At 33.7% G+C, this 57,000-nt stretch carries 70 protein-coding genes, 1 other RNA gene and 1 riboswitch (2 of these 72 running past the window's edge); of the genes, 56 read left to right on the top strand and 15 right to left on the bottom strand.

Features of this window, described 5'->3' with window-relative positions:
- From D9842_RS10875 to D9842_RS10815, 13 genes are all read left to right on the top strand, one after another.
- Nucleotides 1–1,835, top strand: partial view of a DEAD/DEAH box helicase gene (locus tag D9842_RS10875; protein WP_121662549.1) — the 3' portion only. It extends 457 nt beyond the left edge of the window; 1,835 of the gene's 2,292 nt are visible here — the last part of the coding sequence; its start codon lies off the left edge, out of view; it ends in the stop codon at nt 1,833–1,835.
- Complete coding sequence (locus tag D9842_RS10870) at nt 1,819–3,090, top strand: ribonuclease H-like domain-containing protein (RefSeq protein WP_121662548.1); 1,272 nt, start codon at nt 1,819–1,821, stop codon at nt 3,088–3,090. Before D9842_RS10875 ends, D9842_RS10870 begins: the two co-directional genes overlap by 17 nt.
- 310 nt (nt 3,091–3,400) lie before the next feature.
- A complete protein-coding gene (locus D9842_RS10865; RefSeq protein ID WP_098796106.1) occupies nt 3,401–3,670 on the top strand; it encodes a CotD family spore coat protein in 270 nt (89 codons plus the stop codon).
- 155 nt (nt 3,671–3,825) lie between these two features.
- Entirely contained in the window at nt 3,826–4,386 is a 561-nt protein-coding gene (locus tag D9842_RS10860; RefSeq protein WP_121662547.1) for an SLOG family protein, read from the top strand.
- A 103-nt stretch (nt 4,387–4,489) separates the two neighbouring features.
- Entirely contained in the window at nt 4,490–4,789 is a 300-nt protein-coding gene (gpsB, locus tag D9842_RS10855; RefSeq protein WP_098796104.1) for a cell division regulator GpsB, read from the top strand.
- Nucleotides 4,790–4,858: 69 nt separating this feature from the next.
- An RNA gene (rnpB, locus tag D9842_RS10850) (RNase P RNA component class B) lies at nt 4,859–5,248 on the top strand.
- Nucleotides 5,249–5,417: 169 nt separating this feature from the next.
- Entirely contained in the window at nt 5,418–6,560 is a 1,143-nt protein-coding gene (locus tag D9842_RS10845; protein ID WP_121662546.1) for a THUMP domain-containing class I SAM-dependent RNA methyltransferase, read from the top strand.
- A 73-nt stretch (nt 6,561–6,633) separates the two neighbouring features.
- Nucleotides 6,634–6,819: a hypothetical protein gene (locus tag D9842_RS10840; RefSeq protein WP_121662545.1), complete on the top strand. Its 186-nt coding sequence runs from the start codon at nt 6,634–6,636 to the stop codon at nt 6,817–6,819.
- 139 nt (nt 6,820–6,958) lie between these two features.
- The gene (locus D9842_RS10835) at nt 6,959–7,159 is read left to right on the top strand and encodes a hypothetical protein (protein WP_121662544.1); all 201 of its coding nucleotides are present in this window, start codon (nt 6,959–6,961) and stop codon (nt 7,157–7,159) included.
- Nucleotides 7,160–7,308: 149 nt separating this feature from the next.
- Complete coding sequence (locus tag D9842_RS10830) at nt 7,309–9,231, top strand: ATP-dependent DNA helicase (protein ID WP_121662543.1); 1,923 nt, start codon at nt 7,309–7,311, stop codon at nt 9,229–9,231.
- 124 nt (nt 9,232–9,355) lie between these two features.
- Entirely contained in the window at nt 9,356–10,861 is a 1,506-nt protein-coding gene (locus D9842_RS10825) for a carboxypeptidase M32 (protein WP_121662542.1), read from the top strand.
- A 135-nt stretch (nt 10,862–10,996) separates the two neighbouring features.
- A riboswitch (purine riboswitch) is annotated at nt 10,997–11,098 on the top strand.
- A gap of 172 nt (nt 11,099–11,270) precedes the next feature.
- Nucleotides 11,271–11,864, top strand: a complete 594-nt coding sequence (locus D9842_RS10820) for a xanthine phosphoribosyltransferase (RefSeq protein WP_121662541.1) — start codon at nt 11,271–11,273, stop codon at nt 11,862–11,864.
- Nucleotides 11,861–13,174 (top strand): nucleobase:cation symporter-2 family protein, encoded by a 1,314-nt coding sequence (locus D9842_RS10815; RefSeq protein WP_121662540.1) that lies wholly within the window; start codon nt 11,861–11,863, stop codon nt 13,172–13,174. Before D9842_RS10820 ends, D9842_RS10815 begins: the two co-directional genes overlap by 4 nt.
- 144 nt (nt 13,175–13,318) lie before the next feature.
- Here D9842_RS10815 and D9842_RS10810 read toward each other — a convergent pair whose 3' ends face one another.
- Nucleotides 13,319–13,534, bottom strand: coding sequence for a helix-turn-helix domain-containing protein (locus D9842_RS10810; RefSeq protein WP_162987401.1), 216 nt, complete (start codon nt 13,532–13,534; stop codon nt 13,319–13,321).
- 342 nt (nt 13,535–13,876) lie between these two features.
- On the bottom strand, nt 13,877–14,077 hold the full coding sequence (locus D9842_RS10805; RefSeq protein WP_098796095.1) for a cold-shock protein: 201 nt from the start codon (nt 14,075–14,077) through the stop codon (nt 13,877–13,879).
- Between the two features lie 257 nt (nt 14,078–14,334).
- Here D9842_RS10805 and D9842_RS10800 point away from each other — a divergent pair, with 257 nt between their 5' ends.
- From D9842_RS10800 to D9842_RS10785, 4 genes are all read left to right on the top strand, one after another.
- On the top strand, nt 14,335–14,604 hold the full coding sequence (locus D9842_RS10800; protein WP_121662538.1) for a hypothetical protein: 270 nt from the start codon (nt 14,335–14,337) through the stop codon (nt 14,602–14,604).
- Between the two features lie 154 nt (nt 14,605–14,758).
- Complete coding sequence (locus D9842_RS10795) at nt 14,759–15,136, top strand: PH domain-containing protein (RefSeq protein WP_121662537.1); 378 nt, start codon at nt 14,759–14,761, stop codon at nt 15,134–15,136.
- A gap of 123 nt (nt 15,137–15,259) precedes the next feature.
- A complete protein-coding gene (locus D9842_RS10790; protein WP_121662536.1) occupies nt 15,260–15,499 on the top strand; it encodes an HPr family phosphocarrier protein in 240 nt (79 codons plus the stop codon).
- Nucleotides 15,500–15,617: 118 nt separating this feature from the next.
- Complete coding sequence (locus tag D9842_RS10785; RefSeq protein ID WP_121662535.1) at nt 15,618–15,803, top strand: methionine aminopeptidase; 186 nt, start codon at nt 15,618–15,620, stop codon at nt 15,801–15,803.
- Between the two features lie 76 nt (nt 15,804–15,879).
- Here the strand turns inward: D9842_RS10785 and D9842_RS10780 are convergent, their stop codons facing one another.
- Nucleotides 15,880–16,329, bottom strand: a complete 450-nt coding sequence (locus D9842_RS10780) for a hypothetical protein (protein WP_121662534.1) — start codon at nt 16,327–16,329, stop codon at nt 15,880–15,882.
- Nucleotides 16,330–16,609: 280 nt separating this feature from the next.
- Here D9842_RS10780 and D9842_RS10775 point away from each other — a divergent pair, with 280 nt between their 5' ends.
- The 10 genes from D9842_RS10775 (at nt 16,610) to D9842_RS10735 (ending at nt 26,361) form a co-directional block, all read left to right on the top strand.
- Complete coding sequence (locus tag D9842_RS10775) at nt 16,610–16,831, top strand: methionine aminopeptidase (RefSeq protein ID WP_121662533.1); 222 nt, start codon at nt 16,610–16,612, stop codon at nt 16,829–16,831.
- 85 nt (nt 16,832–16,916) lie between these two features.
- The gene (locus tag D9842_RS10770) at nt 16,917–17,324 is read left to right on the top strand and encodes a VWA-like domain-containing protein (RefSeq protein WP_121662532.1); all 408 of its coding nucleotides are present in this window, start codon (nt 16,917–16,919) and stop codon (nt 17,322–17,324) included.
- 86 nt (nt 17,325–17,410) lie between these two features.
- Nucleotides 17,411–17,956 carry a GNAT family N-acetyltransferase gene (locus D9842_RS10765; RefSeq protein ID WP_121662531.1) on the top strand — a complete coding sequence of 182 codons (546 nt, stop codon included), beginning with the start codon at nt 17,411–17,413 and terminating at the stop codon, nt 17,954–17,956.
- Nucleotides 17,957–18,184: 228 nt separating this feature from the next.
- The gene (locus tag D9842_RS10760) at nt 18,185–19,282 is read left to right on the top strand and encodes a type III polyketide synthase (protein WP_121662530.1); all 1,098 of its coding nucleotides are present in this window, start codon (nt 18,185–18,187) and stop codon (nt 19,280–19,282) included.
- 3 nt (nt 19,283–19,285) lie between these two features.
- A complete protein-coding gene (locus tag D9842_RS10755; protein WP_306821520.1) occupies nt 19,286–19,837 on the top strand; it encodes an isoprenylcysteine carboxyl methyltransferase family protein in 552 nt (183 codons plus the stop codon).
- 1,081 nt (nt 19,838–20,918) lie between these two features.
- Nucleotides 20,919–24,509, top strand: coding sequence for a dynamin family protein (locus D9842_RS10750; protein ID WP_121662528.1), 3,591 nt, complete (start codon nt 20,919–20,921; stop codon nt 24,507–24,509).
- Between the two features lie 70 nt (nt 24,510–24,579).
- The gene (locus D9842_RS10745; RefSeq protein ID WP_121662527.1) at nt 24,580–24,768 is read left to right on the top strand and encodes a hypothetical protein; all 189 of its coding nucleotides are present in this window, start codon (nt 24,580–24,582) and stop codon (nt 24,766–24,768) included.
- Nucleotides 24,761–25,027: a DUF2533 family protein gene (locus D9842_RS10740; RefSeq protein WP_121662526.1), complete on the top strand. Its 267-nt coding sequence runs from the start codon at nt 24,761–24,763 to the stop codon at nt 25,025–25,027. Before D9842_RS10745 ends, D9842_RS10740 begins: the two co-directional genes overlap by 8 nt.
- A gap of 106 nt (nt 25,028–25,133) precedes the next feature.
- Nucleotides 25,134–25,271 carry a hypothetical protein gene (locus D9842_RS25880; RefSeq protein ID WP_162987400.1) on the top strand — a complete coding sequence of 46 codons (138 nt, stop codon included), beginning with the start codon at nt 25,134–25,136 and terminating at the stop codon, nt 25,269–25,271.
- Nucleotides 25,272–25,461: 190 nt separating this feature from the next.
- Complete coding sequence (locus tag D9842_RS10735) at nt 25,462–26,361, top strand: 5'-3' exonuclease (RefSeq protein WP_121662525.1); 900 nt, start codon at nt 25,462–25,464, stop codon at nt 26,359–26,361.
- A gap of 36 nt (nt 26,362–26,397) precedes the next feature.
- On the opposite strand, the gene sspL is transcribed toward D9842_RS10735, so the two are convergent.
- Nucleotides 26,398–26,538, bottom strand: a complete 141-nt coding sequence (gene sspL / locus D9842_RS10730; protein WP_121662524.1) for a small, acid-soluble spore protein L — start codon at nt 26,536–26,538, stop codon at nt 26,398–26,400.
- Between the two features lie 133 nt (nt 26,539–26,671).
- Between sspL and D9842_RS10725 the strand changes: the two genes are divergently transcribed.
- Nucleotides 26,672–26,938: a DUF6123 family protein gene (locus D9842_RS10725; protein WP_121662523.1), complete on the top strand. Its 267-nt coding sequence runs from the start codon at nt 26,672–26,674 to the stop codon at nt 26,936–26,938.
- A gap of 20 nt (nt 26,939–26,958) precedes the next feature.
- On the opposite strand, the gene D9842_RS10720 is transcribed toward D9842_RS10725, so the two are convergent.
- The gene (locus tag D9842_RS10720; RefSeq protein WP_121662522.1) at nt 26,959–27,864 is read right to left on the bottom strand and encodes a DMT family transporter; all 906 of its coding nucleotides are present in this window, start codon (nt 27,862–27,864) and stop codon (nt 26,959–26,961) included.
- Between the two features lie 24 nt (nt 27,865–27,888).
- Entirely contained in the window at nt 27,889–28,278 is a 390-nt protein-coding gene (locus tag D9842_RS10715; protein WP_121662521.1) for a reverse transcriptase-like protein, read from the bottom strand.
- A gap of 223 nt (nt 28,279–28,501) precedes the next feature.
- Between D9842_RS10715 and D9842_RS10710 the strand changes: the two genes are divergently transcribed.
- Nucleotides 28,502–29,188, top strand: coding sequence for a reverse transcriptase-like protein (locus D9842_RS10710; protein ID WP_373995103.1), 687 nt, complete (start codon nt 28,502–28,504; stop codon nt 29,186–29,188).
- Nucleotides 29,181–29,357, top strand: a complete 177-nt coding sequence (locus D9842_RS10705; RefSeq protein WP_098797434.1) for a zinc-finger domain-containing protein — start codon at nt 29,181–29,183, stop codon at nt 29,355–29,357. Before D9842_RS10710 ends, D9842_RS10705 begins: the two co-directional genes overlap by 8 nt.
- 118 nt (nt 29,358–29,475) lie before the next feature.
- On the opposite strand, the gene D9842_RS10700 is transcribed toward D9842_RS10705, so the two are convergent.
- On the bottom strand, nt 29,476–29,742 hold the full coding sequence (locus tag D9842_RS10700; RefSeq protein ID WP_121662519.1) for a DUF2564 family protein: 267 nt from the start codon (nt 29,740–29,742) through the stop codon (nt 29,476–29,478).
- Nucleotides 29,743–29,937: 195 nt separating this feature from the next.
- Here D9842_RS10700 and D9842_RS10695 point away from each other — a divergent pair, with 195 nt between their 5' ends.
- A complete protein-coding gene (locus D9842_RS10695; protein ID WP_098797432.1) occupies nt 29,938–30,138 on the top strand; it encodes a hypothetical protein in 201 nt (66 codons plus the stop codon).
- A 146-nt stretch (nt 30,139–30,284) separates the two neighbouring features.
- Here the strand turns inward: D9842_RS10695 and cspD are convergent, their stop codons facing one another.
- Nucleotides 30,285–30,485, bottom strand: coding sequence for a cold-shock protein CspD (cspD, locus tag D9842_RS10690; protein ID WP_046590248.1), 201 nt, complete (start codon nt 30,483–30,485; stop codon nt 30,285–30,287).
- Between the two features lie 279 nt (nt 30,486–30,764).
- Here cspD and D9842_RS10685 point away from each other — a divergent pair, with 279 nt between their 5' ends.
- Together D9842_RS10685 and D9842_RS10680 are read left to right on the top strand one after the other, a co-directional pair.
- Nucleotides 30,765–31,019 carry a hypothetical protein gene (locus D9842_RS10685; RefSeq protein ID WP_121662518.1) on the top strand — a complete coding sequence of 85 codons (255 nt, stop codon included), beginning with the start codon at nt 30,765–30,767 and terminating at the stop codon, nt 31,017–31,019.
- A gap of 145 nt (nt 31,020–31,164) precedes the next feature.
- On the top strand, nt 31,165–31,431 hold the full coding sequence (locus tag D9842_RS10680) for a phosphocarrier protein HPr (protein ID WP_098797430.1): 267 nt from the start codon (nt 31,165–31,167) through the stop codon (nt 31,429–31,431).
- A 50-nt stretch (nt 31,432–31,481) separates the two neighbouring features.
- Here D9842_RS10680 and D9842_RS25875 read toward each other — a convergent pair whose 3' ends face one another.
- From D9842_RS25875 to metA, 4 genes are all read right to left on the bottom strand, one after another.
- On the bottom strand, nt 31,482–31,634 hold the full coding sequence (locus tag D9842_RS25875) for a hypothetical protein (protein WP_162987399.1): 153 nt from the start codon (nt 31,632–31,634) through the stop codon (nt 31,482–31,484).
- A 172-nt stretch (nt 31,635–31,806) separates the two neighbouring features.
- A complete protein-coding gene (locus tag D9842_RS10675) occupies nt 31,807–32,802 on the bottom strand; it encodes a metal-dependent hydrolase (RefSeq protein ID WP_162987398.1) in 996 nt (331 codons plus the stop codon).
- Between the two features lie 45 nt (nt 32,803–32,847).
- Nucleotides 32,848–34,005: a diglucosyl diacylglycerol synthase gene (locus D9842_RS10670; protein ID WP_121662516.1), complete on the bottom strand. Its 1,158-nt coding sequence runs from the start codon at nt 34,003–34,005 to the stop codon at nt 32,848–32,850.
- 208 nt (nt 34,006–34,213) lie between these two features.
- Nucleotides 34,214–35,122, bottom strand: coding sequence for a homoserine O-acetyltransferase MetA (gene metA / locus D9842_RS10665; RefSeq protein WP_121662515.1), 909 nt, complete (start codon nt 35,120–35,122; stop codon nt 34,214–34,216).
- 223 nt (nt 35,123–35,345) lie between these two features.
- Here metA and D9842_RS10660 point away from each other — a divergent pair, with 223 nt between their 5' ends.
- The 3 genes from D9842_RS10660 to D9842_RS10650 are packed head-to-tail and all read left to right on the top strand — an operon-like array spanning nt 35,346 to nt 38,071.
- Nucleotides 35,346–37,037: a formate--tetrahydrofolate ligase gene (locus tag D9842_RS10660; protein ID WP_121662514.1), complete on the top strand. Its 1,692-nt coding sequence runs from the start codon at nt 35,346–35,348 to the stop codon at nt 37,035–37,037.
- A 9-nt stretch (nt 37,038–37,046) separates the two neighbouring features.
- Entirely contained in the window at nt 37,047–37,553 is a 507-nt protein-coding gene (locus D9842_RS10655; protein WP_121662513.1) for a hypothetical protein, read from the top strand.
- Nucleotides 37,554–37,585: 32 nt separating this feature from the next.
- Entirely contained in the window at nt 37,586–38,071 is a 486-nt protein-coding gene (locus D9842_RS10650) for a glutathione peroxidase (protein ID WP_121662512.1), read from the top strand.
- A gap of 23 nt (nt 38,072–38,094) precedes the next feature.
- Here D9842_RS10650 and D9842_RS10645 read toward each other — a convergent pair whose 3' ends face one another.
- Nucleotides 38,095–38,340 carry a hypothetical protein gene (locus D9842_RS10645; protein WP_121662511.1) on the bottom strand — a complete coding sequence of 82 codons (246 nt, stop codon included), beginning with the start codon at nt 38,338–38,340 and terminating at the stop codon, nt 38,095–38,097.
- Between the two features lie 142 nt (nt 38,341–38,482).
- On the opposite strand from D9842_RS10645, the gene D9842_RS10640 reads away from it, so the two are divergent.
- The 12 genes from D9842_RS10640 to D9842_RS10585 all read left to right on the top strand — a co-directional run bounded on the left by D9842_RS10640 (nt 38,483) and on the right by D9842_RS10585 (nt 49,133).
- On the top strand, nt 38,483–39,109 hold the full coding sequence (locus tag D9842_RS10640; protein ID WP_218975608.1) for an HD domain-containing protein: 627 nt from the start codon (nt 38,483–38,485) through the stop codon (nt 39,107–39,109).
- Nucleotides 39,110–39,253: 144 nt separating this feature from the next.
- The gene (locus D9842_RS10635) at nt 39,254–40,372 is read left to right on the top strand and encodes a conserved virulence factor C family protein (protein WP_121662510.1); all 1,119 of its coding nucleotides are present in this window, start codon (nt 39,254–39,256) and stop codon (nt 40,370–40,372) included.
- A gap of 94 nt (nt 40,373–40,466) precedes the next feature.
- The gene (gene ilvD / locus D9842_RS10630; protein WP_121662509.1) at nt 40,467–42,158 is read left to right on the top strand and encodes a dihydroxy-acid dehydratase; all 1,692 of its coding nucleotides are present in this window, start codon (nt 40,467–40,469) and stop codon (nt 42,156–42,158) included.
- Between the two features lie 204 nt (nt 42,159–42,362).
- Nucleotides 42,363–42,797, top strand: coding sequence for a BrxA/BrxB family bacilliredoxin (locus D9842_RS10625; RefSeq protein WP_121662508.1), 435 nt, complete (start codon nt 42,363–42,365; stop codon nt 42,795–42,797).
- Between the two features lie 77 nt (nt 42,798–42,874).
- Nucleotides 42,875–43,654, top strand: coding sequence for a class I SAM-dependent methyltransferase (locus tag D9842_RS10620; protein WP_121662507.1), 780 nt, complete (start codon nt 42,875–42,877; stop codon nt 43,652–43,654).
- Between the two features lie 31 nt (nt 43,655–43,685).
- Nucleotides 43,686–43,817: a YuzL family protein gene (locus tag D9842_RS10615; protein ID WP_098797417.1), complete on the top strand. Its 132-nt coding sequence runs from the start codon at nt 43,686–43,688 to the stop codon at nt 43,815–43,817.
- 335 nt (nt 43,818–44,152) lie between these two features.
- On the top strand, nt 44,153–44,758 hold the full coding sequence (locus D9842_RS10610) for a YpjP family protein (RefSeq protein ID WP_121662506.1): 606 nt from the start codon (nt 44,153–44,155) through the stop codon (nt 44,756–44,758).
- Between the two features lie 208 nt (nt 44,759–44,966).
- Nucleotides 44,967–45,707 carry an anthrax toxin lethal factor-related metalloendopeptidase gene (locus tag D9842_RS10605; protein ID WP_121662505.1) on the top strand — a complete coding sequence of 247 codons (741 nt, stop codon included), beginning with the start codon at nt 44,967–44,969 and terminating at the stop codon, nt 45,705–45,707.
- 47 nt (nt 45,708–45,754) lie between these two features.
- Nucleotides 45,755–46,549, top strand: a complete 795-nt coding sequence (locus D9842_RS10600) for a thymidylate synthase (RefSeq protein WP_121662504.1) — start codon at nt 45,755–45,757, stop codon at nt 46,547–46,549.
- A complete protein-coding gene (locus D9842_RS10595; RefSeq protein ID WP_121662503.1) occupies nt 46,546–47,043 on the top strand; it encodes a dihydrofolate reductase in 498 nt (165 codons plus the stop codon). Before D9842_RS10600 ends, D9842_RS10595 begins: the two co-directional genes overlap by 4 nt.
- 368 nt (nt 47,044–47,411) lie before the next feature.
- Nucleotides 47,412–47,618 carry a cation transporter gene (locus D9842_RS10590; protein ID WP_121662502.1) on the top strand — a complete coding sequence of 69 codons (207 nt, stop codon included), beginning with the start codon at nt 47,412–47,414 and terminating at the stop codon, nt 47,616–47,618.
- A gap of 300 nt (nt 47,619–47,918) precedes the next feature.
- Nucleotides 47,919–49,133 (top strand): MFS transporter, encoded by a 1,215-nt coding sequence (locus D9842_RS10585; protein ID WP_121662501.1) that lies wholly within the window; start codon nt 47,919–47,921, stop codon nt 49,131–49,133.
- A gap of 230 nt (nt 49,134–49,363) precedes the next feature.
- Here D9842_RS10585 and trhA read toward each other — a convergent pair whose 3' ends face one another.
- Together trhA and D9842_RS10575 are read right to left on the bottom strand one after the other, a co-directional pair.
- Nucleotides 49,364–50,005 (bottom strand): PAQR family membrane homeostasis protein TrhA, encoded by a 642-nt coding sequence (gene trhA, locus D9842_RS10580; protein ID WP_121662500.1) that lies wholly within the window; start codon nt 50,003–50,005, stop codon nt 49,364–49,366.
- Between the two features lie 106 nt (nt 50,006–50,111).
- The gene (locus D9842_RS10575; protein WP_121662499.1) at nt 50,112–50,342 is read right to left on the bottom strand and encodes a hypothetical protein; all 231 of its coding nucleotides are present in this window, start codon (nt 50,340–50,342) and stop codon (nt 50,112–50,114) included.
- A 189-nt stretch (nt 50,343–50,531) separates the two neighbouring features.
- Here D9842_RS10575 and ilvA point away from each other — a divergent pair, with 189 nt between their 5' ends.
- From ilvA to D9842_RS10535, 8 genes are all read left to right on the top strand, one after another.
- Nucleotides 50,532–51,800, top strand: coding sequence for a threonine ammonia-lyase IlvA (gene ilvA / locus D9842_RS10570; RefSeq protein WP_121662498.1), 1,269 nt, complete (start codon nt 50,532–50,534; stop codon nt 51,798–51,800).
- Nucleotides 51,801–51,954: 154 nt separating this feature from the next.
- A complete protein-coding gene (locus D9842_RS10565) occupies nt 51,955–52,206 on the top strand; it encodes a DUF2535 family protein (protein WP_098797407.1) in 252 nt (83 codons plus the stop codon).
- 199 nt (nt 52,207–52,405) lie between these two features.
- Entirely contained in the window at nt 52,406–53,248 is an 843-nt protein-coding gene (locus tag D9842_RS10560; RefSeq protein WP_121662497.1) for a DegV family protein, read from the top strand.
- A gap of 197 nt (nt 53,249–53,445) precedes the next feature.
- Complete coding sequence (locus D9842_RS10555; protein ID WP_232273319.1) at nt 53,446–54,420, top strand: nucleoside hydrolase; 975 nt, start codon at nt 53,446–53,448, stop codon at nt 54,418–54,420.
- A 94-nt stretch (nt 54,421–54,514) separates the two neighbouring features.
- Nucleotides 54,515–55,099, top strand: coding sequence for an SCO family protein (locus tag D9842_RS10550; RefSeq protein WP_121662496.1), 585 nt, complete (start codon nt 54,515–54,517; stop codon nt 55,097–55,099).
- A 161-nt stretch (nt 55,100–55,260) separates the two neighbouring features.
- The gene (locus D9842_RS10545; protein WP_121662495.1) at nt 55,261–56,055 is read left to right on the top strand and encodes an SGNH/GDSL hydrolase family protein; all 795 of its coding nucleotides are present in this window, start codon (nt 55,261–55,263) and stop codon (nt 56,053–56,055) included.
- A 17-nt stretch (nt 56,056–56,072) separates the two neighbouring features.
- The gene (locus D9842_RS10540; protein ID WP_121662494.1) at nt 56,073–56,648 is read left to right on the top strand and encodes a YpmS family protein; all 576 of its coding nucleotides are present in this window, start codon (nt 56,073–56,075) and stop codon (nt 56,646–56,648) included.
- A gap of 253 nt (nt 56,649–56,901) precedes the next feature.
- Nucleotides 56,902–57,000, top strand: the beginning of a protein-coding gene (locus tag D9842_RS10535) for an FxLYD domain-containing protein (RefSeq protein ID WP_121662493.1). 1,059 nt of this gene lie beyond the right edge of the window; 99 of the gene's 1,158 nt are visible here — the first part of the coding sequence; the start codon lies at nt 56,902–56,904; the stop codon falls past the right edge of the window.

Raw genomic sequence — 57,000 nt, 5'->3', positions numbered from 1 at the left:
GAAAAGCAGGTCATATAGTCATTACAAACCCAGATATGCTTCATTCAGCCATTTTACCGCATCATACTAAATGGGTTTCACTGTTTGAAAATCTAAAATATATAGTCATTGACGAGCTTCACATTTATCGAGGAATATTTGGCAGTCATGTAGCAAATGTCATTAGAAGACTTAAGAGAATTTGTGAATTTTATGGAAGTAACCCGCAGTTTATATGCACATCTGCAACAATCGCTAATCCAAAAGAATTAGCGGAAACACTAACTGGAGCAAATATGGAGCTCATCTCAAAAAATGGTGCCCCAGCCAGTAAAAAGCATTTTATTTTTTATAACCCTCCAATTGTTAATAAGCCACTTAATATTAGAAGAAGTGCAACCTTAGAGGTTAGAAGATTAGCAGGAGAATTTCTTAAAAATAAGATTCAGACAATCGTATTTGCTCGCAGTCGTGTGCGAGTTGAGATCATCTTAACTTATTTAAAAGAATTGATAAAAAATGAACTAGCAAAAAAATCAATACGCGGATATAGAGGGGGATACTTACCAAAACAGCGGAGGGAAATTGAAAGAGGACTAAGGGATGGCGAAATTTTAGGTGTTGTTAGCACCAACGCTCTTGAATTAGGAGTAGATATAGGTAGTTTACAAGTTTGTATTATGACAGGATATCCTGGAACTATTGCAAGTGCATGGCAACAGGCCGGAAGAGCTGGAAGAAGGCAAGGTGAAGCAGTTATTATCATGGTTGCTAGCTCCAGTCCACTTGATCAATACATTATTCAAAATCCACGATACTTTTTTGAACAAAATCCAGAAACAGCCATCATAAACCCTGATAATTTAGTTGTGCTTGTAGATCATTTAAAGTGTGCAGCTTTTGAGCTTCCATTTAGAGAAGGTGATACGTTCGATGGGTTAGAGTTAGAAGATATCCTGCAGTTTTTAGCGGAAGAAAGAGTGCTTTACTATAATAATGAAACCTATCACTGGATGAACGATTCATTCCCGGCCCACAATATAAGTCTTCGGTCGGCTTCACAAGAAAATGTGATAATTATCGATCAATCTGATATAGCGAACGTGAAGGTCATTGGAGAGATGGATCGATTTAGCGCAATGACATTACTGCATGATGAAGCAATTTATCTTCATCAAGGCGTTCAATTTCAAGTGGAAAAACTTGATTGGGAGGAAAAGAAGGCATTTGTAAGAGAAGTTGATGTGGATTATTTCACGGATGCCAATCTTGCGGTTCAATTAAAAGTACTTGAGGAAGATATGCTTAAACATATGAAAGATGTTGACTATGGTTATGGAGATGTGACGGTTCAAGCTATGGCTACAATTTTCAAAAAAATCAAATTTGATACTCATGAAAATATTGGATCAGGTCCTATTCATCTACCAGAAGAAGAGCTTCATACAAATTCAGCATGGATGAGTCTTCATTCGAATATAGTGGACGATTTATCTGAAAAAAGGCTGGAGGAGGCTCTAGTTTCAGCCGCACATGTTCTCCAGCACGTTGCACCGTTAAAAGTAATGTGTGATCCAAGTGACTTGCATGTGATTGCACAAATTAAAGCTGTTCATAATAATCAACCAACAATCTTTCTATATGATCGATATCCAGGTGGGGTAGGGTTATCCAAAAAAATATATGAAACATTATTAGATGTTTTGAATGAAGCAATGAAATTAATAGAAACTTGTCCATGCTATGCTGGATGCCCTTCATGTATAGGTGTTGAAAGTTCTACTGAATCTATAAAAAAAGACACCCATTTTCTTTTAAGTAAATTAAAGGATGAAACAAATGTCGTTAAAAAATAAGTTGAATCGATTAAAAAAACATGTCATTCGAGAAGAACCGGAACTAGAAACTGAAACTGTAAAACAGGAATCACATAACCCAGAAGAATTATTATGGAATGAACATAACACAAAAATCATTCATTATGATGGGCAAACTTGTTTCATTCGAGAGGTTGTCTATCCGTTGGATTATCAACATGGTAAATATCAGTTGAAAGAATTTCAACATGTTGTATCTATGTGGAATCAAAGCGATTTAAAGCATCCACTTTCCTCTAAAGATCATCAGGCAAGCGATTTGTTTTTCTTCGATACTGAAACAACTGGACTTGGTGGAGGAGCGGGAAACACGATCTTTTTGTTAGGACAAGCTCAAGTTCTGGACGATCGTGTTGTCATAAAACAGTATTTGTTGCCAAAACCAGGTAATGAGGTTGCACTTTATCAAAGCTTTTTGGAGGGGATTAATAGTAAAACACTTGTCACCTATAATGGTAAAGCCTTTGATTGGCCTCAGGTGAAAACCCGCCATACTTTAATTCGAGAGTTAGTACCAAAACTTCCTGCATTTGGTCACTTCGATCTATTTCATGCTGCACGAAGGCTCTGGAAAAAAGAGCTCGAATCAGTAAAACTGGCCAAAGTTGAAAACGATATTCTTGGGATTTACCGAGAAAATGATATTCCTGGCTTTTTAGCTCCAATGATTTATTTTGAGTTTGTAAAACAGCAAAAGCCTGAAATTATTATGGGAGTTTTAAGGCATAATGAAATAGATGTGCTCTCTCTTATAACATTATATATCCATTTATCTTATAAGCTATTGAGCACAAATGATAAGGCTACAGATTCCGAGCATTATGAAGTTGCTCGATGGTTAGATTATGTAGGTGATCAATCTTCAGCATTAGATGCTTACAAAAGTCTTATGGAAAAATCTACAAAGCAAGATGTAGAAGCAAAATATGCACTAGCACTCCTTTATAAAAAACAAAAGGAATGGAAACAGGCGATCAACTTGTGGAATGAAATTGTAGAAGGATCAAAAGGAAAAGTGGCATTAAAGGCTTTAGAAGAGCTTGCGAAGTATTATGAACATAAAGAAAAAGACTTGCAAAAAGCAACAAAATATACTGAAGAAATGTATATTCTTTTCAAAGAATGTAAAGAAACGCTGTCGTTTATCGATGAAAATGACATCTTAAACAGACTAAATCGCTTAAAGAGGAAATTTTCTAAAAATATTCCCCGGGCAAGCGCAGAAACTGAGTAATTTCGCCATTTTTTTGACAAAAATATGAATTTTAACGGAATTATTAAATAACAATTGTAGGATTATGGAGAACCATGTAAAATAAGTGATTGTAATTAGTTCTTAACAAGGGAGAAGAGCAACTTTGTATAAAAGCGTATTATACTTATTTTTCATTGTAATCGTCTTAACAATTGTTATTTTTACGAATTTTAAAGACAGTTTCTATACTTTTCTATAAAAATTAGGTGCTTGCCTTAGTACATGTAGGTAACTTTCATCATAGGTTAAAAGTGTAAGACATGATAAAAGATGAAAGGAGAAATGCTACATGCATTGCAAACCAAAAGTTATGGCACCAATTGTACACCCAACAAAACACTGTGTAAATAATAGCTATTCTGAAACAATCGTACCACACATTCATCCACAACACACAACAAATGTAAATCATGAATTCTATAAGCATCAACATTATTTCCCTCAAACTCAATCTTTTGAGAATGAGGTATCACACCAACACTTTAATGTTTATGGTCCAACACCAGGTTTTGGTCCACGTCCACGTCCAGGATTTGGCCCTGGTCCATTCTTTGGATAATCATTTGAAGCTATAGGGAGCTGTATTCAGCTCCCTTTTCTGTAATTAACGAGTGATTGATCTTTACAAGATAGGGGCGATAACATCTTTTATTCATTTCCTGTAATATAAGTATAATGAAAGGTATTAATTTATATAATGATTAGGTGATAAAAGTGAAGGTTTTAACAATATCAGGTTACAAATCATTTGAACTCGGTATTTTTAAAAATGACGACCAAGCTGTTGCTTATATTAAAAAGGCAATCGAAAAAACGTTAAAAGGCTTTGTAGAGGAAGGACTAGAATGGGTGATCATCAGTGGACAAATGGGTGTAGAGTTGTGGGCTGCGGAAGTTGTGTTTGATTTACAACTTCAATATTCTGAACTCAAGTTAGCTGTTTTAACTCCTTTTTTAAATCAAGAATCAAAGTGGAATGAAGCCAATCGAGAATATTATGAGTTTATTCTCTCACAAGCAGATATTGTTGACAGTATAACAAAAAGAGAATATGAAAGTCCTGTTCAATTTCGCCAGAAAAATGAATTTCTTGTCCATAAAAGTGATGGAGTACTCCTAGTTTATGATGAAGAAAAAGAAGGATCTCCTAAATATTTATTAGAAACAGCCAGAAAAAAGCAACAAACTACTACCTACACAATAAACATGATTGATTTCTCTGAACTACAAACAATAGTGGAAGAGGAAAATTCAAAAAAACAAGATTTTTGGTAAAAGAATACATATGATTTTTTAAGGAAAATATAATTGAAATTGACAAGTAACAGGATTTCTGAAAAAATATAAGTTGATAACTTCGTTATAATGAGGTGAAGATATGCTTTCAGATAAAATGAAATTGACAGCGAAAGAAATATTAGAAAAAGAATTTAAAACAGGTGTACGAGGTTATAAACAAGAAGAAGTTGATAAATTTTTGGATTTGGTTATTAAAGATTATGAAACCTTTCATCAAGAGTATGAAGATCTACAACAAGAAAATTTGCGTTTGAAAAAGCAGCTTGATGATACATATAAGAAGCAAACACCAGTACAAACAAATACAACAAACTTCGATATTTTAAAACGTTTATCTAACCTTGAAAAGCATGTGTTTGGAAGTAAACTATACGATTAAATCTCCTAGTTATTTCCACTTGTATTATCCTCAAATATTAGGTATACTGAGTTTACTGTTTCGTTAATAACGTTCAGGTAATCGCTGCAGTCTTTAGGATTGTAGAGGAAAGTCCATGCTCGCACGGTGCTGAGATGCCCGTAGTGTTCGTGCCTAGCGAATTCATAAGCTAGGGCAGCCAAGGTTGCTTGGTTGACGGCAGGGAAAAAGCCTAAGTCCTTTGGATATGGCTTGAATACCTTGAAAGTGCCACAGTGACGGAGTCTTGCGAGAAATCGTAAGAGTGGAACGAGGTAAACCCCACGAGCGAGAAACCCAAATTATGGTAGGGGCACCTTCTTGGAGGAATTGAACGAAGAGAAGGACAAAAGCAATAGGCTTTTGTAGATAGATGATTACCACCTGAGTACGAGGCTTATGCCGTTTGAAGTACGATGGAACAAAACATGGCTTATCGAACGTTATTGGAAATCAGTATAACAACAGTAAACAACAGGGACTGATGATATCAGTCCCTTTTTATTTACAAAACTTTGTTGGATATAATTGGATAAAATGGTTCAGGATATACATAGTAGAGTTTATACTAAACGACTAAATAGATAGATATAAGGTAGGGTGTCAAAAGATGAGTAAATTAACTCTTATTGCAACATCAGCAATGGGTCTTGAAGCGATTGTGGGTAAAGAAGTAAAAGATTTAGGGTATGAATGTTCAGTTGAGAACGGTAAGGTTACATTTGAGGCAGATGAATTAGCAATTTGTCGTTCGAACTTATGGCTTAGAACCGCTGACCGAATTAAAATTAAGGTCGGAGAGTTTAAGGCAAAAACATTTGATGAGCTTTTTGAAAAAACCAAAGCATTGAATTGGGGAGATTATCTCCCGGAAAATGCAGAGTTTCCTGTTATCGGAAAATCAGTTAAATCGACATTAGCAAGTGTACCAGATTGCCAAGGAATTGTGAAAAAGGCAATCGTAGAAAAGTTAAAATTACACTATAAAAAAGAAGGTTGGCTTAGCGAAGATGGTCCTTTTTATCGTGTAGAAGTTGCGCTGCTAAAAGATGTTGCAACCATCACGATAGATGCTAGTGGTACAGGACTTCATAAACGAGGCTTTCGCATTGACCAAGGGGGCGCTCCATTAAAGGAAACTCTTGCTGCTGCTCTTGTCTTATTAACACGATGGACACCTGACCGTCCGTTTGTAGATCCGTTTTGTGGTTCAGGTACAATACCAATTGAAGCAGCTCTTATTGGACAAAATATTGCACCTGGATTTAACAGGGAATTTGTTTCTGAGGCTTGGGATTGGATCGGAAAAGACAAATGGAATCTTGCAAGACAAGAAGTAGAGGATAAAGCTAACTATGATCAGCCGTTAGATATTCAAGCTAGTGATATTGACCATAGAATGGTAAACATTGCACAGGGGAATGCTGAAGAAGCGGGGTTTGCAGATATCATTTCGTTTAAGCAAATGCAGGTCAAAGATTTCACAACAACAAAAGAGTTTGGAGCTATCGTTGGAAATCCTCCTTATGGAGAACGACTTGGAGAAAAAAGAGAAGTGGAACAAATGTATAAAGAAATGGGACAAGCTTTCGCATCTTTAGATACTTGGAGCATATATATGCTTACTTCTCATGAAGGTTTTGAACAGCTTTATGGTAAACCTGCAACGAAAAAACGTAAGCTTTTTAATGGCTTCATTAAAACAGACTTTTATCAATATTGGTCAAATGTTCGTCCACCACGAAAAGGTTAGAAAAAATGTGAAAAATGATATAACTCAAGAATAGGTGATCCTGATATAATGGGATAATAAGGAGGTGGACAAATTGTCATCAATTTCAGATAAACTTGGTCAGAAGTATTTTGACTTAGAGGCAGCTCGTGTTGACGCAAGTCCGACAGAAATTATTATTACCAATGATGAAGGTAGTACATATTATATTGTAAATCATGATGAATTAACGAATGAATTACTTCAACAGGGTTTTAAAAAGGTAGGAAACGAAGAGTAATAGGCTCTTCGTTTTTTGCCTTTTTAAGGTTTACAAATACTGTGGTCAACTTGAAAACGAATAAATCCTTTCAGTATTGTGAAATCTAATAAAGTTCCCTTGAATAGTAGATTTCGTTATTTTGAGAGGTGGAAAAGAAATGTATGACCAACAAGAATTTGAGTTAATTTCAAAGGCACTTTTCTCAACAGAAAAATCGCTGGAGAACCAAGTAAGTGATTATTCAGATGCGATTTTGCAGTTAGGGCAAGCGAAAGAAGATATGATGAGAGCTCTTTCGGTTGCTACATCGATTGATCATCAATTAATTATAGAATCGCTTTTTGACAAAGAGTTATAATAAGTGGAACATTGTGTAGCCATAGTGGCTGCCTCTTTTTTTATCTCTTTTTTACATACTGTTATAGTTATATGAATTGACTTTTTACCCATATAATATGATAATTATTATTTGCGATAAATTTGAAACTGAATGTGGAGGTAGCGTTTATGGTAACATCACGTTTGCCTTTTACCATATCAAAGGATGAGAGCTTTTACCAAGCCTTGAATAATTGGATTGGAGATGTTTTTTATGATATTCTTCCAGATCAAGGTTTTGAGTTAAGAGATGAACAAATTTTCATGGCTTTTCAGCTTGAAAAAGCATTTCAAGAGAAGAAAGTCATGTTTGCTGAAGCTGGTGTTGGGACTGGAAAAACGATTGTCTACCTGCTTTATGCCCTATCTTATGCTAGATATACAGGTAAACCGGCGATTATAGCATGTGCAGATGAAACATTAATTGAACAGCTTGTTAAACAAGAAGGTGACATTGCGAAGTTATCTAAGCATCTAGAATTGAATATGGACGTAAGGCTAAGTAAAACTCATAGTCAATATTTATGCTTAAATAAATTGGACAATGTAATTCAACGGACTGGAGAAGAGAAGTATCTGGATTTATATCAATCACTGCCGGATTTCGTTCACGAAAAAGCGGGGATGCAACAGTTCTCAGCCTACGGGGATCGAAAAGAATTTGGTCATTTTTCAGATGAAGAATGGGAAAATGTTGGTTGGGATCCCTTTCAAGATTGTTCTACTTGTTCGCAAAGACATCGATGTGGATTAACATTGTCTCGTGATTATTATCGAAAAGCAACTGATCTTATTGTATGTTCACATGACTATTTTATGGAACATATTTGGACGTATGATTCCCGGAAAAGAGAAGGTCAAATTCCTTTACTACCGGATTATAGTAGTATTGTGTTTGATGAAGGTCATTTACTAGAATACGCTGCACAAAAAGCATTAACATATCGAGTAAAGCAAAGTACATTACAAATCTTTCTCGAGAGATTATTACAAAATGAAATTCGCGAAGAATTAGCTTATTTAGTAGAAGATGCACTAGCTGTAAATGATATGTTTTTTGATGATTTACAACAGTGTACAAGTGTTGTTGAAGGTTCCAATCGATTACGAATTGAGCAAAAAGAAAAGCTGCAAAAAACTTCTAAACAATTACAGTCCAAGTTATCCGAAATTAGTGAAGCCCTAGTATTTGAAGGTGAGATGTACACAATCGGAGAATATGAATTGAAAATTGTCGAAGAGTTTATTGATCAAATGGAATATTCATTATCACTATATAATAGAAACTCAAATGCAGTTAGTTGGGTAGAAGTGAAAGGTGATGAATATACTTTAGTCATTATGCCTAAAAAAGTAGAAGAAGTCTTAAAAGAAAAAGTCTTTTCTAAAAAAATGCCAATTGTTTTTTCTTCAGCTACATTATCTGAAAATAAATCATTTGACTTTATAGCAAACAGCATAGGTGTACACGATTATTTATCACTTTCTGTTGATTCTCCTTTTGATTATGATGAGCAAATGAACATTCAAATGTTGAAAGAAAATCAACTTGAGAAAAAATTGGAAAAAACTTTAGATGAATTGAATAAAACAGAAGGCAGAGGCCTTGTTCTCTTTACATCTCAAAAAGAAATAAAATGGTTCAAGGAAAGAATCACTAATTATCGCTTTTCATATCCATTATTGTTCGAAGGTGATCAAGAAATCAGTTCTTTAGTGAAAGAGTTTCAGCAAAACGAACACTCTGTATTGTGTGCTGTTCATTTATGGGAAGGTTTAGACATTCCTGGCCCATCACTCTCTAATGTTATTATCTGGTCGTTACCATACCCTCCGGACGATCCTGTCTTTGAGGCGAAGAAATCAGATAAACAAGATCCATATAAGGAAGTTGAACTTCCATACATGATATTAAGGCTGAGACAGGGAATTGGTAGATTGATTCGAACCAGTGAGGATAAAGGCTCTATTACAATATTTTATAATGATCAAGATCAGGATGTTTTGGATCATATGAAATCAGTTTTACCTGTTCCTCCAACATTTGGATAGGTGGAAGCTACGGCTTCTCCCTATCCTTAAAGTAAAAACTATAACCTTCATTTAAAAGTCGTTGACAATCATACAACGACTTTATACGCTTAGGTAGTACATAAACAAAGGGAGTGTGGCGGGAATGATACAAATAGAAAAAGAGTTTTTGGAATACATAAAAAAAATGAAAGCATATGATGAAGCCATTAGCGTTATGTATTGGGATATGCGTACTGGTGCTCCTAAAAAAGGTGTAGAACAACGATCTGAAGTAATTGGAATGCTTTCTTCTGAAGCATTTGAAATGCTGGTTTCAGATAAAATGAACGAGTATCTCACTACACTTTCACAGGAAGATATTTATAAAAACCTTCAGTTTGTAACAAGAAAAGCAGTGGAGTTATTAAAAAAGGAATATAAGAAAAACAAAGTAATACCACCTAAGGAATATCAAGAATATGTTATTTTATGCTCAAAGGCTGAATCTATTTGGGAACAAGCAAAGGAAAAATCAGACTTTCAAATGTTTACACCTTACTTACAAAAGTTAGTGGATTATAATAAAAAACTAATTGAGTATTGGGGCTTTGAAGGAAATAAATATAATACGCTACTAAATGAATATGAACCAGGGGTTACGGTTGAAGTATTGGATCGAGTGTTCTCACAAGTTAGGAAACATATTGTCCCTCTAGTAAAGGAAATTTCGGAGTCTGAACATAAGCCTAAGACAGATTTTCTGTTTCATTCTTTTCCAAAGGAAAACCAGAGAAGATTAAGTGAATTTTTATTAAAAGAAATAGGTTATGATTTTCAAGCTGGTAGATTAGATGAAACTGTTCATCCTTTTGAAATTACTCTGAATCGTAATGATGTACGCGTAACAACAAAGTATGATGAAAAAGATTTCCGTACTGCAATATTTGGTACAATTCACGAATGTGGTCATGCTATTTATGAGCAAAATATTTCAGAAGAATTAGAAGGTACTTTATTATGTAGTGGTACCTCTATGGGCATACATGAATCACAATCTCTATTCTATGAAAATTTTGTAGGAAGAAATAAGCACTTTTGGCAACGTTACTATCAAAGTCTCAAAGATTTTTCACCTGAACAATTCGAGGGAATAAGTCTTGATGAATTTTATGAAGCGATTAATGAATCAAAACCATCATTGATTCGTATTGAAGCAGATGAATTAACATATGCGTTACATGTAATGGTTCGATATGAAATCGAAAAAGCATTGTTTAATGATGAAATAACCGTTGAAGAATTGCCGAAGATTTGGAACGAAAAATATGAAGAATACCTTGGAATCGTCCCACCAAATGACGCACAAGGTGTTTTACAGGATGTACATTGGGCTGGAGGAAGCTTTGGGTATTTCCCATCCTATGCATTAGGATATATGTATGCTGCACAAATTAAAAATTCAATGTTGAAAGAACTGCCAAATTATGATGAGTTAATCGAAACAGGTCAATTTGATGTGATTAAAGGTTGGTTAACAAAGCAAATTCATCAGTATGGACGAACAAAAGAACCTTTAGAAATCCTAAAAGATGTTACTGGTGAAGAATTAAATGCCCAATATTTAATTGACTATCTAGAACAGAAATATAAAAGAATTTACAAGTTATAACGTATCCTTAATTGAAAGAGGAGCGGTGAATACCGCTCCTTGTTTGATTTTTACGAATATTTATATATTTAATTCTAAAAAAAGTTCGTGTTTTGATCGAAAAGTATTTGCAAAATAAAGATATATTGTTATAATTTGAATTAATTACATAGCACTCATATAATCGCAGGGATATGGCCTGCAAGTTTCTACCGAATAACCGTAAATTGTTCGACTATGAGTGGAGTTTCTTGTTGCGCATTTCATTTGATATATTAGTATGTAATGAAAGCGGCATTGCTTCACTTATAGTGGAGCAATGCCGCTTTTTTATTTTCAATAATAATCTAAGGGTAAGAAGCTAGCGACGAATTTATTTCGTTAAGGCGTTAAAAGAGTCTATGGTAGGAAAGACGTTAGGAGGAAAAAAATGGAGCTGCTTAGAAGAAAAATCGAAAAAGAAGGTATTGTTCTTTCTGACGGTGTATTAAAAGTTGATTCATTTCTTAATCATCAAATTGATCCAGTGCTTATGAAAGAAATAGGTTTAGAGTTTGCTAGACGCTTTAAAAACGAGGGGATTACAAAGATTGTTACGATTGAATCATCGGGAATTCCTCCAGCTGTTATGGCAGCGTTGGAACTTGGAGTAAAAGTGATATTTGCTAGAAAAAAGAAGTCTCTAACGTTAACAGATAATCTATTGGTATCCACTGTTTATTCTTTTACAAAACAAGAAGAAAATACGATCTCTGTTTCACATCAATTTTTAGATGAAACTGACAATGTGTTAATTATTGATGATTTTTTAGCAAATGGTGAAGCCGCAAAAGGACTAATTGACATCGTTAAGCAATCAGGTGCATCTGTAATGGGAATTGGAATTGTCATTGAAAAGTCATTCCAAAAAGGTTCGACTGAATTGAAGGAATTAGGATATCGAGTAGAATCATTAGCAAGAATAGCGTCATTAGCAGAGGGTAAAGTAAATTTTGTTGAAGAGCTTGAGGAGGTTACATCATGAAACATTCATTAAAAGATTTATCTTTAGGAATTCAACATGTTCTAGCGATGTATGCAGGAGCAGTTGTAGTACCGTTAATTGTTGGAAGTGCAATAGGTTTAACGGGTGCTCAGTTAACATATTTAGTTGCCATTGATATTTTTATGTGCGGAATCGCAACATTCTTACAAGTGTGGAAGAATCGCTTTTTTGGAATTGGCTTACCTGTTGTTCTTGGTTGTACGTTTACGGCAGTAGGGCCAATGATTGCAATTGGAACAGAATATGGTGTTTCATCTATTTATGGAGCAATACTTATGTCCGGACTCATCGTTATTTTAATATCTTCTATATTTGGTAAACTAGTAAGGTTTTTTCCTCCAGTTGTAACTGGATCAGTTGTTACAATTATTGGTATTACATTAATACCAGTTGCAATGAACAATATGGCAGGAGGAGAGGGAAGTGCAGACTTTGGGTCTACTGAAAATCTCCTTTTAGCTTTTGGTGTTTTAATCTTAATCATTCTATTAAATCGTTTTTTTACAGGCTTTATTAGAGCAATTTCAATCTTAATAGGAATTATCGCAGGTACTATTGCAGCGGGCTTTTTGGGAATGGTAGATCTTCAACCTGTTTCAGAGGCATCTTGGTTTAATATTGGAAAGCCATTTTATTTTGGAACACCAACATTTGAACTAGCTCCGATCTTAACAATGACAATCGTTGCCATTGTCAGCATGGTTGAATCAACAGGAGTGTATTTCGCATTATCAGATATTTGTAAGAAAAAGATTAACGAGAAGGACTTAGCTCGTGGATATCGTGCAGAAGGTGTTGCTTATATGCTTGGAGCTATTTTTAATGCTTTTCCATATACAGCATTTTCGCAAAACGTTGGGCTTGTACAAATGTCAGGGATTAAAACGAATCGTGTAATTTATATTACTGCTGGTATGTTAATTGGATTAGGTCTTGTTCCGAAAATCGCAGCATTAGCTACAATCATTCCATCATCTGTACTAGGTGGAGCAATGGTTGCGATGTTTGGAATGGTCGTTGCTTATGGAATTAAAATGTTAGGGCAGGTTTCTTTTGCCTCACAAGAAAATTTACTGATTGTTGCTTGCTCTGTTGGTTTAGGATTAGGTGTTACAGTTGTTCCTGAAATCTTTGCTGGTTTACCAGAGTCTGTGAAAATTTTAACGAATAGCGGCATTGTAGCAGGCAGTGTAACAGCCATAATATTGAATATCATTTTTAATATTATTCCATCAGGTCAAAAACAAAAGCAAGAACAAGAGGCTAGATTACAAAGTCAAGCTTCTTAAATTATAGTAAACAGCGAAGCCTATAATGTTTATGAAAAAGATGTTAAAAGGTTGCCCGCTTATTTGTAACGTAGCATGAAAATGCAGGCAACCTTTTTATTTTAATTACGAACATCTTAAAAAATAAAAAGAGAGCGAATATTATCACTCTCCGGAAACTTTCCATACGTAAAGATCTTCAACTGTACAGTTTAATTCTTTTGAAATTGTCATTGCGTTATTAAGATTCATGACCTTTTTGTCTAGATAGTCATGTAGCTGTTCTATTGGAATATTTGTTTTATTCGCCAGAACATCAAGCTCAGTGTTACTTTTGGTTAATAGTTCTTTAAGATTACTTTTCTTTGCTTTATACGCCAAATTTGACACCTCGCTTCTTAATCAAGCATAGCACAATACGAAATAAATTGATACTTTCCATCATATTATTTTCCAATTTTTGAATTAGCAGGCATTAGAAGTGGTATTTTGAATAGTCAAAGTAGAGAATAATATGTTGAACATAAGAAGTATTTTATTATTTTATTAATTTAATTAGGTATTATACAAATTGTATGCTATGCTTTAGTTAACCATTGAAATACCTTTTAGCAAGTTAGCTCCCCATTCATTTTTGAATGGGGATTTTTTAATGCGTATAAACCATAACAAAATCAAATAAAAAAGGACCCTGTAATACATACGGGTCCTTTCTATTTGAAATTATGCTTTGTTTACGTTAGTTGCTTGTGGTCCACGTTGACCTTGTTCAACTTCAAAAGTCACTTTTTGACCTTCGTCTAAAGATTTAAATCCTTCGCCTTGGATAGCTGAGAAATGTACGAATACATCGTCTCCACCTTCAACTTCGATGAAACCGAAACCTTTTTCTGCGTTAAACCATTTTACTGTACCTTGTTGCATAATTGTTGCCTCCTGTGTGGAAATACCACAATTTATTACTATCCTTGCTCAATTAGATATCAAAGGCGAAAAGTTTAAACACTTATTCTTTCCTTACAGACCGAACAAAAATAATTCTTCTATAGCATAACAGATAATTTTTAGAAAAGCAAATAAGGAAAAATAAAACTTCTGTAGGACTTAGTTTATTTGCTTAATTGTACTTAAACAAATAATATGTTACAACCAATAAAGAGTTAATTACAGGAGGAGTTATAATGGAAGAAATAAAACAATTATTATCTAAGGCGTTAAAAACAAATAAACAAGTTATAAAAGGTCAGGAATTCAGTATAGAGGCACATTTAACCGGTAGAGAAGATTATATAAACCTATACGTGGGCGGTGCTGTAATCGCTGTGTATGATATTGAAGATCAAGATCTAAATATCCTCAACTATAAATTCAAGAAAGTTGTAAAATATTTTGGTGAATGCTTAGAAGAAGAGGGAATGGAAGTCTACATAGATGAAGGTTTAATGGATTAACACTCCGAGATAGAAATGTTTTATGTTACTAACAGGCTTGTTTTTATCAATTTTATGTAATTGTTTAAAACGTTAAAATATCCAATTATGCAGGAAAGTAATAAAGCAATAAAGAATAGTTATTACAATAACTAAATATACAGGAGGGCTAATAATGGGTATTTTAGACGGACTAATGGGTAATGTCTCAGAAGTTGATAGTAAATCAGTTGAAAAAGAATTAGAAGTAATTGTTACCGAAAATGAAAATATTGAGAAAGCTTACAAATTGATCCGTGATTTAATTGTCTTTACAAACACAAGATTAATCCTAATTGATAAGCAGGGGGTAACAGGGAAGAAAGTGGAATATCATTCAATCCCTTACAAAAGCATCACCCATTTTAGTGTAGAAACGGCTGGAAGCTTTGACTTAGATGCAGAACTAAAAATTTGGATTTCAAGTACTGCCAATCCAGTTTCCAAACAATTTAAAAAAGACAAAAGTATATATGATGTCCAAAAGGCATTAGCATCTTATGTAACAAAATAATCTCTTAAAAGTATTCCGCTGGTCTCCCATTCACTATAGAGGGGGGCCTTTTTATGCAAAAAACTGTCATGAATTCATAAACTTAAAAATAATAATGATTAAATTTAAAATAGGGAGACAACTATGCGAGTTAAAGATCTAACAATTACACGTCTTTTTACGGTCAACTCATTTATTGAAGTGGCAAATATCGCGAATAAATTTGAGTCAGAAATTATGATTGTAGGACCAAACTTTAAAACAGATGCTAAAAGTTTATTAGGATTACTGGCAACCATTCAAACAGGAACAAATATTAGAATTGAAGCAGCTGGAGAGGATGAAGAAGAAGCTATAAAGGAATGTATTAAGCTTTTTTTATAAATGTGATAAAAATTCTAAATAGGAAATACCTTTTTTTATTCACCTTGTCCGTAGAACTTGAATACTCTATAAAAACGGAAACATCAAGGATGGGTGAATACTATTGGTGAAAAAATTCATGATGTTTAGGTGGATGGAAAAAAGAAGGAAAAATCACATTGAAAAAATGAAGAGCCTTGGAAAATGCCCTGATTGTCGTGGATATGGAGTTGTTATTGTGCCAATGCATTATATTGGGAGTAATGTAGAGTGTTATACGTGTAAAGGCACAGGAGAATACTCTGTTTGGGAAAATAATAGATAGCTTTTAAATAAAGAAAGTGTCAACCCCTCCAATAAAATGAATCATAGGAGAGGTCAGACACTCTTTTACATATAAATTAGTTTTTTTCTAAAAGACGTTCCTTTTGGTCAAGATATTCATCTTCTGACAGAATGTCTAAATCATACAATTCTTTGATTTTCTTTAATTTTTCAAAATTATCAACAGCAGAATCAACTCTCTGATTTTTTACTTCAACAACCTTTTCTTCAATTAATTCCTTCAATTCCATTGCCATTTCTCTTTCTTGCTTGGAAAACTCAATTGTGTTTTCAAGTCTTTCACTTTTAAGATCATTTTTACCACAATCAAGGATCATGTAACCATTTGAAGCAAATCCCGGTTCTTTCACTGAAACATTAACAATGTTTTTATATTGTACTAATTTTATTTTGTTAAATTTCCCTAAAAACCCACCATGAATCATTTCGATACTGTTTTGGTACATGTAAATCGTTGTTTTACTTCCTTTTTTAAACATATATTCTTTAAATGCTAATTCAGCCACGATAATCCCCTCTTCTATCCCCAGAAATTAAATTAATAAACTCTTTTATTTTACAAAAAAAATCGACAATTGTTAATAAGAATTCAATCATATATGTAGATATTTTTATAGAACATTTTTCTCATATTTTACACTTTCGGATCTGACTTTATGTTGCATATTTAAATGTTCCTAAAATTGAACCTGAACATGTCACTTCAAAAAAAATCTGGGGAAAAAGGTTTAAAATGTCACCTCTTGATGAATAGTAAGGAATATTAAGGAAAAAGAGGTGAACCCATTGAATTTTCTTCGTGGATTATCAGAATGGAAGCAGGCGAGAATCGAGAAAGTTCGCGCTGATATGGAATCTTTAGGAAGATGCCCTGACTGTAGGGGAAGAGGTTTTACATCATCCTTAACAAGTGTTTATACACCTACGTATGATGCTGTGTTTGATTGTCCAGGTTGCAATGGTACTGGGCAATATGCAGAATGGAATGGAAATGTTGACCAATATTAAATGTGTTTTTTAAAAATGGATAGGACTATGATTTTTGAGCAAAAATAGACTTGGCTTCACAAAAGATGTGAGGGGGAGATATGAAATGAAATGGCAAAAGCAATTACTTTCTAAATTAACAGAACGAAACGGAAAGAAAATAGCTCTAGCAATAGATACTTCTACAAATCAGACGAATACACTATTGATACAAAATATAGTTAAGTTATTTGGAGAAGTAACCCCTAATGCATTACTAGTGCAAGCTGATTTTAAAATAAGAAGCATCACTCCTATTAAGGAAGATAAAATTACTTATTATACTCATGGAAAGTCCTCGTATACTGAAGTGCTTGAGTGGGCTGAAAAAGAAGAAATAGACACCCTCTTTTATATAACGGATGTAACTGGATATTTCTATGATGAACTTCAGGTAACCAATGAAGTTTTTTGGTTGGTACCTGATGAATTTGTTCCAAAAGTACCATTTGGAAAGGCAATCAGGGTAGCTTAAATGGTTTTACTTATTTCTCAGGTCGAAAGTGAAGAGGCTGACAAAAGTTGTCAGCCTTTCTATAGTAGGAGATAAGCAAAGGTGGCATTACTGTGGATAAGAAAGCGTTCATAAAAGAGTTTACCTCAAAAACAGGTGAGTCAGTTATTCTTCGACCAGTTGAAACGAGAGATGCAGAATCAATCGTTCTTGCAGTGGATCAGATTATTAAGTCAGGTTCTTATATTCAAAAGGAAGCCGCTCGATCTACACAGGATGAAATCAAATTTATAAAGCATATGGAACTTCAAGATAATATGTATGTCGCTGTAGAGATAAATCATCAAATTGTAGGGATCGCACGCGTTATTAGGGGGGAGTTGGAAATGAAAAGGCACACTGGACTTTTTCGTACATGGTTAGTTGAGGCAGCTCAAGGAAAAGGAATTGGAACGGAACTTTTAAATTATACGATTGAATGGTGTAAGACTCATGAATTACATAAATTATGCTTGACCGTTTTTGCATCAAATGGATTAGCACATAAACTTTACGAAAGATTTGGGTTTGTAGAAGAAGGGATACAAAAGGATCAAGTCAAAATTAATGGAAAATATGATGACGAAGTTTTTATGGCTTATTTTTTAAAGTGATTTCCAACAATTCTCAATGAGTGGTAGCTGAAAATGATATATAATAAAGATGCACAACAACAACAACTCCTTTAAAACGTTAGCTTTTCCCCTTTTGATTGGGAAAGGCTTTTTTTATATTTAAAGGTAATTTGCAATTGGGTAACTTTACATAAAAACCTATATAAATGGATAATTTTAGACAAAGTTGGTGATAGTAACCTTATTGAAAATGAGGTGAAAACCAATATGGTCTATGCGTTATCCGTTGGAAAGGCTATTCCACAATATGAAATAAGTCAGGATACAACTGTTGAGTTTGCAAAAGAAATATTTCATGACTCTTTTAAAGATCTTGAACGGCTTCTACCCGTATTTAAAAACGGTGAAATAGAAAAAAGACAATTTGCAGAACCTCTTGAATGGTATAAGCAAACACATACATTTGAAGAAAAGAATGAACTGTATATTGATAGAGCCGTAACGTATGGTGTTGAAGCAGTGAAAAATTGTTTGACTAATCATACATTGTTACAGCAGGACATTCATTATAACGAAATAGATGCCATTTTCTTCATTAGTACAACAGGAATCTCCACACCTAGTATTGATGCTAAAATTATGAATTGCTTACCCTTTAAAGAAACGACTAAACGCATCCCTATCTGGGGATTAGGATGTGCTGGGGGTGCAGCAGGATTATCCAGAGCATATGAATATTGTCTGGCGTTTCCTAAAGCAATGGTTCTCGTTATATCCGTTGAGCTTTGTAGCCTTACTTTTCAGCATGACGATAAGACGAAAAGTAACCTAATTGGAACGTCATTGTTTGCTGATGGTGTTGCTTGTACATGTATCACAGGAAGTCATGTGAACTGGAAGAAACGATCAAAATTGTCTTCACTGCCAAGATTGTTGGGCACAAGATCGACATTTATGAAAGATTCTGAAGATGTAATGGGATGGAATATTAAAAATAATGGTTTATATGTTGTTTTTTCTCGTGACATTCCCTCTATTATTAAAAAATGGTTGAAACCACAAGTAATAGATTTCTTAAAGGAATACGACCTTGAAGTAGAAAATATCAATCATTTTATTGCTCATCCTGGTGGTAAAAAGGTGCTTGATGCATATATGGATGGTCTTGGTTTTAATGAACATCATTTGCATATTTCAAAAGAAGTCTTGGTCAAACACGGAAATATGTCATCAGTAACGGTTATGTATGTTTTAGAACAATATTTAAAACGTGAAATTGGTAAACCAGGTGAATATGGCTTAATTGGAGCACTTGGTCCAGGATTCAGTTCTGAAATGCTACTCGTTAAATGGGAGGGAAAATAACTGTTGTTTTATCTTTTATTTTCATTATTAATTGTTCAGCGACTAACTGAGCTATTTATTGCGAAAAAGAATGAAAAGTGGATGATAAATAGGGGAGGAGTAGAACATGGTAATGAGCATTACCCATTTATTGTATCCCTACACGTCCTGTTTCTTATCTCGCTTTTATTAGAGGTAATTATCTTTCAAAAAGAATTAACTGAGCTTTGGGTTGTGCTAGTACCACTTCTAGTTATAACACAATTGATGAGATACTGGTCGGTTATGTCTCTCGGAAATTACTGGAATACAAAGATTATTATCGTTCCAAATGATATTGTCGTTTCAAAAGGACCATATCAATTTATCAAACACCCTAATTATGTTGTAGTTGCAGTAGAAATTCTAATTATTCCTCTGTTATTTGAGGCATATATCACATCATTAGTGTTTACCATGCTAAATGTAGTTATGATGACAATTAGAATACCGGCTGAAGAAAAAGCGCTTCAAACATATACAAATTATCAAGAAGTATTTACAGTAAAATCAAGATTCCTACCTAAAAAAAGATAATCAGGTGTGTGTGTGCAGATTTTTCAAATAATTCCGAGGAAGATATTGAAAATGATTATCATTGATGATAGAATGAATTTATAATGAAAATCATTCTCAAAATATGGAGGTCTGCTGCGAATATGACTATGTTATTTGTCGGTTGTACCGTTGTTACTTATAGTGTATTGATTGGTTACATATTAAAGAATATAGATGCCCAAAAAGCTTAAAGCTCACAGAATATCGGGTTCGGTTTCCTAATACAAAAACTAAATTAGCAAACTAATAAGCAGTCCTATTCGCTACTGAATAAGACTGCTTATTTTTATTGATATATATGGGGTTTAATTAAATGGAAGGTAACTAGGCCCAGAATTCCGAACCACTTTTAACATGGTGACATAAGTATTTGTCAGCGTGAAAATTCGCAAGCTCATTGCTATTCCAAATGGTGTGCTAAAAATGATTTTAACTACCAGGGGGGGATGATGGTCTGAGAGGCGGATAAATAAAGCAGATTATCCTTAATTGAGTAACCAATAGTTTATAAATAAGCGGAGTTTTTCCGGTTAGAATGAAGAATGGAAATCAGTTTGGAGATATAAGCGGAATTTCTCCGGTTAAGCAATGTAAAATGGTCCATTTTCGTCTTTTTCGATTAAATAGGCGGAATCTTTCCGTCTATTTAATCTATTTTTCATGTTATTTCCTCAATAAGGGGATTTCTCCGCTAATTTTAGTAGCTTATTTCCATGCGATTCTTGAAGAGTTGGAAATTTGCTTAAACGGGTACTTATCTTGGTATAAAAAATGCTTGGAGCATTAATGTTTCCAAGCATTTTTCTTTACTGATTTACTTGTCAAAATACTTTTTAATCATAGTGCGAATGACTATACGAAAAGCAATGTTAATTTGTATTTTATACTTCAAAACAGAACCTGTTACTCACAGAAATGTGAGCTTTATTTTTTTGTGTGCGTATTCAGATAAGTCGATATATTAATTTGTATTAAAAACATAAATGAGTTTGCATAGAAAAATATAATAAAATTCTGTAAAATATAAGGTATTAAATGTATAGAGACAAAGGGGATTATCATGACAACGGCTGTGAAATCGAAAGACTTAATGCAAATCGTTATAAATCTTCATGACGAAATAAAAAAGCATGATACTGAAAATGCTCATAAGTTAGTTGAGCTTGCTAACAAGCTTTATCATCAGAAACTATATGTGGCCTTTGCTGGACATTTTTCCGCTGGTAAGTCATCTATGATTAATAAGCTTTTAGATGAACAAATACTTCCAACAAGTCCTATTCCAACAAGTGCTAACTTAGTACTATTAGAAAGAGGTCAAGAGCAAGTCACTCTTTATTCGTCTGCAAAAGAAAGTATTGAGTTAGCGGGAGACTATTCAATCGAGCAAGTGAAAGAATATTGTAAGCAAGGTGACGAAATTGAAAGAATATCTATAAAAAAGCCTTACCAAAATCTTGAAGAAGATATTGTGATTATGGATTCGCCTGGAATCGATTCTACAGATGCAGCACATAAGTTATCGACTGAGTCCATGCTTCATATTGCCGACACCATTTTTTATGTTACAGACTATAACCATGTTCAATCTGAGGAAAATCTTTCATTCATAAAAGAAATGAAAGATCGAAATAAAGTGATTTTTCTTATTGTAAACCAAATTGATAAGCATGTAGAAAAGGAAATAGAATTTAACCATTTTAAAAAGCATATTGAAGATTCATTTGCTGAAGTTGGATTGCATCCGCAAGATGTCTTTTTTACAACATTAAAGGATGACCAACACCCAGCCAATCAACTGGAACAAGTAAAAGATCTTATTAAGGTGATTGTTGAGGATAAAAAACGCTATATAGATCAAAATGTTCATGATTCTGTTACACAAGTCGTGAAAGAACATTTAGAAAAATATGAAGATCAATTAAATTTAACCGATGTAGATGAAAAGGAAGTTCGTGATCGTTTAACCACACTTTTAGAGCAAAAACAAACGATTGAGAAAAAGATAAAGAAAGAAGAAAAAATAATTGAAAATTTAACTGCTGAAACAAATGATAAGGTGTCAGCTATTTTAAAAAGTGCAAATTTAATTCCTTATGAAACAAGAGAGAAAGCAGCAGCTTATATTGAGGCAGTTGATCCTTCATTTAAGATAGGATTTTTATTCACAAAATCAAAAACTGATCAAGAACGAGATAGAAGAAAGAACGAGTTGTATGAAAGCTTAAAACAAAATATCGAAACCCAAATATCTTGGCATTTTCAGTCATTACTAAAAGAGTATTTGAAAACATATGAAATACATGATCCAGAGGTCATTCAACAAGTACAATCATTTTCTGTTAAAGTTACAGAACAAATAATAACTGATGCTATGAAAGCAGGGGCCTCTTATAATAACCAGTACGTATTAACCTATTCATCTGATGTTAGTGAATTAATAAAAAAACATAGTAAACAACAAGTCATGAGCGTGTTTCAGAAAATAATTGATTATGTAAGAGAAAGTCGACAAAATGAGTTAGAAACGATCTATAAAGATCTAACTAACTGCAAAGTAGAGATGGCGAAATCTGAAGAGTTAGTAAGCAAATTTGAGAATCTTTCAAACTACGAAGAAAATATCTTGAACGTTAAACATGGAAAGCTTGTTGAATCTTTAGATGATCAAAAATGGCTGGAAGAAAACCAATTTTATAAAAAAAGTGTAAGAACTCTTGAACTTGATGAGGCTCTTGAGGGGATAGTTCAGCCTAGTAAGTCGGATTTAGATGATCCTAAGACGGAACAGCCTTTAGGGAATCGTGATGAATTTATTCAACAGGCAGAAAATATGTTAAAAGCACTCGAAAATATACGTGGCTTTAAACAATTCACAGATTCTTTAGAAGGAAAAATTAAGAGTTATAAAAACAGATCATTCACAGTTGCGTTGTTCGGGGCTTTTAGTGCAGGTAAATCTTCATTTGCAAATGCATTAATTGGTGAGAGGCTTTTACCTTCATCTCCTAATCCAACTACTGCCACAATAAATAAAATTGCGCCAGTGACAAATGAAAAACACCATGGGTTAGTTGAAGTAAAATTAAAGTCTAAGGAAGCATTACAAAAGGAAGTAATCGAAAGTATCCCTACATTAAGTGATAAGGACACCTCTACTTTTGAAGTATTCGTAAAAAGTGTGCTAAATCACCAGGGAAAAGATCAAAACGAAATAGACCAGTTAACTAAATATAAAACGGCTCTTCCTGATTATCAAAGCTTAACAACATCAGGTTTGTTACTTACTTCTTCAAAAGAAACATTTAAAGATTTTGTTGCGAATGAAAATAAGGCGTGTTTGGTTGAAGAAGTAATTGTATACTTTGATTGTCCAATTACAAGAGCAGGTATTACACTAGTTGATACCCCTGGGGCTGATTCTCTGCATAAGCGTCATACAGATGTTGCCTTTCAGTATATCAAAAAGGCAGACGCCATTCTTTATGTGACATATTATAACCATCCTTTTTCAAAAGGAGACCGCGAATTTTTAAGGCAACTGGGCAGGGTAAAGGATTCTTTTACATTAGACAAAATGTTCTTCATTATAAATGCAGTTGATTTAGCGAAAGATGAAGAAGAGGTTGAACTAGTTAAAGCATATATTCGTGATCAATTCTTAAAGCATGAAATACGTAATGTTCGTCTTTATGGAGTATCAAGTTTAAATATTCTTTCAGAGAACCTTACTAATGAAAAAGATTATGCAACTTTTAAACAGCAATTTGATACTTTCATTAAAGAAGAGCTTACAAACACGACAATCATCTCAATTAGGGAAGATTTAAGACGTTCTAAGGAACGAATCGAAGCGTTAATTGATGCTGCTGAAAAGAGTGGAATTGAAAAAGAACAAATACGAAAAAATCTGCTAAATGAAAAACAAAAAGTAAAAGAAGAATTAACACAAGTAACAAATCAACATCTAATGAAAACTGTCACACAGGAAATTGAGGAGCTTGTCTTTTATTTAAAGCAAAGATTGTTCTTCCGTTTTAATGAATTTTTTAAAGAAAGCTTTCATCCAAGTGTTTTTCATCAAACAAGTGATACACAGCAGGCTTTACAGACTTGCTTAAACGATTTAGTTAGAACAGTTGAGTTTGAGTTAGTTCAAGAATTACAAGCAACTTCTTTACGAATTGAAAATGTGATAAAGAAGACTTTTGATGATGAATATATAAGAATTTCTCAACTCATAAAGAAGCAATCTCAATCCATCACATTATCTAGTGTTGAGATTGAAGAAATTTTAACACCTGATATCTCAGTTGAGTTTTCTCGGGATATGATAGAGAAGCTAAAACCTTCGTTAAAGTTATTTAAGAATACAAAATCATTTTTTGAGAAAAATGAAAAGAAATTAATGGGGGAAGACCTAACGGAAAGATTTAATGAGCCAGTCTCAAAGGTATTAGATAACTATAATCAAAAATTTGCTGACTATTATCAACATACAGTGATGCAGATGCACTCAAGCTTAATTCAGCAAATTACGGTTCAAACAGAAGAAAGCTTTGGGGCCCTTCTTGATATTCAATTTGAAGATACAGGCCACTTAAAACAAGAGCAATCCAATCTCAGTCAAGTTATTGGACTTTTAGCTTAAGTATGCTTCTTTGTGGGAATTTTATGATACAATCTATGGATATAAACAAAAACATGTAGGGGGAAGGAGCATGGATCATAAAACGTATAAGGTTTGTGCTACATGTATACATTTTGAGGCAGTACGAAAAAACAATTCTATGCTTTACAGTTGTACTCGATTAAAATATGAGACAAAGCCAACTTATTCGTTTGATTGCTGGACCCCAAAGGAACATGTTAAGAGGTTAATGGAAAAACGAGGTGAGAATATTGAGTAATGTACATGAAGCAATTTCACAACATAGTAAAAACCAACATCACCATATTCAAGCATATTTGAAGCTTGAAGAAAAAAGGGAAGCTCTAATTGAGGAAGCGATCTTCTTATGTGTGAATGCGAAGCCTTTTGAGGTAGAGCAAATTAATATCGTGACTAAAGAAATGAACGAGCTTGCATCAAAGGGAATTGTGCCAACACGCAAGCTTGTGACTAAGAAAATGGTTGAAGAATTTGTAGTAAAGAAATATGGTAAATAAAGGTGTTTCCTAGCATTTCCAACAATCATTTTGACCATATCCGATTGAAATACTTTTCTAGTGGAAAACTAATTTCGATCGAATAAAGTGAAAGGTGTGAATGGAAATGGGACGCACAAAATTAGGAAATGCAAATGCACAACGCAACAATAATAAAAAGAAGAAAAATGATTTTAACAATGAGTTTGAATCTTACGCTCAACATGAAGCATTAAAACTTAGTAGAGATAATAAAGAAGATTAAACCTAAGAAGCCAGTTTGGAACATTTAGTGTTTCAACTGGCTTCTTTTGTAAATGTGAACTTCTCCGATTATAACCTCACTCGAAATTAACTCTAAGTACCAGACTCCTACTTCAGATATATATGTTATACTTACCTATGAATCTAATGGAACTAGCGATCTATTTTTATATGCTTGAAAGGAGATTTCAATGGAAAACAACAAACAACATTTATTAATTGTCGATGGGATGGCGCTTTTATTTCGTTCATTTTTTGCGACATCTGTTTACGGGCAATTTATGATTAATAGTAAAGGAACACCAACAAATGCGATTTCAGGATTATTAAAGCATTTGATTTCTGTTATAGAATATACCAAACCAACACATGTTATCTGCTGCTGGGATATGGGGAGTAAAACCTATAGAAATGACATTTTTTCTGATTATAAAGCAAATAGACCTGAAGCACCAATAGAGCTTCAACCACAATTTGACCTTGCAAAAGAAGTTGTAGCGGCATTAGATATTCCAAACGTAGGAATAGAAGGTTATGAAGCTGATGATTGCATTGGAACGCTTGCAAAAACATATGAAAATGATATGAAAGTATCGATCATAACTGGTGACAAAGATATCCTCCAGCTTTTAAATGATACTGTTGACGTTTTGATCCTTCAAAAAGGAATCGGTAATTACAAACATTATACAAAGGACTCATATATAGAAGAGTTTCAAATCGAACCTCGAATGTTAATTGATGTTAAGGCGTTAATGGGCGATCCAAGTGATAATTATCCTGGTGTAAAAGGAATAGGAGAGAAAACAGCGTTTAAATTAATTTCTCAATATCGATCAATTGATAAGCTTTTGCAAAATGTTTCAGAGTTAACCAAAGGTCAAAAAACAAAAATAGAAAATGATTTGGACATGTTACTTTTATCAAGAAAATTGGCCGAAATTAATTGTCAAGCACCTCTCGAATGTTTACTTGAAGATGCTATTTTTCAAATTGACGAAGAAAAGGCATTTTCTATTATTAAGGATTTGGAACTAAAAGGAATTCAAAAGTTACTAAAGAATGTAACCGACGTGAAAGAGGCAATATAATATTGAAATTTTAGAGAGGCATTAAGCCTCTCTTTTTTATTTTGTATTTTTTTTCTTAGCTGCATTCTCAAGTTTGCTTTTTGGCTCAGTTGAAAATTCAACATCTTCAGCATGACCTTGTGGGTTAACACTTGGTGCTTTTCTTCCGCGATTGTTACCTTTTTTTTCACTGCTCATGTTTGGTCACCTCCACTTGTATTATGACCAATAATCCACAAAGAAATTAATGACGAAAAAAGATGGAATTTGTCGACGGTTTTTTGATATGATCAAAGTACTACATATTTCGATAAGGATGGAATAATACAGGATGGCTCGTACAGTTAGAGATTATGTTACCTTTTTAGCTAGTAAAGGATTTATCCTAGGTGAGGAAGCTTATGGTTTCATTGAGTTTGGACAGCAGTATACAGATACAGCAGATGAAATTGTCATTGTAGCCATTGAGCTTACATTAAAAATACAAAAAGAATTTGATGGTTCTTTTTATATCTCATTATTAGAACAATTTAAGGCAGAAGACATACTGAATCGTAAACAGGCTTTTCATCATATACAAACTTTAAATTTAATGTAAAAAGTCTTTAAGCATAAGGCTTAAAGACTGGTTTCTTGATTAATCGATGATTTAAGTATTTTCATATTAGGCAATTCTGAAACAATCATGGCTAAGAATATAAGGAAGCAGCCAATTAAACCATTTGTAGTTAAACGTTCGTTAATTAAAAGAAAGGCTGTTAGGGCAGCGAATACTGGCTCCATAGCAAAAATTAGCGCTACTCTTGCGGCTGTGGTAATTTGCTGAAACTTAGTTTGAAGTAAAAAGGCTAGAGCGGTTGCCAGTATCGATGTAATAGCTAACGCAATTAAAACGTCCATATTTAATAAGTTGGTTGATACAATTGATGATCTCTCGAATAAACCAGCGCTTATAAAGCTTAATAGAGAGACAGTTAAGAGCTGAATAATTGTTAAGGGTAGTGCTTGATGTTTGTTTGAAAATTTCCCTGTATAAACAATATGAAGGGCAAACCCAATTGCACAAATCATTACAAGACCATCACCTATGTTCATTTGGGATAATCCTGCAACAGTAAGAAAGTACAAACCTATTGTTCCTACACCAGCAGCGATAAATACAACGAAGTTTGGCTTTTCCTTTAAAATAAATACAGACAATAAAGGAACAACCATAACACTTAGACCTGTAATAAATCCGGCTTTTGAGGATGTTGTATACATTAGACCAACCGTTTGAAAACTATATCCAATAAATAAAAACAACCCTAAAAATACTCCTGATTTAAGCAATTCTTTAGATAACCAGCCTTTTGGAATTTTAAATAGAAATAATGATAGTAGGGCTGCCGCAATAAAAAAGCGAATACCATTAAACAAATTAGGTGGTATAAATTCAATTGCATTTTGAACAATCACAAAGGTTGCTCCCCATATAAATGCTACAAATAACAGACTAACATCTGCTACTAACGTTTTTTTCATTTATTTCACTTCTTTCAGTATAAACTAAGATTGTTTCAAAATAGCACTTCTTGCTAACTGATCGGCTACTTTATTTTCTTTACTAGGAATCCATTTCAAAAAGAACAAATCAAATTGATCAGAAAGCTTCATTACCCGTTCTAGAAGAGGAGCAAAACTGTTATTCTTAACAAATTGTTTTTCAAAAGCACGATCCACAAGTTGTGAATCAGTTCTAAAAGAAGCAACTTTATATCCTTGGTCCAAGCAAATTTCCATTCCTTTAATCAATGCATGATATTCTGCTTCATGGTTTGTCATAGAACCTAAAGGTAAAGAGTATTGTTCAGCTGTACCATGTCCTTTTATAAAGATTCCTGCACCAGATAAACCTGGATCACCTGCACTGGCTCCATCTACATATACTTCAATCAAACAAACACCTCCTAAATTAAAATATTTCATTAAATACAAAAACGATGGTAAAATAAATAGCATTATCATAAAGTAAATGTAAAAACACGAGTAGAATAAATCGAATATGATTATAGCATATTGATTACATTAGTTATAGGAAGAATTATTCGAAACGGTTTTGATGATATTAGTAATATAGAAACATTAAGATTTTCCCTTAAAATTAACAGAAATTTCAGGAGTGAATCTATTGAATTATCGTATAGAATGGACTTATCAAACAAAAAGAAAATTAGAAACAACGATAACAACAGAATATCATTCTTTAAATGAATCCATTATTTTTGCTGAAGATTTTCTTCAAACAGGAAGAGTTAAGAACCTTTCATTTTTCTCAGAGGATGGCCAGTCATGGACTCTTAAGGAGCTTAAAAAATTAAAAGAAATTGTTAAAGATGAACCACATGATGTTGTTGCCTTTTTTGATGGAGGATTTCATAAAAGCACAAAATTGGCTGGATTTGGTGCAGTGGTTTATTACACGCAAAATGGAAATCGATATCGAATTCGAATGAATGAAAAAGCAGAAGAAATGGAATCAAACAATGAAGCAGAATACGCTGCCTTTCATTATTTGGTGGATGTTCTTGAGGAAAACGGAATAACAAAACAAAAAGTATTGTTCAAGGGCGACTCGCAGGTAGTTTTAAACCAACTATCAGGTGAATGGCCTTGTTATGAAGAAGAATTTAATATTTGGCTAGATCGCATAGAAGGCAAATTAAAGAAACTAAAAATAACTGCATCCTATGAACCGGTATCGAGAAAAGAAAATACCGAAGCAGATAAGCTAGCAACCCAAGCGATGGAAGGAATCGAAATAAGAAGTAAAATGATCATAAACGAGGACGTTGAAGAACATGAGTAAAAAGCAAACGCTACAAGAACTTAGTGAAATCATTGATACTTATTGTGTGAATTGTTTATTAAAAAAGCATTTTAGAGAAGAGTATGGAAAAAGCTATGCACATTCTTTTTGTATTAATAAATGTACTGTTGGTGAGAAAATAAAAGAAGTTGGTAAGAAGTTGTTGTAACATGTTACAGTTACAAACTGAAAGCATGAAGCAAATCATGACCTATAGTTAAATACAACACACCTTTTAATAACAAAAAAATCCGCCATATAGCGGATTTTTTTGTAGTTAATTGCTTTTATTTTCTAGCTTCTGATAATTGATGCTCACACTGTTGTAACAGTTGTTGTTGTTTATTCACAAAATCAGAATCAACACCTGTTTCATTCGTGCGACTCATAATCTCCTTCGCATCTCTTATTGCATTTTCTGCATGTTGTAGAGCTTCCGGATCTAATTGCATTGTTGCAGCTCCAACCATTTTTTGTGCTGCTTTTACAGATGCTTCGAGTTGTCCTAAATCATTCATTCCACTAATTAATCCAGTATGATTTATTTGATCCATATAAAACACCTCCAATCATTAGTTTTTGATTATTAACTTGAAATATTCGTTAAAAAAACAAAATTATTTTCTATCACAAATGAAGGTGTCATGTTAAAATGAAAATAGGATTAAATATTGTAAAAATATAGGATTAATATAAATCATTTTGACTAGATATCTGTCAAAATTTTATTGGTGGAGGAGAGATTCACTATGGCAACTGAGCCGTTAGATTCATCTATTAAAGAGGCATTTTCTGAAATTTATAAGGATCTTGATAAATTGGTCTTTATAGCGAACAACGCGAATATATTCAATTCGAATGAGGTTAGTAGGATTGAAAAAAGTATTAAGCAAAATGTTAAAGCAATCGAATATTTATTGATCAGTCAGAAGTCTGGCATGACAAAATAAATGGAGAGCAAATAAAAACTGAAGGGTCAACTCATATTATCCACTTATGTTTTGAAAAAATAATAAACGCAAAAAAGAGGCGGAGAAATCCAGCCTCTTTTAAATCTAGTTGTTTATGGTTAAATCACATATATGAGATCTTGTGATTATAACTTTGTAACGTTAGCAGCTTGTGGTCCGCGGTTACCTTCAACGATTTCAAAGGAAACTTCTTGACCTTCTTCTAATGATTTGTAACCATCGCCTTGGATTGCAGTGAAGTGTACGAATACATCGTCTCCTCCTTCAACTTCGATGAATCCAAAACCTTTTTCATTGTTAAACCATTTTACTTTACCGTTTTGCATAGTACTTAATCCTCCTAATACTGTAGCACGGGTGGTGCTAAAAAAAATTTTATCATTAATGAATATGATATGTAGATTTTAACAAGGATGATAGATTTCTGAGATGTATTATTACAATATATACTCAGCTTAATGATAATTTAACTATACACTAATCTAAAGATAACCGTCAAGGTCAAGAAAAATGTTTTAACAAAACTTTCAGAAACTTACATTTATGGAACAGATAATACTTACATAAAACAAGCATATAATGATTAAAAAGTATGGAGTGGTCTTATGCGTAAGTTTGATTTAAATGGAAGTAGCATCATTATTACATCCTCAAAAAAAATAGATGATTTAGAGTTTAATAGGGCTTATCAAGCTATTGTTAAAGTAGGAAATAAATTACTGTATTTGAGAAAATCTTCGATCATATTAATTCAAGATCACGAAGAAAATTTTATCGTTGTAGAACGAATGAACACTGATACTATTACGTTACATATTCATCATGAAATACCATTGGATCATGTATATAAAATAGGCTAAAAGAGACAATAGTTAATGGAAAATTTAGTTCACTTTTTTTAAAAAAAGTTTATAATAGTGATGATACATGTCAAAAGATTTTGGCGAGTAAAGATGAATACATAATCATCTTTCCAAAGTACTAATGTGAAGGGGGGATTTAAAAATGGTAGAAAAATCGTTTACAATTACAAGTGAAGCAGGTCTACATGCTAGACCAGCAACAGCTTTAGTGAATGCAGTAAATTCATTTACAGCTGATGTTAACTTAGAGGCTAATGGTCGTACAGTTAACTTAAAATCAATTATGGGTGTAATGTCACTTGGTATTTCAAAGGGAACAAAAGTGACAATTACAGCTAGTGGTAGCGATGAACAAGCAGCACTAGAAGCTGTTGAACGCGCTATTACTACAGAAGGCCTAGGAGAGTAATAAAAGGTTAAAAGGCGGGGGTAACCCGCCTTTTGTATGTGGAAATTTATTTATTCCATTCTTGTTTTGTCTCTTTGATCTTTATTACGTTTGTTTCCTTTGCTATTGTCTCCTGCAATATGTTCTTCAGCAAACTCCATTTGATTCATTCCGTTTTGTGGTGAGTTTTGATTTTTACTACCTTTATTATATTTTTTTGTCATTAGAATCCTCCTCTTGTTAAGAAATATTTCCTAAATCTATGTATGAGTAATGGTTTATCATACAGGAATTATTTTTTGTAGAATGTGAAAATATATTCCTTAAACAAAAGATCTCTTAAAAATGAGAGAAAAAATGTCCGGTCAAATAACCGGACTTTTTTTAGAAACACCACTACATTTGTACAGCATTGCTTTTTGATGGCACAAGCTTTTGTTGCAGCTTCTTTGACTGATAAATCCACCCTGTATATGAAGAGATAACTTGAAGATTCTTATCAAGTTTAACCACTGCCATATATGGGTAATGGTGATTATGACGAAATCTTAGGTCAATCCAACGGACTTCATAACCTTTTGGCTGAGGTACATACATGGCATGAACATGCCCTGAATTTGCTAGAAAATGTTTTACATTATGATCGTCCCGGGAAGCCTTAATATAAGGACAAAGTTGATCATGTTTTTCGAAAGTATGGATAAGATGAAGACCATTTTTATCAAGAATACCAACATAATAAATTTGATCTGTTTCGTAAACAACATGCCATTTGCGAATCCATACAGTTGGAACAATTGTACAGATTCCTTTATTATCCATCGATTGAATAACTTGCTTTTTGTTTTTTTGTGATATGAAAAAACGAACAACAAGATAACCAATAATCACTAAATATCCCCATAAAAAAACAAATCCAGAATGAATTCCAACAGTCCAAAATGAAAAACCAATTAGGTGAACCAAGATGATAAATGGATCAAATAACGGGACAAAGTTTAATGACAACCATTTTTTTGTAAATGGTCTAGCAGCTTGGGTACCATAAGCATTTAGAATATCAAATCCAACATGTAAGATAACAGCTAAAAAAGTCCAATAAAGTAAAGGGAAAAATAAAACGTCCTTAAAAAAAAGAAACGTAATAGATGAAACAAGTACTGTCCAAAGAAAAAGGGCAGGGATGGAATGAGAGGCACCTCTATGGTGCTCAATATACATGCCATTACCTTTTAAAAGTTTAATTCCGTAATCAAAATCTGGCGCATTTGATCCTATAACCGTACCAATCATAATAGCTTGTGCTAATTCAGGACTACCCGCAACAGCAGGATCTATATAAGCTAAACCAGCTAAACCAAATCCCATTATTATGTGAGTACTTGTATCCATTTCGGCCTCCAGATAGTAAGGTAAACCTCTCATCCGTTTAAGATACTAATAGTTGACGGAGCCTGCCATTACTTTTTTATCTCTAATGTAAGAAGCTTCTTTTATCATATCCTCAATAATAATATCTGCAGAATTAGGCACGTGTAGCTTTTTAATATTATCTCTCATTCTTTGTAGCTTCTGATCATCTGCCAATAATTGATTTACTTCATCAAAAATATCTTCAATTTGATTAATAATAATTGCGGAAGAATTATCTTCAAAAAAGTGGGCATTTTCTTTTTCTTGACCGGGAACAGGTTTAAAAAGGACAACAGGTAACCCAATTGCAGTTGCTTCTGTTAGAGTAATCCCTCCTGGCTTTGTTATCATGCATGAAGCAACTCGGTATAACTCATCAATTCGCTCAACATAACTTAATACTTTAAATTGCTCAGGAAACTGAGTAGCGAGAGGATCCAGCGTTTCTTTTAGTAAAATATTGTTTCCACAAATAACGACAGTTTGGATATTTTCACTTTGGTTAATGAAAGATTGGCATAATTCCTTAACATTTTTTAAAACTCCATGTGCACCTGCAACGATAAGTAATGTTTTCTTATCAGGATCTAACTTGTACTTTTCATAGATTTCATTTAATTCCATTTTTTCTTCGAATTGTTTACGAATAGGTATTCCTGTGACTTTTATTGTGCTTGGATGGATGCCAAGCTGTAAAAGTTTCTCTTTAACATGATTTGTGGCAACATAATATTTATCAATATTTTCATGAACCCAAATTCTGTGTAAACAAAAATCAGTTAGCACATTAAATGTCGGAATCACTGTACCAGTCTTGCGACGATATTCAGGAACAACAATCATTGGAAAAGTATTAATGATCATGTCAGGTTGTTCACTTGTCACGATTTGATGCAAACGTCTGTGCCCCATTTTAAAATACAGGTTCATCATTCTTTTGTTATAAATTTTATCAACTCCGTAGTAAAAAAGACGATAAAATTGTTTTCCGATTGAGAAGCTTTTTAAATATAAGTATTGGGTAATTTCTGAAAAAACGGGAAAAGATTCCGAGTAAAGATTACACACAATAACGTCGCTAAAACCCATCTGCTTACACTTATCTTCTAATGTTTTTGCAACTTGAACATGACCATTGCCATATTTAGCTGTCAAAATTAACACCTTCGAATTTCTTTTCAACATTTTCACCTCAATCTAGTAAAGAAACGGATCATTACAAGAAAAAAAGTTCATATCAAACTATATGTAAAATATGAACTCAATTTGTCTTAAAGATTACCATATAATTATTACTTTTTTATAAAGCAATTATTAAGTATTTCTTAAGATGTAAAGTGGTTGTAAAAATATTGAATTTTTAAAGTTGCATAAATAGTTTACGAGACTTTCAATCCCAAATATACGGTGTTTCTTGGTATACGTAATAGTTCAGCCAATTCACAAATAGTAGGTTCGCATGTGACCTCCAACACTGAATCGGTCTATTTTTAGGATCGTTATTTTTAAAATAATTTTCTGGCATCTCGATTTCCAGGCCTTTTGAAAGATCACGTTCATATTCATCTTTTAATGAAGTTAATTCATATTCAGGGTGCCCTGTTAAAAAGATTTGTTTACCATCCTGTGACATCACTAAACAAACTCCTGCTTTATCGGAATACGAAAGGATTTGAAGCTCTTTAACTCGTTCAATTTCCTCTTTTAATACATCTGTATGTCTAGAGTGTGGAACAAAGTAAAGGTCATCAAAACCTCTTACCAATTTTACTGTTGGATCTACAATTTCATGCTCAAAAATTCCAAAGCATTTTTTATCCAATTGATATTTATTTACGCCATAGTGATGGTAAAGTCCTGCTTGGGCACCCCAACAAATATGTAAAGTTGAGGTAACATTTGTTCTAGTCCAGTCCATAATTGTTTGAAGTTCAGGCCAGTATGAGACTTCATTGAACTCTAAATGCTCAATTGGTGCTCCAGTAATAATCATCCCGTCAAACTTTTTATGCTGGATATGTCTAAAAGTTGTATAAAATTCCTTTAAGTGCTCCATTGCAGTTGTTTTTGATTTATGTGTTTCAGGTCGTAAAAATGTAATGTTTAACTGTAAAGGTGAGTTACCTAATAGTCGTAACAATTGTGTTTCTGTTTTTTCTTTTTCAGGCATGATATTTAGAATGATAATATTTAAAGGACGTATATCCTGAGAGTATGCTCTATTTTCATCCATAATAAAGATATTTTCCTGTTCAAGGATTTCTTTCGCTGGTAAGTGATTTGGAATATTGATTGGCAAAGAAAACACCTCCGAAATAAACTTTATATTTTTGTCATAACAATAATTGATAAATATGATAAATGACTGATTCTTTATTATAGAAAGTTTAGAAAAATAATTCAATTTATATATTTCAAATAATAGTTTTTCTCCATTAATAATTTGACATATTGATTGATGGATAAGGATGTATGGTAATATATTCTAAAGATCATTTTAACAACAAAGTGAGGAAAAAACAGTGAATAGTCATCAAAAATTTAAATCAGATATCGAAATTGCCCTTGAAACACCACTTTTACCAATTCAGCAAATAGCCGATCATCATTTAGATTTAAAGGAAGAAGAATTAGAGCTATTTGGAAAATATAAGGCTAAAATTTCTCTTGATGTGCTAGAAAGATTAAAGGAGAAAGAACCTGGAAAGCTTATTTTGGTTACATCAACTAACCCAACCCCGGCTGGAGAAGGAAAGTCAACAGTAACAGTGGGTTTGGGTCAAGCACTTAACAAACTAAATAAAAAAGCGATTATTGCCATGAGAGAACCTTCGCTCGGACCAACAATGGGATTAAAGGGTGGAGCTACAGGTGGTGGCTATTCTCAAGTTCTTCCTATGGATGAAATTAACTTGCATTTTACAGGTGACATACACGCAATTACGACAGCAAATAATGCATTAGCTTCATTTATTGACAATCATCTTCACCACGGAAATGATTTGAATATCGATCCTAGAAGAATTGTATGGAGACGAGCATTAGATTTAAATGACCGAGCTCTTCGAAATATTACCATCGGCTTAGGTGGATCTACAAATGGCATACCAAGAGAAGACCATTTCGATATTACGGTAGCTTCTGAAATCATGGCTGTTTTATGTTTAGCTAGCAGTTTAGATAATCTTAGAGAGAGACTTTCAAGAATAGTAATCGGATATACATATTCTAAAGAGCCGGTTACAGTGGCCGATTTAGGTGTTGAAGGTGCTTTAACTCTTCTATTAAAGGAAGCAATAAAGCCAAATCTTGTTCAAACAATCGAACATACACCGGCTCTAATTCATGGTGGACCCTTCGCGAACATCGCACATGGGTGTAATAGTTTGCTTGCGACTAAAATGGCAACAAAGCTAGGAGACTACGTAGTAACGGAAGCTGGATTCGGTGCTGATTTAGGTGCAGAAAAATTTCTTAATATAAAATCTAGAATTGGAGAGCTTACCCCTTCTGCTGTGGTCATTGTGGCAACGATAAGAGCTCTTAAAATGCATGGTGGAGAGAAGAAAGATCAATTACAGCAAGAAAATAAGGATGCTTTAATTAAAGGCATAGCCAACTTAAAAAAACATATAGAAACAATAAAAAGCTTTGGACTACCATACATCGTAGCAATTAATAAATTTGCTACAGATACAGAAGATGAAATAACAGAGCTATTAAATTGGAGTAATAAGGAAGGACATCCTGCTGTTTTATGTGAAGTATGGGAACATGGTGGCAATGGAGGAGTAGAGTTAGCTGAAAAAGTACTCAAGATTATTGAAGAACAAGAAAATTCCTTTCAATTTTTATATAAAGATGAAGATTCAATTGAACAGAAAATTTTCAATATTGCAAGTAAAGTTTATGGAGCAACAGGAATTCAGTTTACGAATAAAGCAAAGAAACAAATTCAAGAATTTGAGCGCTTAGGGTGGAATAATTTGCCGATTTGTATGGCAAAAACTCAATATTCTTTAACAGATGATGCATCTGTGTTAGGTAGACCTGAAAGCTTTACGATCACAATACGTGAATTAAAGGGTTCGTTAGGTGCCGGCTTTATCGTTGCTATAACCGGTGATATTATGACAATGCCAGGTTTACCATCTGAGCCTGCTGCTCTAAATATGGATGTTTCAGCAGACGGAAAGGCAACTGGCTTGTTTTAGGAGGTAACTATGTTTGATCCGACTGTCTTTGATAACTTGAAAGTAGTAATAGAAGGATATATATACGACTTGGATCTTCAAGGGAAAGTTAATGTTATTGGTCGAAGTGATATCGTTGACTTAGCTACTATGGTGAGAAAGTATATCATTACAATTGAAGATGTTAGAAAAAGCAAACGGTCAATCCTCATTGAAATTGAAATACCTCATCGGGAATTATCTGGAGAGCTGTTAGAAACGAATGAAAAGCCTGGGTGTTATGTAACTGTGTCTTTTTGTGAGAACAACGGTACTCATGAATATGATGAATTATTGCTAAAAAAATTAAAAAGAAGCTGGGGAAAACAACATTTTGTGAAGCTATTATTAACAAAAGAGATAACTGACCATAGCGTCAAGTATCATCATAAATATATGGTAGAATTTCAAACTTTATATGGAGAAGATTCCATTGATGACCTAATAAATATTGTGGACCACTCAATTTCACTATTAGGGCTAAGCACCAAGAGGTAATAGATTTATAAAATAAAAGGAGGTTTCAACTAATGAGTTTATATCAATTTGAAGTAGAAACCATCGAAGGTGAAATGAAAACGTTAGAAGAGTATAAGAATCAGGTCCTTCTTATCGTAAATACAGCTAGCAAATGTGGTTTTACGCCTCAATATAAAGAATTACAAAATCTTTACGATGAATTTCAAAACCAAGGATTTACCATCCTTGGTTTTCCTTGCAATCAATTCATGGGGCAGGAACCAGGTAACAATGAAGAAATTGAAAGCTTTTGTGAAATAAACTATGGTGTTCGCTTTCCAATGTTTTCGAAAATTGAAGTTAACGGTGAAAATGCTCATCCATTATTTAAGTATTTGGCATCTGAAACTCCAGGGTTGCTTGGAACAAAATCGATAAAATGGAACTTCACAAAATTTCTTGTAAATTCAAATGGTCAGCCAATAGAGCGATTTGCACCGAATACAAATCCAAAAGAAATAAAGCCTCATATTGAAAAGATACTAAAAGAAGTCTAAACGTCAGACTTCTTTTTCAGTATCTAAAGAACAAGCAAATACTGTAGTTGTCCTCCGGTAAGGGTGGTAACTTGTTTCACTTTATATCCAATGCTAAAAAGTTGTGACAAAGTCTCAGCACAATTTTGACGAGGTGGCTCGATTGGGGCATGATAACTACTATATAATTGCTTAAATTGATTTCGTTCATTGCAATGTAGAAGAATAACATGTTTACCAGTCCAAGCTTGGCCGATCATTGGTTGCTGCTGGTATCTCGCGTTTTTCATGAACATACTCCTTTAATATTGATAAAGTAGTATATGTGAATGAGCTAGTCAGTGTTTATATATCCGAAACTTTAACAGTTTTCTATAGGATTGTAATTAATTTCAAAAATCGTTTCTTAAGGATGAGGAGTGTAATTTTTAAGTGGAGAAAAAAAAGAAAATCATGGTACAAACGATAGAGGATTTTGTGAAAAAAAGATTAAAGCAAGAGGGTAGCGGTCACGACTGGTGGCATATTGATCGAGTTAGAAAAAATGCCTTACTTATCGGAGAACAAGAAGAGGAAGTAAATATGTTCATTGTTGAAACAGCTGCACTTTTACATGATCTAATAGATGATAAGCTGTCAAAGGAGATAAAACTAGAAGTAACTGATGTAAAAAAACTATTAATTGAATTAGAAGTTAATCGTAATGAAATGGATGAAATCATCTCTATTATTGAAAATATAAGCTTTAGAAAGCATATTTCAGCTGGTAAGCTTTCACTCGAGGCGAAAATTGTTCAGGACGGTGATCGTTTAGATGCGATTGGAGCGATTGGAATAGCCAGGACGTTTGCTTTTGCTGGTTCTAAAGGAAATGTGATTTATGACCCAGAAGGTTTGGACTTGTCTAATGCAATACAGCATTTTTATGATAAATTGTTAAAATTAAGAGAGTTAATGAACACTAAAACAGGAAAGCTTTTAGCTGAAGAACGACATCAATATCTCGAAGGTTTTTTGGAGCAGTTTCTAAAAGAGTGGAATGGTCCGAAAAAAATATAACACAGGCAGCATGCTCGTCTTTTTTAAAAATTTGTTTCAACTGTTAAAAGTAAAAGTATGCGGAGACGATCAAACCCTATGAATGGCATGAAAAAAAGTGGCTATGTTACAATATCATTACGAAAAGAATAAAGGAGTGCCATTATGAAAATAAAATCAATCGAACCTACTCCTAGTCCAAATACGATGAAGGTTCTTTTATCAGAAGAGCTTCCTTCTGGAAAAAGCAATAATTACAAAAAAGATCAAGCTAGTGAAGCACCTAATATCATTAAAGATATCCTATCCATTGAAGGAATTAAAGGTGTATATCATGTTGCTGATTTCCTTGCTGTTGAAAGGAATGCAAAATATGATTGGAAAGATCTTTTGGCACAAGTTCGTCAAGCATTTGGTGAAGATGTAGCTGAACAAGCAAATAATGCAACAAATGAAGAAGCATTTGGAGAAGTAAAGGTTTTCATTCAAATGTTTAATGGAATACCAATGCAAGTGAAACTTACTGATGGAATTCTTGAGGAACGCTTTGGCTTACCAGATCGGTTTAAAGAAACTGTTATGACTGCACAACAAGCCAATGACAATGTTGTTCTTGATAGGCAGTGGAAAGACCATGGAGTGCGATATGGTGAACTTGCTGATATTGGAAAAGAAGTTGTGGATGAGATCAGTGCTGCTTATTCTGAAGATCGTCTAAAAAGGCTCATTAAAGCAGCGAATGAAAAAGAAAAAACAAAAGTTCAAGCTCGTAAATCCTACAAGGTTAGTCTCGACATGCTTGATGATGAGGATTGGACAAAGCGTTTTGCACATTTAGACCAAATGGAACCAACTGAAGAGGATCTTCCAGTACTTGAAAAAGCACTTGATGATGAAAAGCCATCAATCAGAAGGCTTGCAACTGTCTATCTTGGTATGATAGAAAAGCCTATTGTGTTACCTTTATTGTATAAAGCACTTAAAGATAAATCAGTTACAGTAAGAAGAACAGCTGGTGACTGTTTATCTGATATGGGTGATCCCGCTGCAATGAACGAAATGATAGCTGCACTTAAAGATAAAAACAAACTAGTAAGATGGCGTGCAGCTATGTTTCTATATGAAGTAGGAGATGAGTCAGCCCTTCAAGCATTAAAAGAAGCCGAAAATGATTCGGAATTTGAAGTGAGCATGCAGGTAAAAATGGCAATTGGACGAATTGAGGGCGGAGAAGAAGCACAAGGCTCTGTTTGGAAACAAATGACAGAGCGTAGAAATGGGTAGAGCTCAAAACTAAACAGTCAATTAAGATTGACTGTTTTTATTTGTAGTGAATTTACTGAATATTATTACAAACGAAAAGTATGGAGGTATTATGATGACCAAAGATTTGAGAAATAACAGTAAGGTATTTGAAGGGACGTTAAGAGCACCAAACCGTGCAATGCTTCGTGCAGTAGGTTTTAGTGATGAAGATTTTAAAAAACCTTTGGTTGGGGTTGCAAGTACTTGGAGTGAGGTTACACCTTGTAATATACATATTGACAAGCTTGCTATTCAATCAAAAAATGGAGCAAATGGAGCAGGCGGTAAAGGGATGATCTTTAATACAATTACCGTATCTGATGGAATATCAATGGGTACTGCTGGTATGAGATATTCTCTTCCAAGCCGTGAAGTGATTGCTGATTCTATTGAAACAGTTGTAGGTGGAGAAAGCTTAGATGCAGTTGTTGCTATTGGAGGCTGTGACAAAAATATGCCCGGGTGCTTAATTGCCCTGGCACGTATGAATTTGCCGTCAGTATTCGTTTATGGGGGCTCCATTAAACCAGGTAATTTGAATGGAAAAGATATTGATATTGTTTCTGTTTTTGAAGGTGTTGGTCAATACAATGCAGGAAAGATTAATAAAGATGAATTAAGTAAAATCGAGTGTCATGCATGTCCCGGTGCAGGATCTTGTGGAGGAATGTATACAGCGAACACAATGGCATCTGCAATCGAAGCAATGGGAATGAGTTTACCTGGTAGTTCCTCTAACCCTGCTGAATCAGATGAAAAATTTCAAGATTGCTTTGATGCAGGTGATGCTGTTTATAAGTTAATTGAAAAAGGAATTAGACCGAGAGATATCATGACAAAAGAAGCATTTGAAAATGCAATAACAGTTGTGTACGCACTTGGTGGTTCAACAAATGCTGTTCTTCATATACTTGCAATTGCACATGCTGCTAAGGTTGACTTAACAATTGATGACTTCGATCGAATTCAAAGACGGGTTCCTCATTTGGCCGACTTAAAGCCAAGTGGAAAATATGTTATGAATGATCTGCATCAAGTTGGGGGGGTTCCAGCTGTTATGAAATATCTACTTCAGGAGGGCTTCTTACACGGAGATTGCTTAACGGTAACAGGTAAAACAGTTGCTGAAAACCTAGCAGATTGCCAAGAATTAAAAGAAGGACAAAAAGTGATATATCCCGTATCTGAAGCAAAACGTAAAGACGGTCCTTTAGTCATTTTACGAGGTAATCTTGCACCAGAAGGAGCTGTTGTTAAAGTATCTGGTTTAAAGGTGTCGAAGTTAACTGGACCAGCAAAGGTGTTTAATACAGAAGAAGAAGCCTCAGAAGCAGTTATTTCAGGAGAAATTAAAGCTGGTGATGTTTTAATCATACGTTATGAAGGACCAAAAGGTGGACCAGGTATGCCAGAAATGCTGTCCATTTCAGGGATTCTTGTAGGAAAAGGTTTAGGAGAAAGTGTTGCGTTATTAACGGATGGACGTTTCTCAGGAGGGTCTCATGGATTAGTAGTTGGTCATATTTCTCCAGAAGCACAAGTTGGTGGTCCAATCGCTTTTGTTGAAAATGGAGACATGGTTACAGTTGATAGTGAAAAACGTGAACTGTCTGTTGCATTAACAGAAGAACAATTTGAGCAACGTAAGAAAAATTGGTCAGCACCTAAGCTTTTAGAACGAGGTGTTCTTTCAAAATATGCCCGTCTTGTTTCAAGCGCTTCAAAAGGCGCAGTAACTGATTTGTATGAGGAAAATGATAAGTGAAATATGATTTTAAAGCTTTAGGTCATAAAATTTAATGATGATTCTCATACTTCTAGCATATTAACGGCCAGGTTTAAAAAGAGTAACATGAATATGAAACAACCTAATGTTATAAGTTGTTAGGTTGTTTCTATTTATTTGCAAGAATGATGACCCTATAGTATTCTTTACTTACATTAATGCACATTTTGGAGGGATTTTATTATGTCAATGGCATATGAAGAATATATGAGACAAATGGTAAAACCGATGAGAGCAGAATTAACCAATGCAGGATTTGAAGAATTAACAACAGCAGAAGAAGTGGAACAATTCATGAATGAAGAAGATGGAACAGTTTTAGTTGTAGTCAACTCTGTCTGCGGGTGTGCAGCTGGCTTAGCAAGGCCTGCTGCAACACAATCTGTTTTGAATGCTGAAAAAAAACCAGATCGAATTGTTACTGTTTTTGCTGGACAGGATAAAGAAGCGACTAGTAAAATGCGTGAGTATTTTAAAGGGTACGAACCTTCATCACCATCAATGGCACTTCTTAAAAATGGCGAAGTTGTTCACTTTATACCTCGTCACGAAATCGAAGGAAACTCAATTGAAGAGATAATGGGAAATTTAGAATCTTCCTTTGAAAAATATTGTTAAAAGAAAGGGTGCTTATTGCATCCTTTTTTTACAAGATAAAAAAGCAGTGAATATGGCATATAGGAGTATAAATAGGTATGATAATCACCACTTCAGGAAGGCCTGATGAAAATTTAATAAAGTCTGCTATAGAAATTGCAAATGAATTGGATTCAATTTTTTTGAGAAGAAATAAAAGAGCTGTTGATCAGTTAAAAAGAGAATGTGATGATGATATTCTTGTTGTTGGGAAAAATAGGATGGAACTTCATTTTTCTGATTTTACAGAACCTTTGTTTTTTCATCCTAATTCAGCTATGTTTCGAATAAAAAGAATAGTAAAGGGAGAAGACGATCCCTTTTGTGTTGCATGTAAGCTTGAAAAAGGAAGTTCCTTTTTAGATTGTACACTTGGACTGGCTTCGGACAGTATAATTGCTAGCTATGTTGTTGGTGATAAAGGAATAGTTTGTGGAATAGAAGGCAGTAGGCCTTTAGCTTTTCTTGTGCAAACAGGTCTTTTTCAGTGGAAAACTGGTTTACCTCAATTGGATGATGCAATGAAAAGAATTCAGGTAAAAAATAGAGAGCATCTTGCTTTTTTGAAAGAATGCCCGGATAACAGTTTTGATGTGATTTATTTTGATCCAATGTTTGAGGAAACGATAGAAGGCTCCGTTGGATTACAACCTTTAAAAAGAATTGCAAATTATTCTACGTTAACTAAAGAGACTATTACTGAAGCAAAACGAGTTGCTTCTAAAAGAATCGTGTTAAAAGACCATTGGAGAAGTTCACGTTTTGCCGAATTTCAATTTCAAGTAAATGTCCGTAAAACAGCGAAATTCCATTATGGAGTCATAGATTTGCACAAATAGCAAAAGATAATATCATGGAGGTGTTATCTTTATGCCAAAAAGAAAAGTTGACCCATCTAGAGCTGGTCTTAGCTCTCCAAATGTTGAGGGACAAGGCACCACTATGAATGAAACAGGTGGTAAGCAAGTGGATTCCGCTCGAAAAAAAACAAAGAGAACATAAAGTATTTGCTTTGACAACTAAAAAGGGTGCTCACGTTTGTGGCACCCTTTGCTTTGTTTATGTATTAGTCCGTAATTTCAACGTAAATAAAATAAGCTAGTGTAACAAAAGAAAGTATAACGAATAAAGTATCATAACCCATTTCTAAACCCTCCTATACTTTTTTACATAATATGTGTTAGATATTTCTATTTTAAACGTTTTCGTCCAACAATAAAAGTGTTACATTTTATTGAACAAATTGTTTTTAAATTTTGTAATAAAATTGATATATAATAACCTCTAAGACTATGATAAAATATTGCTATAATCATATTGTTGGAGGAAGAACTGTCATGAACAAATGGTTGAGAAAATCACTCTTTATTTTATTCTCTATCGCAACCTTTGGACTTGTAACACCACCTGCGTCTTTAGCGGCAGTTCAAGAGAAGCCAGCAGAAGATTCGGTGACCAAGCCTACATTCTCGAATGAAAATGAACATGCATTACTATCTGATAATATAGATGTTGAACAGCAAGTATCTTTATCAAAAGATGAAATTATTGATTCTCTTCTTTTTGAAGCAGAGCAAAAATCTTTTTCTAAGTTTGGAGATAAAATTGGCGATGTAATCCAAGATGAGTTTAAAAAAGTAATTCTGCCTAAAATGGAGGAAGTCATTACATATTATGTTAATGTCGAAGATGACGAACTTTTTGAACATGTTGAAATTTCAAAGCCATCAGGTGGAACTGGAGAAAAGATTTTTCACATCTATAACACACAAACAGGTGAGGATGTTTTGCGTTTTCACGTTAGAAGAGAGAATCGTCCTTTAGAAGGGTATTGGTTCAACTTCCACTATCACTCTTATCATGATTCATTTCAATCACATATAGATCTAGGCAGTATTTATTGGAATAAAAACACTCCTCCAAATTGGATGAGTTACCATTAATGACTTTTATTATTTGAAAAAAATGTTGAAAGGGCATACATCCGTATGCCCTTTTGCTTTGTTTTGGAAATAATATCAATAATCTATGCGACCCCAACACTTCTAGTTAAAATTGTCTATTTATGATAGTATAGTAGAAAAGTATTTAACCTACAAACCTCTTAAAATTTTTACAAATTTTTCATTAGTAAAGAGGGGGATATACATCATGAAAAAGACATTATTCATTCTTTTACTCTCTCTTATTTGTATTCCATTTTATCATCTAGCAAAAGCCTTTCCTGAAGGTGTTCAGCTATCTTTATATAAGTTTGAGACAAATGAATTATCCTTATCTAAACCAATAGTTAGTGAATTGGTTTATTTACCTCCTAAAGGTTTTTCGGAAAATGATGCAGTGAAGATGATAAAAAATATACAAAAAGTAGATGAAAATATTTTATTATTAGCAGCAGAGGAAAGTATTCAAATTAAACTGTTTACGGGTTCTTTAACTAGTCAAAATGGTTTAGATAGATTAAAAGACTTAAAACCACGTGGATATGAAACAAATGATCCGAATTGGGAGTTAGTTCCGGGGATGAGTGATAATAGAGTCGTTTATGCAAAAATTGGGCATAGTGAATTTGGTAAAGGACATGGATCTGTGTCACTGGAGCTTCATGAATTTGCTCATGCTGTTGATCGTTATGTTTTCCAGTACGTTCGAAAAAATCCACTCTTTTTAAATATCTGGAAACAGGAAGTTGACTCTCTTTTCCCGCTACAATCATATTTTATCCAATTCCCTGAAGAATATTTTGCTGAAACATTTGCCATGTATTATTACAATAATCAAACGAAATTAACTCTACAAGAAAAAGCCCCGTTAACTTTTACATTTATTCGTTCACTAGAAACACAAGCAGCAGAGTTACGCAAAAATATTTATGTGAATTCTCAGTATTAAAGTATGGTAAAATACATGAAGGATTAAAAGTAAGGGGAAATGTCTAAATGAAACAATATTTGGAATTATGTCAACATGTACTTGAAAACGGAGTGATAAAGGAAGACCGAACAGGTACGGGGACAATAAGCACATTTGGTTATCAAATGAGGTTCAACCTTCAAGAAGGATTTCCGTTAATTACGACAAAAAAATTACACACGAAATCAATTATTCATGAACTTTTATGGTTTCTTAAAGGTGATACAAATGTAAAGTATCTACAAGATAATGGTGTGAGAATTTGGAATGAATGGGCAGATGAAGATGGAGAGCTGGGTCCAGTTTACGGACACCAGTGGAGAGCTTGGCCTGCAAGAGATGGTTCTACCATCGATCAAATTACAAATGTTGTCGAACAAATTAAGAACAATCCAGATTCTAGAAGATTAATTGTTTCAGCCTGGAATGTAGCTGATGTTGATTCTATGGCACTACCACCTTGTCATTGCTTCTTTCAATTTTATGTAGCAGACGGGAAGCTTTCCTGTCAGTTATATCAACGTTCTGCTGACGTTTTCTTGGGTGTGCCATTTAATATTGCATCGTATGCTTTACTTGTTCATATGATGGCACAAGCAACTGACTTAGAGGTAGGAGAGTTTGTTCACACTTTTGGAGATGTTCACATTTACTCAAATCATGTTGAACAAGTAAAAGAACAATTACAACGGGATCCTAGGCCATTACCAACTTTAGTGGTCAACAAAGATATTAAATCTATTTTTGATTTCTCTTTTGAGGATTTCAGTATCGAAAACTACAATCCTCATCCACATATTAAAGGAGCTGTTAGTGTTTGATTTCTTTACTAGTTGCAATGGATACTAATCGCCTTATTGGAAAAGATAACCAACTTCCATGGCACCTCCCACAAGATCTCGCTTATTTTAAAAAAACGACGTTGAATCATAAAATTGTAATGGGAAGAAAAACGTTTGAATCTATTGGTAGACCACTACCAGGTCGAGTAAATATCATTGTTACTAGAGATCAAAATTATTCCCAAGAAGGATGTTTAGTCCTGCATTCTATAGAAGATATAAAGGAACTATCTGAGCAAACTGAAGAAGAAATTTTTGTCATTGGAGGAGCGGAGATATTTCAGCAAATCTTACCTTACAGTGACCGCCTTTATATTACACATATTCATCATGAGTTTGAGGGAGATACATATTTTCCTAAAACAAATGAAGAAGAGTGGGAAATGGTGAAAAGCGAAAAAGGAATTAGGGATGAAAAAAATCCTTTTGATTATGAGTTTGTAGTATATGAGAAAAAAGCATCATTTCGTTGAAAAACGAAATGATGCTTTTTTAAATTAATCGAATTTTTATTGAAATGAACAAATAGTAGTATCAACTCAATTAATCTTAACAAAAGGGTTCTTGCTTCTACTTCATTAAGTCATCTCTTAATTTAATAAGTTGTTCTACCGCTTCGTAAATATCCAATTTCGTCACCCTTTTTATTGAAATCAAAACTGCTTACTATAATATAAGGTGGATTAAGGAATTTTTTGTACTTATAAGGGTTATTTTAGATATAGTGGACGGAGAACATGAGCTATAAGAACAATTTTAAAAACTGTGATAAACAGAATTTAGATAAAAATGTTTCATTGTTTATCCATTTATTGAAACAATCTTAAAAGGAGAGAGCTTTATGGCGGAAGAAACAATTTTTGTTAAAGAAGCTACATCAGAGCATTCAATTCAACAAATCGAGTATTTACTTAATGAATTAGCTGGTATTGAAAGAGTATTAATTGATACTGAAGATGGTGAGGTAAAAGTTCAGTATGATGATAAAAGAATCTCTAAAGAGCGGATCATACTAACAATTCACCAACATAACTTCCATACCTCTTAATGTGAAGGGCCACTTAGGCGTTGCCTTACACATTAGTATAGAGTAAAGAAAATCCTGTTGAAACAATAACAGGATTTTCTTATGTTAAAATAGATAGATGATCAAATAGTGAATGGAAAAAATTATGTTTTTGGGTAATACAGTCTTGGACTTGGTCTTATAATTAGTGATTAAATTTTTGTTTTTACTTCCTCATTTTAAAGAAGATTAATAAGTTACTTTTTAAATATCTATGATGAGTATGTTTATATACTAATTCGTTAAAGTAAAAAAATATTAATAAAAAGGGAGGTTTTTAATTTGACAACATTTCTTTTAGTCATTATTTATTTGGCGTTTATCAGCTTAGGTTTGCCTGATTCATTGTTAGGAGTAGCGTGGCCTGTAATGAAATTGGATTATGGGGCCGCGCTTGAGACTGCTGGATTTCTTTTTATGGCGATTGCAGGTGGTACCATTATCTCCAGTCTAGCTAGCGGAAAGATTCTTAAAAGGTTCGGAACGGGGCAGGTTACATTTGTTAGTGTTTTAATGACTGCAGGTGCATTGTTAGGGTTTAATTTTGCTCCTTCAGTTTTATGGTTATTTTTATTTGCTATACCACTTGGATTAGGTGCAGGAGCTATTGATGCAGGGTTAAATGATTATGTTGCTACACATTATAAAGCTCACCATATGAGCTGGTTGCATTGCTTTTGGGGAGTTGGAGCTACTTTTGGTCCTATCATTATGGCTCAATTTATTTCAGGACAAAACTCTTGGAGAAATGGATATTTTACAATTGCAATAGTACAGTTTGCATTAGTTCTTATTCTTTTATTTACATTGCCATTATGGAATAAAGTGGTGAAAAATAGTGAAGCCATAACAAGTGAAAAGCAAGGTGAGTCAAATGATATTAGTCAAAATGAAGAAGTGAAACCTTTGCAAATTAGGGGAGTTAAACTAGCTCTAGCATCATTTCTGTTTTATTGCGGAGTTGAAGCAACAGTAGGTCTATGGGGAAGTAGTTATTTAGTGAATGTCAGAGAGATACCCGTAGCAGTTGCTGCACAATGGGTTTCCTTTTATTATGCAGGAATAACAATTGGTCGATTATTAACAGGCTTTATTACTTTTAAATTAAGTAATCTAAGTCTCATTCGTACAGGACAGTTAGTAGCACTGGCTGGTGCTTTCCTTTTATTCCTGCCATTGCCGTCAACTTTCTCTTTAGTAGGTTTTATTATGATTGGGTTAGGTTTAGCGCCAATATTCCCGTGTATGTTGCATGAGACACCAACACGTTTTGGGAAAAGGCATTCCCAAACCATTATGGGGTATCAAATGGCAGTAGCTTATACAGGAAGTACTTTTTTACCACCATTTCTTGGATTTATTGCGTCTTATACAACAATAGGTATTTTTCCAATTTGTATCGTTCTTTTTGTAGCAGCAATGCTTTTAAGCTCAGAAAGACTAAATAGTCTTTTAGCAAAAAGTACTTTACAAAAGAGTAAACAAATTGAGATATAACATTTTTCTTTTTGTGTTTAAGAAGACTAGTGAGTGGATTTTTACACAAGGTGCTATCCCTAAAAAGAAGGATAACGCCTTTTTATTCATTACGTGATAAAGTCAGTCATGACGATCTTTAGTTTTTACGCTCTGATCGGAAACATAAAAAGACCTCCTTACAAATATGTAAAGAAGTCTGGAATAGTTTTATTTTGATAAATATTTTGTAAAACAGTAATAGATGCTATTTATGGCAACAAATACAATAATACAGAGAAGAAGTGTAGCACTGTACCTGCTAAAACAAAAGTATGCCAAACCGCATGGTGATACTTAAAACCACGCCAAACGTAAAAAACCGCACCAACTGTATATAATACTCCACCAATGACAAGCAAGACTACACCATTAAAGGGCACGTTGCTAATAATGTGGTTCCATGCAAAAACAATTAACCATCCCATTACAACATACATAATGGTAGAAAAGAATAAGTATTTCTTAACGAAGAATGATTTGAAAACTGTTCCGCCTATTGCCAAACCCCAAACGATTCCAAATAATGTCCAACCGACCCATCCTTTTACCGCAATAAAAAGAAAGGGTGTATAGGTGCCAGCAATAAAAAAGTAAATAGCGGAGTGATCTAATATTTCAAAAAAATCTTTTGCTCTACCTGCTGGAAAGCTGTGAACTAAGGTTGAAGCTGTATATAGCAAAACCATCGTTACTCCAAACAAAGTGAAGCTTACGATATGCCAAGCATTTCCGTGTAAGGAGGAAAAGATAATCAATATGACTAAACCAGCAATGCTTAGTAAGCCACCAATACCATGCGTAATTGAATTTGCTATTTCTTCACCTTTAGAAAAGGTATGTGTGTTTGCCATAATCTTTTCTCCTTTCAATGTCATTGTCTTTCAACAATTTATAAATTATATCATTCATTCATAAGATGAAATAGTGACATTTATCATTTTTTAATAGAAATACTAGTTATGATTGCTGAACATGATCTTGTAAAGAAGAGACTATTTGATGAAACAATTGTTTGTCCTCAAAATCTTGTTCTTTCCAATTTTCATAAATCCAAAAAAGCATCTCTCTTGAACTGTTAAACACTTCACCGCTCGTGTCAGCTTCTCTTATCATGTAACGACCATTTTCATCATCTGCAACAATTAAACAAGGAATTGCACCTTCCTTATTTTTTATTTCATATTCCATTATTTTATCACCTCATATAAGTTTTGTGTGAATTTATTCAGACTTTTGAAAAGTTGTGAGCTTATTGCTTTATGTTCCATCTATGAAACATAAAATTAAAAATTATGTAAAACTTTTTGATATTTCCTTTAAATTTCGAATATTCATGATATAATTTCAAATTAACAAGCAGTTGAAAGGACCGTGACAATGAAACAAACAATCAATGAAGTGCACAATGTTTTTGTGGAAGATATATTAAAAGCGCATCATTTACTAAAAGATGTTGTAACACATACTCCATTACAAAAAAATGAACAACTTTCTGAAAAATATGAGTGTAATGTGTATTTAAAACGAGAAGATCAACAAGTTGTTCGCTCATTTAAGATCAGAGGTGCTTTTAATAAAATAAAGCAGCTTGATTCTGAAAAGACAAAGAATGGTATCGTATGTGCTAGTGCTGGAAATCATGCACAAGGTGTTGCATACTCTTGCCGTCAATTAAAAATCCATGGGAAAATTTTTATGCCGTCAACAACTCCTCGTCAAAAAGTTTCTCAAGTTGAACTGTTCGGTAAAGAATATGTTGATATTATTCTAACCGGCGATACGTTTGATGATGCATATCAAAAGGCAATGATTAGCAGTGAAGAAGAGAGCCGAACTTTCATTCACCCTTTTGATGATGTAGATGTCATTGCTGGACAAGGGACCGTAGGAGTAGAAATTTTGAACGATGCTGATGTGGACATTGACTATGTTGTAGCAAGTGTTGGTGGAGGCGGCTTAATTTCTGGTGTGGGTACCTATTTTCACGCAATTTCACCTTCAACAAAACTTATTGGTGTTGAACCAGAGGGTGCACCTGCTCTTTATCAATCAAGAGTAGAAAACAAAGTAGTTTCGCTTGAGAAGATTGATAAATTTGTTGATGGTGCAGCTGTGAAAAAGGTAGGAGACAAAACCTTTTCTATTTGTAACGATGTTTTGGACAAAGTCTTACTTGTACCAGAAGGAAAAATCTGTACAACAATTTTAGAGTTATATAACGAAAATGCAATTGTAGCAGAGCCTGCTGGAGCGATGTCAATTGCATCATTAGATTTTTTGCGAGATGAAATTAAGGGTAAAAATGTTGTTTGTATTGTAAGTGGAGGCAACAATGATATTGGTAGAATGCAGGAAATTAAAGAACGTTCAATGATTTATGAGGGATTACAGCATTATTTTATTGTGAATTTCCCACAACGTGCAGGTGCATTAAGAGAGTTCTTAGTCGAAGTGCTTGGGCCAACCGATGATATTAACCGCTTTGAGTACACTAAGAAGAATAACAAAGACAATGGGCCGGCATTAGTAGGTATTGAATTAAAACAAAAAGAAGATTATGAACCTCTTGTAAAAAGAATGAAAAAGAAAGGTTTCTTCGTAACGGAAGTGAATAAGGATAGCAATTTATTTCACCTTTTAATCTAAAAGTATCCTTTTTTAACGTTGAGGTAAGTCTAAAACGTTGATATCTCAACGATGAAAACGCCGAAAAAAAACTTTTTATTAGACAAAAATAGACAGACTTCTCATTGTAATTGGGTTATAATATAGGAAACGGGTAAAAAAGAGGATTGATAACTTGTTATTCAAGAGCCTAGAGTTCAAACTGGCAAGTGGACAGAAGGTAAAAATTACTGATATCCCAGTATTGGAGGAGGATAACAAAAACCGTTTCATGCTTCAAATCCGTTTACAGAAGTTTATATCCATTATCCAAACACAGATAAATCCAAGAAGTATTTATTCTTTTAAAGATTACTTAAAAAAAGTGTTGAAATGGCCTGATTACGAAGCGATCTTTGGAAGTAGTATATTAAAAAACAATGCTTAGGAGGGAACCAGAAGTGTCTGGTTCTCTTTTTTTGTCTAAAAGTACTTAATATTTGATTCTTTCTAAATAAAACATCTTGATAATATACCAATCAATAGGATTGAAGTCGCATATAATTTTAATCGATAAGAAATAATTTCATTGAATGTACCTTTAATGGGGGTATAATAGTAGGTAGACTTTTTAGGGATGTGAGGATTTGCAAAAAATTAAAATTGTAACTGATTCAACGATAGATATGAGTAAAGAATTGATAGAAGAATATGATATTACGGTTGTTCCACTGTCCATTACTATAGATGATAAACATTTTACAGATGGAGTTGACATTACTCCAGATGTTTTTATAAAAATGATGAATCAATCTAAGGAACTTCCTAAGAGTTCACAACCACCTGCTGGGGAGTTTCTAAAGGTGTACGATGAGCTAAGCAAGGATGGTAGTTCGATTATTTCTATTCATATGACAAAAGGCTTAAGTGGGACTGTCCAATCAGCTCAATCAGCTGCTCAGATGAGCGAAGCTAATGTAACCGTTCTTGATTCAATGTTTATTTCTAAGGCACTGGGATTTCAAGTTTTGGAAGCAGCAAAAATGGCTAAAGAAGGATCTTCAAAAGAACAAATACTTCATAGAATAGCTGAAATTCATGATCACACAAGACTTTATTTAAGTGTAGATACACTGGAGAATCTTGTGAAGGGTGGTAGGATTGGTCGTGGAAAAGCTTTAATAGGCTCCTTACTCAATATTAAGCCAATAGCGAAGTTACAAGATGGCCTTTATACTCCAGTTGGGAAAGTTAGAAGTCAATCTCAGGCAGTAAAATACTTAGCCAAGCAGTTCGCTGAAGATGTGAAAGGAAAAACTGTTAAAGCAGTTGGTATTGCCCATGCCGACGCACATGATTTTGCCCAAAAATTAAAGCAAGCTGTTCTTGAAATTAGTCCGAATTGCATGGTAGATGTCTCATTTACAACACCTGTTGTTTCTACACATACGGGACCAGGTGCAGTCGGGTTTATGTTTTTTGCAGAGTAAGTAATAGACCTAGATATGACCATTTTTATGGGATTGTCTGGGTTTTTTTAGTTCTTTCTGCATCTGATTAATACATATAAAACCCAATTGTATTGGGTTAAAATATAAAAAGACATTGTGATAAAATCTACGCATAATTATTATAAAAAGAACAGTTAAGTGCAATGTATTATTTTAGCTAATCCCTCAAACAGGTGGTGTTAATCATCCGTAAAAAAGTGTTGTTTATCGGAGACTTTGGAATTGATGATATTGTTGCTTTACTTTTTGCTTATTATAGTAAGAGTATTGATATTGTTGGAATTGTAGTTGATTACGGAAATATCTCAAAGAAAAACGCCACTATAACAGCAAGATATATTCAAGAAATAACCCAGCTTACAGATATCCCTATTATTGGAGGAGCAGATCGACCGTTAACTGGGGAACAACCCACTTATTTCCCAGAAATTCATGGTGAATATGGACTTGGTCCGATTACTCCTGATTTGAGCGAACCGATTCCTGAATTCGAAAACTTTTATGAGATTTTAACAGTTATTAATCAATACCCAAATGAAATAAGTATTGTTAATGTCGGTCGTTTAACATCATTAGCAACAGCAATTGTTTTATATCCTAATTTCCTCTCACAAGTCAAAGAGTTTTTTATTATGGGCGGTGCATTCCTTTTTCCAGGTAATGCAACCCCGATTGCTGAAGCAAATTTCTATAGTGATCATTACGCAGCAAATCTAGTGATAAGCAATGTAGAAAAAGTAAAGATATTTCCTCTTAATGTAACCAATTATGCAATTATTCCTGATAACATCATCAATCAACTTGACCAATATTTTAAAAGAACTGGGGATAGTGTAGGACAATTATTAAAGCCAATTATCACCTATTATTCAGATTGGTATAAAAAAAGAGATCCCTCCATTTCGGGTGGACCAATGCATGACCTGTTAACACTCTGGGCAGTAACAAATAGCAACCAATTTCAATTTGTTGATAAGCCTGTAAAAATCAATACGGAAGATGGTGTGGCGAGAGGACAGAGCATTGGAGATTTCAGGCCTTATAAAGAGCTCGAAAAGTATCCTATACATTCTATTGCAATAAAATTTGATTATCAATTCTATATTGAGAATGTGTACAGTACCTTTGTAAATGGCAATAAGTTTTATTAATTATTCAAAAAAGCTTCACATCATTCATCTTCCCCTTTATGTCGTATTTTGATAAACTTTTCATTATGAACGAAACAGAAGGGTGAAGGTATTAATGAAAAAGAAAATGTTATGGAGTCTGATCGGAGCCACTATTCTTATTTTAAGTGCCTGCGGACAAAAATCACCTATTGAAAATCCACTTAACTATGAAGTTCAATCCTTTGAATATACAAACCAGGACAATGAGCAGGTATCATTAGAGGATTTAAAAGGAACGGTGTGGGTAGCTGATTTCATTTTTACTAGCTGTGATACAGTATGTCCACCAATGACAGCGCACATGGCGGAGCTTCAACAGAAATTAGAGAATGAAGGGCTTAATACTAGGATTGTTTCCTTTAGTGTTGATCCAAAAACTGATACTCCTGATAAACTTAAAGAGTTTGCAGAGCCATACTCAATTTCATTTGAAAACTGGGATTTTTTAACGGGATATTCACAAAAGGAAATTGAAGAATTTGCAAAAGAAAGCTTTAAGACTATTGTTCAAAAGCCAGAAAGTACAGACCAAGTGATCCATGGCACTTATTTTTATTTAATTGATCAAAACGGTACGGTGCTAAAAGATTACAATGGTGTTGAAAATCCGCCATATGATCAAATGATTACAGATATCAAAGCAATAAGCCAGGAATAAACAAAAGATAAGCCATGAAAAAAGATTCCATTAGGAGTCTTTTTTCATAAGATATAATAAAGTTAAAAGTTTAAAAGCTAACTTTTTTCAGGATTTAAAAAGCTTTTATCCATTGTGACATGATATAATGTTTTTTTGAAATTAAATAACGGGGTGATATTATGCTCCAAAAGCTTGTATTGTTTAGTATACTTGGCTTGTGCTTAACTGGATGTATGAATCAGCCTGCTACAAAACTAGAATATAAACCTGTATCTTTAAGCCAAAAGGATACTCCTTCTGAAGAGTTTTTTCCTAAAACGATGAAGGTAGTTGGGATAGGTGATTCTTTAACAAAGGGAGTTGGCGATGGAGCTGAGTTGGGTGGTTATGTTGGCAGGGTGACTGAAATGTTGGAAAAGCAGGATCACATTAAGGAAGTTTTGGTTGAAAATTACGGGGTAAAGGGACATAAAACATCTAATCTGCAAAAAAAGTTAACAAATGATAAAGTAATGGAATCCATTAAGAAAGCAGATATGATTGTTATGACTATTGGCGGGAATGACATCATGAATGTAGTTCGTCAGAATATTTTCTCATTGGACTTTGAACCTTTTAGAACAGAGCAAAAACTTTACGAGGAAAGATTAAGTAATATTTTTTACACAATTCGTTCTTATAATTCAGATGCACAAATTGTATTTGTTGGTCTTTATAATCCTTTTAAATATATGCTTCCTAATGTAACGGAAATCGATCAAATTATCGATGAATGGAACTCAGTTTCAAAACAGATGATAACGGAAGATGAAAATGGGATATTTGTATCTGTTGAGGATATCTTCTCTACTTCTGAAGTAGACAATAAGCTATTGTACAAAGATGAATTTCATCCTAATGAAAGCGGGTATACATTAATAGCTGAGCGAGTATATGATTCTATATCTAAAGCAGAAGTATCCTTAAATCAATAGGTAGAAAGAGTGATGTAATGAGAAGGTGGAAAATTTCTTTTTTTGTTCTAGCTGGGATTAACGTACTGTTTCTTTTGTTCGTGACAGTTTCTTCATTGATCCCAACTGAAAAACCTAGCGCACAAAACACGAAAGTTAGTAAGGAAGGAACTGTCCCTTTTCTTATTAAAACCCAGAAAAGTGATTTAACTCATTTAGTAAATCACTATTTAAAACAGGAAACAGATCAGCAAAATTTACAATATCGAGTGGAATTTGAAGATAAAGTAAACGTGTATGGAGTTGTAAAAGCTTTTAATAAAGATATTGACATGAAGTTAATTCTGGAACCGAAAGTTAAATCTGATGGAAATGTTCAGTTATTGGTTAATGAATTGTCAATAGGACAGTTAAAGCTTCCTGTGTCTTATGTACTAAAATATATGAATACCTATTATGATCTTCCTAAGTATGTGGTAATTGATCCAAGTAAAAAAATGATTGATATTTATCTTGATCAATTAACTTTAAAAAGTGGTTTAAGTGCAAGAGCTGAAAGCTTTAATTTAGAAAAAGATGACATCACATTTACATTATATGTTCCACTCCCGTAAGGTCTAACTTCAAATGTTAGACCTTATAGCTCTTTAAGGGGGGATTAGTTCTTTGCAGTATTGTTTTATTAAATAGTGAAAAATGGTACGAATTACCCCCAGGTTAAAACCTAGAATGATCTTGTTGAAACATGTATACTTATAGAATAGTATGTCGAATAAATAGATAGATTAATAGATACCAGAAGAAATGTATCTATTAGACGACGTATTAGTAAGCTCTAACTCTGACATTAGAGTGGGAGGGGTATAATTGTTTTGTATAAACTGTGGAGCTAGTTTTTTGGAAGAAAATGCGAATTATTGTTCCCATTGTGGGCAAAGAAGAAATGATCATCATAAATCAATTAAC

It is taken from the genome of Metabacillus litoralis, assembly GCF_003667825.1.
Taxonomy (GTDB): Bacteria; Bacillota; Bacilli; order Bacillales; family Bacillaceae; genus Metabacillus; species Metabacillus litoralis_B.
The sequence above is the reverse complement of the archived record's forward strand: the minus strand, read 5'-3'. Positions and strand labels throughout refer to the sequence as shown.

What these genes read in the sequence shown, in the direction of transcription:
- D9842_RS10835 (WP_121662544.1), top strand. Translation starts at nt 6,959, where the DNA reads ATGTATGACCAACAAGAATTTGAGTTAATTTCAAAGGCACTTTTCTCA.
- D9842_RS10540 (WP_121662494.1), top strand. Translation starts at nt 56,073, where the DNA reads ATGAGAAGGTGGAAAATTTCTTTTTTTGTTCTAGCTGGGATTAACGTA.
- D9842_RS10545 (WP_121662495.1), top strand. Translation starts at nt 55,261, where the DNA reads ATGCTCCAAAAGCTTGTATTGTTTAGTATACTTGGCTTGTGCTTAACT.
- D9842_RS10795 (WP_121662537.1), top strand. Translation starts at nt 14,759, where the DNA reads ATGGGTATTTTAGACGGACTAATGGGTAATGTCTCAGAAGTTGATAGT.
- ilvA (WP_121662498.1), top strand. Translation starts at nt 50,532, where the DNA reads ATGAAACAAACAATCAATGAAGTGCACAATGTTTTTGTGGAAGATATA.
- D9842_RS10600 (WP_121662504.1), top strand. Translation starts at nt 45,755, where the DNA reads ATGAAACAATATTTGGAATTATGTCAACATGTACTTGAAAACGGAGTG.
- sspL (WP_121662524.1), bottom strand. Translation starts at nt 26,538, where the DNA reads ATGAGCAGTGAAAAAAAAGGTAACAATCGCGGAAGAAAAGCACCAAGT.
- D9842_RS10645 (WP_121662511.1), bottom strand. Translation starts at nt 38,340, where the DNA reads ATGAAAAACGCGAGATACCAGCAGCAACCAATGATCGGCCAAGCTTGG.
- D9842_RS10680 (WP_098797430.1), top strand. Translation starts at nt 31,165, where the DNA reads ATGGTAGAAAAATCGTTTACAATTACAAGTGAAGCAGGTCTACATGCT.
- D9842_RS25875 (WP_162987399.1), bottom strand. Translation starts at nt 31,634, where the DNA reads ATGACAAAAAAATATAATAAAGGTAGTAAAAATCAAAACTCACCACAA.
- D9842_RS10830 (WP_121662543.1), top strand. Translation starts at nt 7,309, where the DNA reads ATGGTAACATCACGTTTGCCTTTTACCATATCAAAGGATGAGAGCTTT.
- D9842_RS10610 (WP_121662506.1), top strand. Translation starts at nt 44,153, where the DNA reads ATGAACAAATGGTTGAGAAAATCACTCTTTATTTTATTCTCTATCGCA.
- D9842_RS10750 (WP_121662528.1), top strand. Translation starts at nt 20,919, where the DNA reads ATGACAACGGCTGTGAAATCGAAAGACTTAATGCAAATCGTTATAAAT.
- D9842_RS10720 (WP_121662522.1), bottom strand. Translation starts at nt 27,864, where the DNA reads ATGAAAAAAACGTTAGTAGCAGATGTTAGTCTGTTATTTGTAGCATTT.
- D9842_RS10735 (WP_121662525.1), top strand. Translation starts at nt 25,462, where the DNA reads ATGGAAAACAACAAACAACATTTATTAATTGTCGATGGGATGGCGCTT.
- D9842_RS10790 (WP_121662536.1), top strand. Translation starts at nt 15,260, where the DNA reads ATGCGAGTTAAAGATCTAACAATTACACGTCTTTTTACGGTCAACTCA.
- D9842_RS10605 (WP_121662505.1), top strand. Translation starts at nt 44,967, where the DNA reads ATGAAAAAGACATTATTCATTCTTTTACTCTCTCTTATTTGTATTCCA.
- D9842_RS10615 (WP_098797417.1), top strand. Translation starts at nt 43,686, where the DNA reads ATGCCAAAAAGAAAAGTTGACCCATCTAGAGCTGGTCTTAGCTCTCCA.
- D9842_RS10590 (WP_121662502.1), top strand. Translation starts at nt 47,412, where the DNA reads ATGGCGGAAGAAACAATTTTTGTTAAAGAAGCTACATCAGAGCATTCA.
- cspD (WP_046590248.1), bottom strand. Translation starts at nt 30,485, where the DNA reads ATGCAAAACGGTAAAGTAAAATGGTTTAACAATGAAAAAGGTTTTGGA.
- D9842_RS10820 (WP_121662541.1), top strand. Translation starts at nt 11,271, where the DNA reads ATGGAGCTGCTTAGAAGAAAAATCGAAAAAGAAGGTATTGTTCTTTCT.
- D9842_RS10650 (WP_121662512.1), top strand. Translation starts at nt 37,586, where the DNA reads ATGAGTTTATATCAATTTGAAGTAGAAACCATCGAAGGTGAAATGAAA.
- D9842_RS10805 (WP_098796095.1), bottom strand. Translation starts at nt 14,077, where the DNA reads ATGCAACAAGGTACAGTAAAATGGTTTAACGCAGAAAAAGGTTTCGGT.
- D9842_RS10700 (WP_121662519.1), bottom strand. Translation starts at nt 29,742, where the DNA reads ATGGATCAAATAAATCATACTGGATTAATTAGTGGAATGAATGATTTA.
- D9842_RS10745 (WP_121662527.1), top strand. Translation starts at nt 24,580, where the DNA reads ATGGATCATAAAACGTATAAGGTTTGTGCTACATGTATACATTTTGAG.
- D9842_RS10635 (WP_121662510.1), top strand. Translation starts at nt 39,254, where the DNA reads ATGAAAATAAAATCAATCGAACCTACTCCTAGTCCAAATACGATGAAG.
- D9842_RS10695 (WP_098797432.1), top strand. Translation starts at nt 29,938, where the DNA reads ATGGCAACTGAGCCGTTAGATTCATCTATTAAAGAGGCATTTTCTGAA.
- D9842_RS10620 (WP_121662507.1), top strand. Translation starts at nt 42,875, where the DNA reads ATGATAATCACCACTTCAGGAAGGCCTGATGAAAATTTAATAAAGTCT.
- gpsB (WP_098796104.1), top strand. Translation starts at nt 4,490, where the DNA reads ATGCTTTCAGATAAAATGAAATTGACAGCGAAAGAAATATTAGAAAAA.
- D9842_RS10845 (WP_121662546.1), top strand. Translation starts at nt 5,418, where the DNA reads ATGAGTAAATTAACTCTTATTGCAACATCAGCAATGGGTCTTGAAGCG.
- D9842_RS10865 (WP_098796106.1), top strand. Translation starts at nt 3,401, where the DNA reads ATGCATTGCAAACCAAAAGTTATGGCACCAATTGTACACCCAACAAAA.
- ilvD (WP_121662509.1), top strand. Translation starts at nt 40,467, where the DNA reads ATGACCAAAGATTTGAGAAATAACAGTAAGGTATTTGAAGGGACGTTA.
- D9842_RS10625 (WP_121662508.1), top strand. Translation starts at nt 42,363, where the DNA reads ATGTCAATGGCATATGAAGAATATATGAGACAAATGGTAAAACCGATG.
- D9842_RS10760 (WP_121662530.1), top strand. Translation starts at nt 18,185, where the DNA reads ATGGTCTATGCGTTATCCGTTGGAAAGGCTATTCCACAATATGAAATA.
- D9842_RS10705 (WP_098797434.1), top strand. Translation starts at nt 29,181, where the DNA reads ATGAGTAAAAAGCAAACGCTACAAGAACTTAGTGAAATCATTGATACT.
- trhA (WP_121662500.1), bottom strand. Translation starts at nt 50,005, where the DNA reads ATGGCAAACACACATACCTTTTCTAAAGGTGAAGAAATAGCAAATTCA.
- D9842_RS10870 (WP_121662548.1), top strand. Translation starts at nt 1,819, where the DNA reads ATGTCGTTAAAAAATAAGTTGAATCGATTAAAAAAACATGTCATTCGA.
- D9842_RS25880 (WP_162987400.1), top strand. Translation starts at nt 25,134, where the DNA reads ATGGGACGCACAAAATTAGGAAATGCAAATGCACAACGCAACAATAAT.
- D9842_RS10550 (WP_121662496.1), top strand. Translation starts at nt 54,515, where the DNA reads ATGAAAAAGAAAATGTTATGGAGTCTGATCGGAGCCACTATTCTTATT.
- D9842_RS10725 (WP_121662523.1), top strand. Translation starts at nt 26,672, where the DNA reads ATGGCTCGTACAGTTAGAGATTATGTTACCTTTTTAGCTAGTAAAGGA.
- D9842_RS10825 (WP_121662542.1), top strand. Translation starts at nt 9,356, where the DNA reads ATGATACAAATAGAAAAAGAGTTTTTGGAATACATAAAAAAAATGAAA.
- D9842_RS10785 (WP_121662535.1), top strand. Translation starts at nt 15,618, where the DNA reads ATGATGTTTAGGTGGATGGAAAAAAGAAGGAAAAATCACATTGAAAAA.
- D9842_RS10655 (WP_121662513.1), top strand. Translation starts at nt 37,047, where the DNA reads ATGTTTGATCCGACTGTCTTTGATAACTTGAAAGTAGTAATAGAAGGA.
- D9842_RS10815 (WP_121662540.1), top strand. Translation starts at nt 11,861, where the DNA reads ATGAAACATTCATTAAAAGATTTATCTTTAGGAATTCAACATGTTCTA.
- D9842_RS10685 (WP_121662518.1), top strand. Translation starts at nt 30,765, where the DNA reads ATGCGTAAGTTTGATTTAAATGGAAGTAGCATCATTATTACATCCTCA.
- D9842_RS10800 (WP_121662538.1), top strand. Translation starts at nt 14,335, where the DNA reads ATGGAAGAAATAAAACAATTATTATCTAAGGCGTTAAAAACAAATAAA.
- D9842_RS10575 (WP_121662499.1), bottom strand. Translation starts at nt 50,342, where the DNA reads ATGGAATATGAAATAAAAAATAAGGAAGGTGCAATTCCTTGTTTAATT.
- D9842_RS10675 (WP_162987398.1), bottom strand. Translation starts at nt 32,802, where the DNA reads ATGGATACAAGTACTCACATAATAATGGGATTTGGTTTAGCTGGTTTA.
- D9842_RS10770 (WP_121662532.1), top strand. Translation starts at nt 16,917, where the DNA reads ATGAAATGGCAAAAGCAATTACTTTCTAAATTAACAGAACGAAACGGA.